At 32.5% G+C, this 57,671-nt stretch carries 45 protein-coding genes, 1 tRNA gene and 4 pseudogenes (2 of these 50 only partly in view); 25 read left to right on the plus strand and 25 right to left on the minus strand.

From position 1 onward, the window contains the following. Nucleotides 1–1,118, minus strand: partial view of an ABC transporter permease gene (locus GCU34_RS11515; RefSeq protein ID WP_072781922.1) — the 5' portion only. The gene continues 82 nt to the left of window position 1, outside the view; only the first 1,118 of its 1,200 coding nucleotides appear in the window; it begins with the start codon at nucleotides 1,116–1,118; its stop codon lies beyond the left edge, outside the window. 2 nt (nucleotides 1,119–1,120) lie between these two features. Continuing rightward, entirely contained in the window at nucleotides 1,121–1,513 is a 393-nt protein-coding gene (gene rbfA / locus GCU34_RS11520; RefSeq protein WP_072781920.1) for a 30S ribosome-binding factor RbfA, read from the minus strand. A gap of 119 nt (nucleotides 1,514–1,632) precedes the next feature. Between rbfA and mce the strand changes: the two genes are divergently transcribed. Continuing rightward, entirely contained in the window at nucleotides 1,633–2,034 is a 402-nt protein-coding gene (mce, locus tag GCU34_RS11525) for a methylmalonyl-CoA epimerase (protein WP_072781918.1), read from the plus strand. A 49-nt stretch (nucleotides 2,035–2,083) separates the two neighbouring features. After that, a tRNA-Ile gene (locus tag GCU34_RS11530) sits at nucleotides 2,084–2,157 on the plus strand. Between the two features lie 429 nt (nucleotides 2,158–2,586). On the opposite strand, the gene GCU34_RS11540 is transcribed toward GCU34_RS11530, so the two are convergent. Next, nucleotides 2,587–3,177 carry a riboflavin synthase gene (locus GCU34_RS11540; RefSeq protein ID WP_072781914.1) on the minus strand — a complete coding sequence of 197 codons (591 nt, stop codon included), beginning with the start codon at nucleotides 3,175–3,177 and terminating at the stop codon, nucleotides 2,587–2,589. A gap of 57 nt (nucleotides 3,178–3,234) precedes the next feature. Between GCU34_RS11540 and pdxA the strand changes: the two genes are divergently transcribed. From pdxA to accC, 6 genes are all read left to right on the plus strand, one after another. Continuing rightward, the gene (gene pdxA, locus GCU34_RS11545; protein WP_072781912.1) at nucleotides 3,235–4,284 is read left to right on the plus strand and encodes a 4-hydroxythreonine-4-phosphate dehydrogenase PdxA; all 1,050 of its coding nucleotides are present in this window, start codon (nucleotides 3,235–3,237) and stop codon (nucleotides 4,282–4,284) included. 82 nt (nucleotides 4,285–4,366) lie between these two features. Beyond that, entirely contained in the window at nucleotides 4,367–4,909 is a 543-nt protein-coding gene (locus GCU34_RS11550) for a YceD family protein (RefSeq protein ID WP_072781910.1), read from the plus strand. Nucleotides 4,910–4,911: 2 nt separating this feature from the next. After that, nucleotides 4,912–5,106 carry a 50S ribosomal protein L32 gene (gene rpmF, locus GCU34_RS11555; protein WP_072781908.1) on the plus strand — a complete coding sequence of 65 codons (195 nt, stop codon included), beginning with the start codon at nucleotides 4,912–4,914 and terminating at the stop codon, nucleotides 5,104–5,106. 164 nt (nucleotides 5,107–5,270) lie between these two features. Beyond that, nucleotides 5,271–6,272: a beta-ketoacyl-ACP synthase III gene (locus GCU34_RS11560; RefSeq protein WP_072783391.1), complete on the plus strand. Its 1,002-nt coding sequence runs from the start codon at nucleotides 5,271–5,273 to the stop codon at nucleotides 6,270–6,272. Nucleotides 6,273–6,308: 36 nt separating this feature from the next. Continuing rightward, on the plus strand, nucleotides 6,309–6,797 hold the full coding sequence (gene accB, locus GCU34_RS11565) for an acetyl-CoA carboxylase biotin carboxyl carrier protein (RefSeq protein ID WP_072781906.1): 489 nt from the start codon (nucleotides 6,309–6,311) through the stop codon (nucleotides 6,795–6,797). A 91-nt stretch (nucleotides 6,798–6,888) separates the two neighbouring features. Then, nucleotides 6,889–8,232, plus strand: coding sequence for an acetyl-CoA carboxylase biotin carboxylase subunit (gene accC, locus GCU34_RS11570; protein WP_072781904.1), 1,344 nt, complete (start codon nucleotides 6,889–6,891; stop codon nucleotides 8,230–8,232). A gap of 353 nt (nucleotides 8,233–8,585) precedes the next feature. Here the strand turns inward: accC and GCU34_RS11575 are convergent, their stop codons facing one another. Next, nucleotides 8,586–9,095: a hypothetical protein gene (locus GCU34_RS11575; protein ID WP_143146172.1), complete on the minus strand. Its 510-nt coding sequence runs from the start codon at nucleotides 9,093–9,095 to the stop codon at nucleotides 8,586–8,588. A gap of 281 nt (nucleotides 9,096–9,376) precedes the next feature. Further along, nucleotides 9,377–11,272 (minus strand): S9 family peptidase, encoded by a 1,896-nt coding sequence (locus GCU34_RS11580; RefSeq protein ID WP_072781903.1) that lies wholly within the window; start codon nucleotides 11,270–11,272, stop codon nucleotides 9,377–9,379. A gap of 105 nt (nucleotides 11,273–11,377) precedes the next feature. Between GCU34_RS11580 and GCU34_RS11585 the strand changes: the two are divergent. From GCU34_RS11585 to GCU34_RS11620, 8 genes and pseudogenes are all read left to right on the plus strand, one after another. Next, a pseudogene (locus tag GCU34_RS11585) lies at nucleotides 11,378–12,639 on the plus strand (dicarboxylate/amino acid:cation symporter). A 2-nt stretch (nucleotides 12,640–12,641) separates the two neighbouring features. After that, nucleotides 12,642–13,337, plus strand: coding sequence for a DedA family protein (locus GCU34_RS11590; protein WP_072781899.1), 696 nt, complete (start codon nucleotides 12,642–12,644; stop codon nucleotides 13,335–13,337). After that, nucleotides 13,327–14,439: pseudogene (locus GCU34_RS11595) on the plus strand (NAD(P)/FAD-dependent oxidoreductase). Before GCU34_RS11590 ends, GCU34_RS11595 begins: the two are co-directional and overlap by 11 nt. A 4-nt stretch (nucleotides 14,440–14,443) precedes the next feature. Continuing rightward, nucleotides 14,444–15,184: a monofunctional biosynthetic peptidoglycan transglycosylase gene (mtgA, locus tag GCU34_RS11600; protein ID WP_072781897.1), complete on the plus strand. Its 741-nt coding sequence runs from the start codon at nucleotides 14,444–14,446 to the stop codon at nucleotides 15,182–15,184. Further along, entirely contained in the window at nucleotides 15,184–15,999 is an 816-nt protein-coding gene (locus GCU34_RS11605) for an SDR family NAD(P)-dependent oxidoreductase (RefSeq protein ID WP_072781895.1), read from the plus strand. Before mtgA ends, GCU34_RS11605 begins: the two co-directional genes overlap by 1 nt. Nucleotides 16,000–16,105: 106 nt before the next feature. Next, nucleotides 16,106–16,420, plus strand: coding sequence for a hypothetical protein (locus GCU34_RS11610; protein WP_072781893.1), 315 nt, complete (start codon nucleotides 16,106–16,108; stop codon nucleotides 16,418–16,420). A gap of 88 nt (nucleotides 16,421–16,508) precedes the next feature. Further along, nucleotides 16,509–17,309 (plus strand): TIGR00266 family protein, encoded by an 801-nt coding sequence (locus GCU34_RS11615; RefSeq protein WP_072781891.1) that lies wholly within the window; start codon nucleotides 16,509–16,511, stop codon nucleotides 17,307–17,309. A gap of 172 nt (nucleotides 17,310–17,481) precedes the next feature. Next, nucleotides 17,482–17,925, plus strand: coding sequence for a hypothetical protein (locus GCU34_RS11620; protein WP_072781890.1), 444 nt, complete (start codon nucleotides 17,482–17,484; stop codon nucleotides 17,923–17,925). 70 nt (nucleotides 17,926–17,995) lie between these two features. Here the strand turns inward: GCU34_RS11620 and GCU34_RS11625 are convergent, their stop codons facing one another. The 13 genes from GCU34_RS11625 to GCU34_RS11685 all read right to left on the minus strand — a co-directional run bounded on the left by GCU34_RS11625 (nucleotide 17,996) and on the right by GCU34_RS11685 (nucleotide 31,540). Beyond that, complete coding sequence (locus GCU34_RS11625; protein WP_193702242.1) at nucleotides 17,996–18,907, minus strand: TonB-dependent receptor domain-containing protein; 912 nt, start codon at nucleotides 18,905–18,907, stop codon at nucleotides 17,996–17,998. Then, a complete protein-coding gene (locus GCU34_RS11630) occupies nucleotides 18,898–19,989 on the minus strand; it encodes a TonB-copper family protein (RefSeq protein ID WP_152378467.1) in 1,092 nt (363 codons plus the stop codon). The genes GCU34_RS11625 and GCU34_RS11630 overlap by 10 nt, the downstream gene beginning before the upstream one ends. A gap of 44 nt (nucleotides 19,990–20,033) precedes the next feature. After that, a complete protein-coding gene (locus GCU34_RS11635; protein ID WP_072781886.1) occupies nucleotides 20,034–20,888 on the minus strand; it encodes a hypothetical protein in 855 nt (284 codons plus the stop codon). A 106-nt stretch (nucleotides 20,889–20,994) separates the two neighbouring features. Beyond that, nucleotides 20,995–21,372, minus strand: coding sequence for a hypothetical protein (locus GCU34_RS11640; RefSeq protein WP_227658681.1), 378 nt, complete (start codon nucleotides 21,370–21,372; stop codon nucleotides 20,995–20,997). A 100-nt stretch (nucleotides 21,373–21,472) separates the two neighbouring features. Beyond that, the gene (locus tag GCU34_RS11645; RefSeq protein ID WP_072781882.1) at nucleotides 21,473–23,593 is read right to left on the minus strand and encodes a prolyl oligopeptidase family serine peptidase; all 2,121 of its coding nucleotides are present in this window, start codon (nucleotides 23,591–23,593) and stop codon (nucleotides 21,473–21,475) included. Between the two features lie 58 nt (nucleotides 23,594–23,651). Next, on the minus strand, nucleotides 23,652–25,856 hold the full coding sequence (locus tag GCU34_RS11650) for a TonB-dependent receptor (protein WP_072781880.1): 2,205 nt from the start codon (nucleotides 25,854–25,856) through the stop codon (nucleotides 23,652–23,654). Between the two features lie 70 nt (nucleotides 25,857–25,926). After that, nucleotides 25,927–26,265, minus strand: coding sequence for a hypothetical protein (locus tag GCU34_RS11655; protein WP_072781878.1), 339 nt, complete (start codon nucleotides 26,263–26,265; stop codon nucleotides 25,927–25,929). 68 nt (nucleotides 26,266–26,333) lie between these two features. Then, nucleotides 26,334–27,323 carry an aspartate-semialdehyde dehydrogenase gene (locus GCU34_RS11660; protein ID WP_072781876.1) on the minus strand — a complete coding sequence of 330 codons (990 nt, stop codon included), beginning with the start codon at nucleotides 27,321–27,323 and terminating at the stop codon, nucleotides 26,334–26,336. Between the two features lie 164 nt (nucleotides 27,324–27,487). Then, nucleotides 27,488–27,889: a large-conductance mechanosensitive channel protein MscL gene (gene mscL, locus GCU34_RS11665; RefSeq protein ID WP_072781874.1), complete on the minus strand. Its 402-nt coding sequence runs from the start codon at nucleotides 27,887–27,889 to the stop codon at nucleotides 27,488–27,490. A 58-nt stretch (nucleotides 27,890–27,947) separates the two neighbouring features. Further along, nucleotides 27,948–30,374 (minus strand): bifunctional UDP-N-acetylmuramoyl-tripeptide:D-alanyl-D-alanine ligase/alanine racemase, encoded by a 2,427-nt coding sequence (locus GCU34_RS11670; protein ID WP_072781872.1) that lies wholly within the window; start codon nucleotides 30,372–30,374, stop codon nucleotides 27,948–27,950. Between the two features lies 1 nt (nucleotide 30,375). Beyond that, nucleotides 30,376–30,666, minus strand: coding sequence for a type II toxin-antitoxin system RelE/ParE family toxin (locus tag GCU34_RS11675; protein ID WP_072781870.1), 291 nt, complete (start codon nucleotides 30,664–30,666; stop codon nucleotides 30,376–30,378). 1 nt (nucleotide 30,667) lies between these two features. Further along, nucleotides 30,668–30,913, minus strand: a complete 246-nt coding sequence (locus GCU34_RS11680) for a hypothetical protein (protein WP_072781868.1) — start codon at nucleotides 30,911–30,913, stop codon at nucleotides 30,668–30,670. Nucleotides 30,914–30,946: 33 nt separating this feature from the next. Beyond that, nucleotides 30,947–31,540 carry a thymidine kinase gene (locus GCU34_RS11685; RefSeq protein WP_072781867.1) on the minus strand — a complete coding sequence of 198 codons (594 nt, stop codon included), beginning with the start codon at nucleotides 31,538–31,540 and terminating at the stop codon, nucleotides 30,947–30,949. Between the two features lie 104 nt (nucleotides 31,541–31,644). Here GCU34_RS11685 and GCU34_RS11690 point away from each other — a divergent pair, with 104 nt between their 5' ends. From GCU34_RS11690 to GCU34_RS11700, 3 genes are all read left to right on the plus strand, one after another. Beyond that, nucleotides 31,645–32,547, plus strand: a complete 903-nt coding sequence (locus GCU34_RS11690; protein ID WP_072781865.1) for a hypothetical protein — start codon at nucleotides 31,645–31,647, stop codon at nucleotides 32,545–32,547. A gap of 76 nt (nucleotides 32,548–32,623) precedes the next feature. Continuing rightward, the gene (gene rsmI / locus GCU34_RS11695; protein WP_072781864.1) at nucleotides 32,624–33,298 is read left to right on the plus strand and encodes a 16S rRNA (cytidine(1402)-2'-O)-methyltransferase; all 675 of its coding nucleotides are present in this window, start codon (nucleotides 32,624–32,626) and stop codon (nucleotides 33,296–33,298) included. 63 nt (nucleotides 33,299–33,361) lie between these two features. After that, nucleotides 33,362–33,787, plus strand: coding sequence for an OsmC family protein (locus GCU34_RS11700; protein WP_072781862.1), 426 nt, complete (start codon nucleotides 33,362–33,364; stop codon nucleotides 33,785–33,787). A 51-nt stretch (nucleotides 33,788–33,838) separates the two neighbouring features. Here GCU34_RS11700 and ade read toward each other — a convergent pair. Continuing rightward, nucleotides 33,839–35,460 (minus strand): annotated as a pseudogene (gene ade / locus GCU34_RS11705) (adenine deaminase). A gap of 139 nt (nucleotides 35,461–35,599) precedes the next feature. On the opposite strand from ade, the gene recJ reads away from it, so the two are divergent. Continuing rightward, nucleotides 35,600–37,300: a single-stranded-DNA-specific exonuclease RecJ gene (gene recJ, locus GCU34_RS11710; RefSeq protein WP_072781858.1), complete on the plus strand. Its 1,701-nt coding sequence runs from the start codon at nucleotides 35,600–35,602 to the stop codon at nucleotides 37,298–37,300. Further along, nucleotides 37,293–38,561, plus strand: a complete 1,269-nt coding sequence (locus GCU34_RS11715) for an MFS transporter (protein WP_072781856.1) — start codon at nucleotides 37,293–37,295, stop codon at nucleotides 38,559–38,561. Before recJ ends, GCU34_RS11715 begins: the two co-directional genes overlap by 8 nt. On the opposite strand, the pseudogene GCU34_RS11720 reads toward GCU34_RS11715, so the two are convergent. Continuing rightward, nucleotides 38,558–39,300, minus strand: a pseudogene (locus tag GCU34_RS11720) (UDP-2,3-diacylglucosamine diphosphatase). The gene GCU34_RS11715 and the pseudogene GCU34_RS11720 overlap by 4 nt on opposite strands. Nucleotides 39,301–39,471: 171 nt before the next feature. Here GCU34_RS11720 and GCU34_RS11725 point away from each other — a divergent pair. Genes GCU34_RS11725 through GCU34_RS11735 form a run of 3 tightly spaced genes read left to right on the plus strand, consistent with a single transcriptional unit; the run spans nucleotide 39,472 to nucleotide 50,034 of the window. Further along, on the plus strand, nucleotides 39,472–47,154 hold the full coding sequence (locus GCU34_RS11725) for a fibronectin type III domain-containing protein (protein WP_072781853.1): 7,683 nt from the start codon (nucleotides 39,472–39,474) through the stop codon (nucleotides 47,152–47,154). 57 nt (nucleotides 47,155–47,211) lie between these two features. Next, nucleotides 47,212–48,150, plus strand: a complete 939-nt coding sequence (locus GCU34_RS11730; RefSeq protein ID WP_072781851.1) for a PorP/SprF family type IX secretion system membrane protein — start codon at nucleotides 47,212–47,214, stop codon at nucleotides 48,148–48,150. An 18-nt stretch (nucleotides 48,151–48,168) separates the two neighbouring features. Beyond that, nucleotides 48,169–50,034, plus strand: coding sequence for an OmpA family protein (locus GCU34_RS11735; protein WP_072781849.1), 1,866 nt, complete (start codon nucleotides 48,169–48,171; stop codon nucleotides 50,032–50,034). A 62-nt stretch (nucleotides 50,035–50,096) separates the two neighbouring features. Here the strand turns inward: GCU34_RS11735 and GCU34_RS11740 are convergent, their stop codons facing one another. Next, nucleotides 50,097–50,549, minus strand: a complete 453-nt coding sequence (locus tag GCU34_RS11740; protein WP_072781847.1) for a 6-pyruvoyl trahydropterin synthase family protein — start codon at nucleotides 50,547–50,549, stop codon at nucleotides 50,097–50,099. 97 nt (nucleotides 50,550–50,646) lie between these two features. Here GCU34_RS11740 and GCU34_RS11745 point away from each other — a divergent pair, with 97 nt between their 5' ends. Next, complete coding sequence (locus GCU34_RS11745; protein ID WP_072781845.1) at nucleotides 50,647–51,264, plus strand: 2OG-Fe(II) oxygenase; 618 nt, start codon at nucleotides 50,647–50,649, stop codon at nucleotides 51,262–51,264. On the opposite strand, the gene GCU34_RS11750 is transcribed toward GCU34_RS11745, so the two are convergent. The 4 genes from GCU34_RS11750 to GCU34_RS11765 all read right to left on the minus strand — a co-directional run. Then, a complete protein-coding gene (locus tag GCU34_RS11750; protein WP_072781843.1) occupies nucleotides 51,261–51,449 on the minus strand; it encodes a hypothetical protein in 189 nt (62 codons plus the stop codon). The two genes, GCU34_RS11745 and GCU34_RS11750, sit on opposite strands and share 4 nt — an antisense overlap. Beyond that, complete coding sequence (locus tag GCU34_RS11755) at nucleotides 51,446–52,201, minus strand: enoyl-CoA hydratase/isomerase family protein (RefSeq protein ID WP_072781841.1); 756 nt, start codon at nucleotides 52,199–52,201, stop codon at nucleotides 51,446–51,448. Before GCU34_RS11755 ends, GCU34_RS11750 begins: the two co-directional genes overlap by 4 nt. Beyond that, on the minus strand, nucleotides 52,201–55,716 hold the full coding sequence (locus tag GCU34_RS11760; protein WP_072781839.1) for a T9SS type B sorting domain-containing protein: 3,516 nt from the start codon (nucleotides 55,714–55,716) through the stop codon (nucleotides 52,201–52,203). The genes GCU34_RS11755 and GCU34_RS11760 overlap by 1 nt, the downstream gene beginning before the upstream one ends. 69 nt (nucleotides 55,717–55,785) lie before the next feature. Then, nucleotides 55,786–57,671, minus strand: partial view of a hypothetical protein gene (locus GCU34_RS11765; protein WP_072781837.1) — the 3' portion only. The gene runs 1,522 nt beyond the window's last position; the window shows 1,886 of its 3,408 coding nt (coding positions 1,523–3,408); its start codon lies off the right edge, out of view; it ends in the stop codon at nucleotides 55,786–55,788.

The raw sequence follows: 57,671 nt of genomic DNA on the forward strand, positions 1-57,671 counted from the left end.
ATTAGTAAGTTTTTAAGTTCAAATTTAATAGGATAAGGTAGTGTAGGAGTTATCATTATTAAATTTAGTTTTTGCTGAAGTACTACAAGAATAATTCCTAAAATAATTCCTATTACACTTCCAAAAATAGTTAGCAACAAACCCTGAGCTAAAAATATTTTTCTAATTTCTTTAATGCCTAAGCCTAAACTATTTAATGTTTTTAAGTTTGATTTCTTTTCTATTATCATCATGATTAAAGCACCAATTAAATTGAAAAGTGCAATAATAATGACTAAAGTAAAAATTAAATAAACTGCAATATTCTCAGTATTGAGCATTTTATAGAGAGAATCGTTTATTTGAATTCTGTTTTTTATTTCTATGTCGTTTTGAAATATAGTTTGTAGTTGGTTTCTAAATGCATCTTCATCACTATTTGGTTTTAGCTTAAATTCAATTCCAGTAACTTGATTTGGTTGAAATTTCACCAGTTGTTCAGCTAATTCTAAATTGCAAAAAATGTATTTAGCATCTAAATCTTCGCTTACATTATAAATACCAACCGTATTTAAAGGAGCAGTTAAAAAAGCGTCTTCTTCGTTTTCAATTAAACCTTTTCCTGCTTTTGGAGAATATACTTTTAAGCTATTAGTATAATCGAAAAGTCCCAATCCAAGCTTTCTACTAATTTCCGAACCTACAACCACTTCGTTTGAATTTGGGTGAAGCCAATTTCCTACATATAAATGATTTTCAATATCAGTAACATTATTGTATTTTTCGTCAACACCTTTAATATAGCCAACTAATTCTTTATCATTGTAAAAAAACAATACGCGTTCTTCTATAATTTTAGAGTAACTTTCTAGAGAATTAATTTTGTTAAGTTGATAGAGTTGTTCGTTTGAAATAAAAATTGATTTACCTGTTTTAGGAGTAATAACGAAATCGGGATCGATTGCATTTGTAAAGCTTAAGCTGAAATCACGTAAACCACTAAAAACTGAAAGTACAACAAAAAGTGCCATTGTTCCAGCAATTACTCCTAAAGAAGCTATCATGGTAATAATATTGATAGCCGAATTTTTACTAAAACTTATGGCATAACGCTTAGCTATGTAAAGCGAAAAATTCAAAATTATGACTTTTTACGTTTGTATAATAAGTCGGGGTTTTGAACTGGATTTTCTTTTCCAGACAATGCGTTGTCAATTTTTTCGATGTAGTCTAAACTGTCATCAATGTAAAAAATTAAATCAGGTACTTTTCTAAGTTGATTTTTTACTCGCTGAGCTAAATCATGTTTGATTAAAGGAGTATTCTCTTTAATTGCAGACAAAATTTCTTTTCCTTTTTCAGACGGAAATATACTTAAATATACTTTAGCAATTGATAAATCTGAAGTAACATTTACTTTTGAAACAGAGATGATTAAGTTTGTAATTCCATTTTTACGAATTTCTCCCTGTAAAATATCTACAATATCACTTTGTAGTAATTGACCAATTTTCTTTTGTCTATTTGTTTCCATTTTGCAAAAATACAAATAAACTAAATAGTATTGCTTAATTTTATGATGCTAAAGATTGTTTATTTTTTTAGTACTCCTAATTTTGTTGTAAAAATTAATCAGATTAAATTATTAAGAAAATGAATAAGATAGAACATATTGGTATTGCAGTTAAGAATTTAGAAGAATCGAATCTTTTGTTTGAAAAGCTCTTTGGAGCTCTTGCATATAAACAAGAAGAAGTGGAGAGTGAAGGGGTAAAAACTTCTTTTTTTATGAATGGTCCAAATAAAATTGAATTATTAGAAGCAACAAGAGAAGATAGTCCAATTGCTAAATTTATCGATAAAAAGGGTGAGGGTATTCATCATATCGCTTTTGATGTGGATGACATAGTTTTAGAAATGGAACGTTTAAAAAATGAAGGCTTTGTATTATTAAATGAAGCTCCAAAGTCTGGAGCCGACAATAAATTAGTAGCTTTCTTACATCCTAAGACGACTAATGGTGTACTAATTGAGCTTTGTCAAGAAAAAAGATAAAAAATTTTGTCTAACAAAAAAATAGTAGTAATATTGCAACCTCAAAACTGGTCCTATAGCTCAGTTGGTTAGAGCACCTGACTCATAATCAGGTGGTCCCTGGTTCGAGCCCAGGTGGGACCACTGCCTTGCCCGAAAGGGCATTTTTTTTAGTGCGAAAGTTAAATTTTTATATTTTTTTAAGTTTTTTTTCTAAAAATATTGATTAATATAAAAATATTTATATTTTCGTAACCAGAAAGAATTGCGGTAAATGTTAAAAAAAGATTAACAAACTGTTAAAGCGATTAAGCATTAATTAAAATTAATATTTTTGTGGCCTATGAAAATAGCTATACATAAAATACTAGTCCTTTTTATAAGTGTGTTTACTTGTAACATTGCTTTAGCAGCTGAGGTGCCTCCTCCGCCAGCACCCCTAACTACAACACCTGGTTTACCTATTGATGGTGGACTAGTAATAATGTTTTTCGCCGCACTTATACTTGGTTATCTAGTTTCTACGAAATATATATTCAATAAAAAAAGCTCTTTATAAGAGCTTTTTTTATGTTATTTATTTAATTCGAACAATCTTTTTACATATTTCCCAACGACATCAAATTCGAGATTAACAATTGTGCCTATTTTAAAAGAATGGAAATTTGTATTTTCATAAGTGTAAGGTATAATTGCTACGCTAAATTCATTCTTCTTTGAATTTACTACAGTTAAACTCGTTCCATTTATAGTAATTGACCCTTTTTCAATTGTGATGTTGCTTAAGGTTTCGTCGTATTCAAAAGTAAAATACCAACTTCCATTAGAATTTTCTATTGCAATACATTTTCCAGTTTGGTCAACATGGCCTTGCACAATGTGTCCGTCCAATCTGTCTCCAAGTTTCATGGCGCGCTCCAGATTAACAATATCTCCTACTTGCCATTCACCAATATTTGTTTTTAAAATGGTTTCTTTAATGGCTACAACAGAGTAGTTGTCCTCTTTTATTTCTACTACTGTAAGGCAAATTCCATTATGAGCAACACTTTGATCAATTTTCAATTCATTTGTAATGTTAGATTGAATGGTTATTATTAAATTTTCCTGATCTTTTACAATTTTTTTAATTGTTCCAAGTGTTTCTATTATTCCGGTAAACATAACTTGATTTTATTTACTAAATTTGTACCCCAAAAGTAAGGAATTAAAAAACCAAATATGCTTAAAAAAGCTGAAAATATAATTGTAGGAATTTCTGTAGGAGATTTAAATGGAATTGGTCCAGAAGTTATTTTGAAAACATTTGAAGATACAAGAATGTTAGAACTTTGTACACCAGTTGTTTTTGCTAATGCTAAAATTATTTCTTTTTTAAGAAAATCTCTCAACATTAATATCAATATTCACGGAATAGATAAATTAGACCAAATTGTATTGGGTAAATTTAATGTACTTAACGTTTGGAAAGAAGGAGTTAATTTAGAGTTCGGAAAAACTGATGAAAATGTTGGTAAATATGCTATTAAATCTTTTGTCAAAGCAACAGAAGCTTTAAAAAATGGTTCGGTAGATGTCTTAGTTACGGCGCCAATAAATAAATACAATATTCAATCTGAAGAATTTAATTTTCCTGGGCATACTGATTATTTAGCAAAAGAGCTAGAAGGCGATGCTTTAATGTTGATGGTAAACGGAGAATTAAGAGTAGGGCTTTTAACAGATCATATTCCAGTTAACAAAGTAGCGGAATATGTAAATGCAGAATTACTTCAAAAGAAAATTGCCGTTATTAATAAAACCTTAATTGAAGATTTTAAAATTTCAAAACCCAAAATTGCTGTTTTAGGTTTAAATCCTCATAGTGGCGATAATGGTGTAATAGGTAAAGAAGAAGAAACGATCATAAAACCAACTTTAAAAAAAATATTTGAAGAGGGAACAATGGTCTTTGGTCCATATTCGTCAGATAGTTTTTTTGGATCTAATTTATATGAAAAGTTTGATGCTGTTTTGGCAATGTACCATGATCAAGGTTTGATTCCGTTTAAAACACTATCTTTTGGTAAAGGAGTGAATTATACGGCTGGACTTAATAAAGTGAGAACTTCTCCTGATCACGGAACTGCTTTTGAAATAGCAGGAAAAGGAGAGGCAAGTCATGAGTCTTTCAGAGAAGCTGTATATAAGGCAATTGATATTTACAGTAACAGAGGAGAGTACTTAGAATTGTCAGAAAATCCTTTAAAAATAAAAGAAAATACGTTATAAACAAAAAAATGTTAATAACCAGTTTTATTTTATAATAAAATTAATATCTTTGCAACCCCGAATAAATGGGTAAACTGTTGTCATGAAGAATTTTAAAGAATTTTTAATTCCGTTTACGGGATTAAAGTTTGGGAAACATCAGTTTGATTATCAGGTAGATAATTCGTTCTTTGAGCATTTTGACTATAATGAATTTAACAATGCAAATATTAATGTTAAAGTAGTTTTAGATAAAAAATCAACGATGTTAGAGTTAACTTTTAAGCATGAAGGTACGGTTAATGTTCCTTGTGACTTGTCAAATGAAGACTTTGATTTAAAGATTAAAGGTAATTTAAAACTTATAGTCAAGTTTGGGGAAGAGTTCAACGATGAAAATGAAGAAATGTTGATTCTTCCGCATGGAGAGTTTCAAGTAGATGTTTCGCAATACATATATGAAATGATTGTATTGTCAGTTCCAGCAAAAAGAATACATCCTGGAGTTAAGGATGGAACTTTAGGTACAGAAACAATCGAAAAATTGGAAGCGTTATCTCCAAAAAAAGAAATTGAAAAAGAGAAAGATGAAATAGACCCTAGATGGGCAGAATTAAAAAAACTATTAACGGATAAAAATAAGTAAAAATGGCACATCCTAAGAGAAGACAGTCGTCGACAAGAAGAGATAAGAGAAGAACGCATTATAAGGCGTCAACTCCTCAAATTGCTACATGTCCGGTAACTGGTGAAGCACACTTGTACCACAGAGCTTACTGGCACGAAGGAAAATTATACTACAGAGGACAAGTTGTAGTTGACAAAACTGAGGCAGTAGCTTAATGGTTTTGAGATAGCATAAAAAACTCTCACATTGTGAGAGTTTTTTTGTTATTAGCTGGTTTTTAAGGAGATAATTATCGAATCATAATTTTATTTTTTTCGATTTTTTTCGTAATTTCCACCACTTTTTGATTTTTTTAAAATCGAGAGGAAAATTAGTTTTTATGAATAAAGTAACAGCAGCAATTACAGCTATAGGTTCATATGTTCCTGAATTTGTACTTTCAAATCAAGTGCTTGAAAGTATGGTAGATACAAACGATGAGTGGATTACTACCAGAACAGGAATCAAAGAAAGAAGATTATTAAAAGAAGAAGAAGGAAAAGGTACTTCTTTTTTAGCCATTAAGGCAGCAAAAAATCTGCTTGAAAAAGCCAATTTGGACCCAAAAGAAATTGATTTGGTAATTTTGGCAACTGCAACTCCCGATATGCCTGTTGCTTCAACAGGAGTTTTTGTAGCAACACAAATTGGCGCAACAAATGCTTTCGCTTACGATCTACAAGCAGCATGTTCAAGTTTTCTTTACGGGATGTCTACAGCATCAGCTTACATTGAATCAGGAAGATATAAAAAAGTATTATTAATAGGTGCCGATAAAATGTCATCTATTATTGATTATACTGATAGAGCTACTTGTATTATTTTTGGAGATGGCGCAGGAGCAGTTTTATTTGAACCAAATACCGAAGGATTAGGCTTCCAAGATGAATTTTTAAGAAGTGATGGAATTGGTCGCGAATATTTAAAAATTGATGCAGGTGGATCAATTTTGCCTCCAACAGAAGAAACCGTAAAAAATAAACAACATTTTGTGTTTCAAGATGGTAAAACAGTTTTTAAATATGCAGTTTCTGGGATGGCTGATGTAAGTGAAAAAATCATGCAACGCAACAATTTGTCTCATGAAGATGTAAATTGGTTAGTAGCACATCAAGCAAATAAAAGAATCATTGATGCAACTGCAAATAGAATGGGTGTAGATGAGTCTAAGGTTTTAGTAAACATCCATAGATATGGAAATACAACTTCGGCTACTTTACCACTTTTATTGTGTGATTTTGAAAAACAACTTAAAAAAGGTGATAATATAATTTTTGCTGCTTTTGGAGGTGGATTCACATGGGGATCTATTTATCTAAAATGGGCTTATGACACAAAATAACAAACTATACTAAACCAAATTTAAAATTTTGTAAACATGGATATTAGAGAAATTCAAAATTTGATCAAATTTGTAGCAAAATCTGGAGCTACAGAGGTGAAATTAGAAATGGACGATTTCAAAATCACTATTAAAACTACAGCTGAAGGAACAGAGCCTACAACAACTTTTGTTCAACATGTTCCTGTAACAAATGCATTGCCTCAAGCTGCAGCACCACAACCTGTTGCGCCTACAGCACCTGCTGCTCCAGCTGCACCTGAAACTGCTTCTGACGATAGTAAATATATCACTATTAAATCGCCAATGATTGGTACTTTTTATAGAAAACCAGCTCCAGACAAGCCTGTTTTTGTTGAAGTTGGTACTTCAATTGGTAAAGGAGATGTGGTGTGTGTTATCGAAGCAATGAAATTATTTAACGAAATTGAATCAGAGGTTTCTGGTAAAATTGTTAAAATTTTAGTGGATGATTCATCTCCAGTAGAATTCGATCAACCATTATTCTTAGTTGATCCATCATAATAAGTTAGAAGTTAGAAGTTAGAAGTTAGAAGTTTTTCTTACTTCATAATTGTCTAATTGACACATTGTCTAATTGTCTAATTAAAAAAAGATGTTTAAAAAGATATTAATTGCCAATAGAGGTGAAATTGCACTACGTGTAATTAGAACCTGTAAAGAAATGGGTATTAAAACGGTAGCGGTTTACTCTACTGCAGATGCAGATAGTTTACACGTTCGTTTTGCTGATGAAGCGGTTTGTATTGGTCCGCCTCCAAGTAACCTTTCTTACTTAAAAATGTCAAATATTATTGCTGCTGCAGAAATAACAAATGCAGATGCAATTCACCCAGGATATGGTTTCTTGTCTGAAAATGCTAAGTTTTCAAAAATTTGTGAAGAGCACGGAATTAAATTCATTGGTGCTTCTGCAGAAATGATTGAAAAAATGGGAGACAAAGCAACTGCAAAAGCTACTATGGAAGCTGCAGGTGTACCTTGTGTTCCAGGTTCTAAAGGAATTTTAGAATCGTTTGAAGACGCTAAAAAAGTAGCTAAGAAAATTGGTTATCCAGTTATGATGAAAGCTACTGCTGGTGGTGGTGGAAAAGGAATGCGTGCTATTTGGAAAGAAGAAGAATTATTAAAAGCTTGGGAAAGTGCTCGTCAAGAGGCTGCTGCGGCTTTTGGTAATGATGGTATGTACATGGAAAAATTAATTGAAGAACCACGTCATATTGAAATTCAAGTAGTAGGTGATTCATTTGGTAAAGCATGCCACTTATCAGAAAGAGATTGTTCTGTACAAAGAAGACACCAAAAGTTAACGGAAGAAACGCCTTCTCCATTTATGACGCCTGAGTTGCGTGATGCTATGGGTGAAGCAGCAGTAAAAGCAGCAGAATATATTAAATATGAAGGTGCTGGAACTGTTGAGTTCTTAGTAGATAAGCATAGAAATTTCTATTTTATGGAAATGAATACGCGAATTCAAGTAGAGCACCCTATTACAGAACAAGTAGTAGATTATGATTTAATTCGTGAGCAAATTCTTGTAGCCGCTGGTGTGCCAATTTCTGGTAAAAATTACTATCCACAGTTACATTCTATTGAATGTCGTATTAATGCAGAAGATCCATATAATGATTTCCGACCTTCGCCAGGTAAAATTACGGTTTTACACGCCCCAGGTGGACACGGAGTTCGTTTAGATACGCACGTGTATGCTGGATATACAATTCCACCAAATTACGACTCTATGATTGCGAAGTTAATTACTACTGCACAAACACGTGAAGAAGCCATTAATAAAATGAAACGCGCTTTAGATGAGTTCGTAATTGAAGGAATTAAAACAACCATTCCTTTCCACAGACAGTTAATGGATGAACCAGATTATGTTGCTGGTAATTACACCACTAAGTTTATGGAATCTTTTAAGATGAATGAAGTTTAATAAATATAGAAATCCCGAGTTTTGCTCGGGATTTTTTTGTTTAGTTATTGCGAGTGTAACGAATCAATCTTGTTTTTTGCACGGATTATAAATCTGCGCTATTGGGATCTATTTTATCTTATTTTTATTTTTTATATCCATTCCAATTTTAAAAAAAATAGCCCCTATTACAAAAGCAAATAAAGCTTGTCACAAATTTATACCACCACTTGGCTCGCCATAATAATATAAATTACAAGCAATTATTGGCATAATCATTACTAAATAACCAATTATATTTCTCATATTCTGGTCTATTTTAAATCAAGCTTTTTTAGCTGTTTATAAGTAAGTATTTTAGTAAATATAATTAATTAAATTTCACTAATCAACTGCACAACTTCCTCCTTCTGTTCAGCATACTTTTTTTGCAAATAAGAACCTTCTTCCATTCGGTTGTAATATTCTAAGGCTTTATTGCCAAATGCTTTTTGTTGAAAAGGCGATAATTCTGGAACTAAAGGAAATTCTTTGTGAAACAAATTCTCATAATATGCTTGAAACTCGCGTTCGTTTTTGTCTTCAACTTTATATTTTTCCGATTTCTGTTTTACATGTAACATTTCATGCGCTAATAAATTCAGCATCAAGAATAATGGAAATTCGAAAGTATTTGCAGGCAATTTAATGACTTGTTTGCTTCCGATTACTCCATTTGTTGTCAATAGAATAAAACTTGGCTCCGCTTTTTCGGTTAGTTCAAAATGAGAAAAATTTTCTTGTTCTAATTCATATACTTTTACTAACCAATGCGCTGCTTCAATGGTTAAACCTAATTGTGCAAAGCCTTTTATGGTTTTTTCAACTTCGGAAAGTGCAATCATTTTTGAACTTCTATATATGAAAAATAGCCCCGATTGAGGTTTTGTTGGAGCTCTTAAACGGTTCTCGATACATTTTGTTTCGTCACTTCGAGTTTTCGCTATGCGAAAGTATCGAGAAGTGAAACAAAACACTCGAACTGACGTTTAAAGCGACTACCGAAAGCGGGACTATTCTTGTTTAATTATTGTTTTTTGTGCTTTTAATAAACACACCCCTAACCCCTATAACTCTAAATTTTATTTTTATATGTATCGTTGAATCTTCGATTTCAAGAGGGGAACTAAAGTGTTTCTTTTAACCATTTAAAAAATTCGCGTTGCCAAACGATACCGTTTTGTGGTTGTAACACCCAATGGTTTTCTTCAGGGAAATATAATAATCGGCTTTTAATTCCTTTTAATTGTGCTGCTTGAAACGCTTCTAGTGCTTGCCCTATTGGTACACGATAATCTTTTCCACCTTGAACAATAAGAATAGGTGTGTTCCAATTGTTTACTAAGTTAATTGGGTTGAATTCTTTATAGGTTTTTTGAGCGGCTTTGTTTTCAGTTTCCCAGTAAGCACCGCCCATATCCCAATTGGTAAAGAAAACTTCTTCGGTGGTACCATACATGCTTTGTAAATTGAAAATACCATCGTGTGCTATAAACGATTTAAAGCGATTGTTGTGAATTCCTGCTAAATAGAATACAGAGTAACCGCCGTAACTAGCACCAACAGCTCCTAATCTTGTTTTGTCTACATAAGATTCTTTAGCAACATCATCAATAGCGCTTAAATAATCGTCCATTGCTTGTCCGCCCCAATCTTTACTAATGTCTTCGTTCCATTTTACACCATGACCCGGCATTCCTCTTCTGTTTGGCGCTACTACAACATAACCTTGTGATGCCATGACTTGGAAATTCCAACGGAACGAATAAAATTGTGAAAGTGCGCCTTGTGGTCCGCCTTGACAATATAATAATGTTGGATATTTTTTAGTTTTATCGAAGTTAGGTGGTAAAATAACCCAAACTAACATATCTTTGCCATCAGTAGTTTTAACCATTCTTTTTTCTACAGTTGGTAAACTTAATTTAGCATAAGTTTCATCGTTAAGATGTGTAATTTGTAACCAAGATTTTTTCTTTAAATCATAGCTAAAAATTTCGTTTGCATGATTCATATCGCTACGTGTAAGAATTACTTTATTCTCGTTAAAGCCAATAATTTGGTTCACGTCAAATTGGCCTTCTGTTAATTGATTTACGCGAACAGCAATTTTGGTTAAACCTGGAAAATTAACTTCAAATAATTGTTTTGTGCCATCTACTGGAGCTAAGAAGTACACTTTTTTCCCGTTTTTACTCCAAGTGAAACTATCAACAGTTCCATCCCAAGCAGCTGTTAAGTTAATGTTCATTCCTTTAAAACGAACAATGATGTCGTTTTTGTCGGCTTCAAATCCGTCGCGTTTCATTTGTAACCAAGATAAGTCGCCATTTGGAGAAAATTGAGGAGCAACATCGTAACCAAGATTGTCTTCGGTCAGGTTTTTAGTAGTTTTTGAAGTTACATCATATTCGTATAAATTCGTATTTGTGCTAATAGCATACTCGGTTCCGAATTTCTTTTTAGAAACGTAAATTACTTTTGAGCCATCGGGAGACCAAATGTAATCTTCATCGCCACCAAAGGGTTTTTGTGGGCAATCGAATGGTTCGTTTGCTAAAATATCAATTTCGTTTCCTTTATCGTCTGTTATGAAAACATGATTATGAGCACCTTCGTTCCAAGTATCCCAATGACGATAATCTAAACTATTGTATACTTGAGCTTGGCTTTTATCTAGTTCAGGATAGAAATCTTTTCCTAAAACTTTTTCTGTTTTTACTTCTTTGTTAGATAAAGTGAAGTTGTTTTTGCTGTTTTTATCTTGAATTTGAGCGTTTGCTTTATCTTTTTCAATTTCAATTGCTTTGCCGCCTTCAATTGGAATTTGATAGTATTTAGAATGCGATTTGTTTTCGGCAACTGATGGCGTAGAAACTTTATAAATAATAAATTTTTGATCTTTTGAGATTCCAAGTGAAGAAACTCTTCTTATTTGCCATAAAAGTTCAGGAGTCATTACTTCTTGAGCCATTGCTGAAATTGAAATCATACCAATTAGGGTTAAAATAATTTTTTTCATTTTGCTTTATTTTCCTTATAACATAATGCTTAAAAGTCTGCTAAAATTACTGTTTTTTTAAAAAATATAGCTAATTTCACGACTTTAACAAAACTATAAACTTTAATGAGGAAATTAGCATTACATTGGCAAATACTTTTGGGAATGATTCTTGGGGTTTTATTTGCCGTTTTATTAATTCAATTTGATTGGGGAAAAGGTTTTATTGTTGATTGGGTTAAACCTTTTGGCAATATTTTTATAAACTTATTAAAATTAATTGCAGTTCCTTTAATTTTAGCTTCTTTGATAAAAGGAGTTTCCGATTTAAAAGATATTTCTAAACTTTCGCAAATGGGTGGAAGAACAATAGGACTTTATATTTTAACTACCATTTTAGCTGTTTCAATTGGTTTAATTGTTGTTAATGTTATTAAACCGGGTAGTTTTATATCGGAAGAAACAAGAATAGAGTTAGTTGGGAATTATTCAAATGATGCCAATTCAAAAATTCAAGCTGCAGAAAACCAAAAGAATGTTGGCCCTTTGCAAGCGTTAGAAGATATAGTTCCTAGCAACATTGTGAAAGCTGCTTCTGATAACGGTAATATGTTGCAAGTTATATTTTTTGCGGTGTTCTTTGGTATAGCTTTAATCCTAATCCCGCAAGACCAATCGCAACCTGTTAAAGCTTTTTTGATGGTTTTAATGAAGCAATTCTCAAAATGATTGATATTATTATGCTCGGTGCGCCTTACGGTGTTTTTGCATTATTAGCATCATTAATTGCTGAATCGCCAAGTTTAGATTTATTCAAAGCTTTAGGAATGTATGGATTAACAGTAGTTCTAGGATTAGCTATAATGTTAGTAGTTTATTCATTACTTGTTAAAGTTTTAGCTAAGAAAAATCCAAAGTTCTTTTTTAATGGAATTTCTCCAGCTCAATTATTAGCTTTTTCGACTAGTTCAAGTGCGGCTACTTTGCCAGTAACAATGGAACGAGTAGTAGATAATTTAGGTGTTGATGATGAAGTAGCGAGTTTTGTATTGCCTATTGGAGCAACTATAAATATGGATGGAACAAGTTTGTACCAAGCTGTAGCAGCAGTTTTCATTGCACAAGCTTTTGGTATGGATTTAACTTTGGGTGCGCAACTTGGAATTATTGCTACGGCAACGCTAGCTTCAATTGGTAGTGCTGCAGTTCCTGGTGCCGGAATGGTAATGTTAGTAATTGTATTGGCACAAGCAGGAATACCAGAAGCGGGATTAGCATTAATTTTTGCTATCGATAGACCTTTAGATATGTGTAGAACAACTGTAAATGTAACCGGAGATGCTGCTGTTTCTATGGTAGTAGCAAAATCTGTAGATAAATTAGCATAAAGATGGAAGACTTTCATTGGACCAAATTATTTAATCCTGAATTCTATATTACTATGGAATTTGGTGGCGTTCCTGTTGGGATTTATATGGTCCTATTTATAGTTTTTGCTGAAACTGGATTGTTTGCGGGTTTCTTTCTTCCTGGTGATAGTTTACTTTTTCTTTCAGGAATTTATTCTAGAGAATTAGTAGAAACGTTTTTTTATATTCCAAGTGATTTTTCAAATGTAACAGTGTTATCGCTATTAATAGCCGCAGCTGCAACATTAGGAAATATTTTTGGTTACTGGTTTGGTGCACGTAGTGGACAGTTTTTATATCAAAAAGAAGATAGTTTTTTCTTCAAAAAAAAATATTTACAAGAATCTCAAGTTTTCTTTGAACGACATGGAGGAAAAGCCATAATTTTTGCCCGTTTTTTACCAATTGTTAGAACTTTTGTACCCATAATTGCTGGAATAGTTCATATGGAAAAAACACGTTTCATGTTTTACAATGTGCTAAGTTCAATCATGTGGTCTTTTACTTTAGTTTTTGCAGGTCATTATTTGTACGGATTTTTCCTTGATGAATTTGATTTGGATCTAAAAAAACATATTGAAAAAATAATCTTGATTTTAATTGCGGTTACTACTTTTCCATTAGTTATGAAAGCTATAAAATCAAGAAAAAAACCACAATCTGAAGATGCAGCTTAGTTATTGGGAATTAAAAAATTGGTTTACGAATGTAGATTATACTATTGTTGGTAGCGGAATTGTAGGTTTACATTGCGCATTAGCACTTCGTGAACGATTTCCAAAAGCAAAGATTTTAGTTTTAGAAAAAGGAATTTTGCCACAAGGAGCAAGTACAAAAAATGCTGGTTTTGCGTGTTTTGGAAGTATTTCTGAAATTTTAGACGATTTAAAATCACATTCTTTAGATGAGGTTGTTGCGCTTGTCGAGAAACGATGGAAAGGATTACAATTACTTCGTAAACGATTAGGTGATGAGGTTCTTAATTTCAAACCATTTGGTGGATACGAACTTTTTTTAAAAGATGATGAAGCTTTTTTCGAGAATTGCATTCAAAAAATTCCATTTATAAATGAAGTTTTAAAACCAATTTTTAAAGCTGATGTTTTTGAAAAACAAGTTGACCGATTCAGCTTCCAAAATATTTTCGATTATTTAATTTTCAATCCTTTTGAAGGTCAAATCGATACTGGAAATATGATGCAAGCTTTGTTAAAAGAAGCAACTAAGAAAGATATTTTAATCTTGAATCAGCAAAATGTTTCTTCGTATAACGATTTGAATGGAAAAGTTGAGGTTGTTACCAATGAGTTTTCATTTACTACCAATAAATTACTTTTTGCTACTAACGGATTTGCTACCCAACTAACCGAAGGTAAAGTGCAACCTGCAAGAGCTCAAGTTTTAATTACAAAACCCATTGAAAACCTTGATATAAAAGGAACATTTCATTTAGATAAAGGCTATTATTATTTTAGAAATATTGGAAATAGAATTCTTTTTGGAGGAGGAAGAAATCTCGATTTTGATGGTGAAAATACAACCGATTTAGGCCAAACAAAAATTATTCAGGATTCGTTAGAACAATTGCTTAAAAATGTAATTTTGTCCAATTATGATTTTGAAATTGATCACAGATGGAGTGGAATTATGGGAGTGGGAAATCATAAAAAACCTATTGTATAACAACTTTCTGAAAATGTATATTGTGGTGTTAGAATGGGAGGAATGGGAGTCGCAATCGGAAGTTTAATAGGACAAGAATTAGCTGATTTATTATAATTATATGGCAAAAAAAACTACTTCAAAAAAGAAAACTACGCCTACAAAAAAAACTGTAAAAAGAACAACTGGTCAAAAAATATTCCGATTTATTTGGAAAACTTTTCTATGGTTTAACATTATAAGTGTATTTTTTGTGTTACTCTACAAATTTGTTCCTGTTCCCTTTACACCATTAATGGCAATTAGAGCATTAGAGCACAAAGAGGCTGGAAAAGAAATGACATGCTCGCATGATTGGGTAGATATCGAATATATTTCACCAAATCTTCAAAAAGCGGTAATTGCAAGTGAAGATGGCAAGTTTTTAGAACACAATGGTTTTGATTTTGATTCTATGCAAAAAGCTTTTCAAAAAAATCAAAATGGAAAGAAAATTAGAGGAGGAAGTACTATTTCACAGCAAACTGCAAAAAATGTTTTTCTGTGGCCTGGAAGAAGCTATATTCGTAAAGGGTTTGAGGCTTATTTTACAGTTTTAATTGAACTATTGTGGAGTAAAGAACGCATTATGGAAGTTTATCTTAACAGTATTGAAATGGGAGATGGAGTTTATGGAGCACAAGCAGCATCTAAACATTGGTACCATAAAGAAGCTAAAAGTTTATCTAAATATGAAGCTGCAGGAATTGCAGTAATTCTTCCAAATCCAAGAAAATATAAACCAGTTAATTCTGGACCCTATATTAATCGTAGAAAAGCTACAATAGCTAAATATATTGGCTACGTAAAATTGGAATATTAATGCAAACGGTCTTAATTACAGGAGCTTCTGGTGGAATAGGAAGAAAAACAGCCGAATATTTTGCAAAAAATGGTTGGCACGTAATTGCAACAGTAATTAGCTTCAATGAATTAAACGATTTAGATAAAGTTCCAAATGTGTTTTGTTACGAAATGAATGTAACTAGGACAGAAAGTATTGAGAGAGCCAAACAGGAAATTTTGCAAAAACATTCCAAAATTGATGTAGTAATTAATAACGCTGGAATTGGTTACAGAAGTTTTGTGGAATTATCTGAAGATTCTAAAATCGATGCAATTGTTAATGTAAATTGGTTAGGTGTTGTAAAAGTTTGTCGTGCTTTTATTCCAAAATTTAGAGAGCAAAATTTTGGACAATTTATCAATATTACTTCAGTAGCGGGATTAGTAAATTTACCTCTTGGAAATTTTTATCATTCAACAAAACAAGGAGTAGAAAGTTTTTCAGAATGTATGGCCTACGAACTAAAGCCATTTAATATTAGTGTTTCAACAGTTCAATTTGGTAACGCACCAACTGATTTTCAAAAGAATGTAACAAAATGTTGTGCAACTCCAATAGAATCTTACAATAAATTAATGCTTAAAATTTCGGAAGTATTGGCCAAAAAATCGGGTAAAAATCAAGAATTACCACAACAAATAGTTGAAAAATTATTTTTAATCGCTTCAAATCCTAAAAAATCTTTTACACGTTATACTATAGGTTTCGATGCAAACGCCATGAAATGGTTACGTCGCATTTTAGGTTATAAATTATTTGATGCTTTGATAAGTAAAGTAACTTTAAAATAGTTCTACCTGCTAAAACTATCATTTCGTAAACTTAAAATGCTGTTTTACAAATTGAAACATTTTTCATTTACAGAAAAAAGTATATTCGTTTTAAATTTTAAAGAACATGAAAACGCTATTAATCTCAATCTATTTTGCAATCATTGGTTTAAATGTTGTTAATATTACTGAAACCGAATCTGTTTTAAAAGAAGTAAAATTTGAAAGTAGTTTTACACTTATTAATGACACTAAAGAGAAAGTAACCATCCACACAGGAACAGGTATTGTGAGTTTAAATAAAGGTTCCAAAACAAGTATAGGTTGTAATGTAGGTAAAGAAGTTCGATGGGCAAATGATGGCAAAAAAGGCGACGTTATTTTTAAAATAGCCAATGATATGTGTGGCGAAACACTAAAGCTTTCAAAGTTTGTTAAATAATTGAAATCCCGACTTGTTCGGGATTTTTTGATTTTTAAAAGTAACTTTTTATTGTATTTTCCGACTAATTAGTCAAAAAACTAAAATTATGCAAGCACACGAAATAGATTACCATATTTATGGTGAAGAAATGCAATATGTAGAAATAGAACTCGATCCACAAGAAGTTGTAGTAGCCGAAGCGGGAAGTTTTATGATGATGGAAAATGGAATCAAAATGGAAACTATTTTTGGAGATGGAAGTCAACAAGAAGGTGGGATTTTTGGCAAGTTATTATCAGCAGGAAAACGAGTTTTAACTGGAGAAAGTCTCTTTATGACAGCTTACCAAAATATAGATATGGGCAAACGTAAAGTCTCTTTTGCTTCACCCTATCCAGGTAAAATTGTTGCCATAGATTTAATGAAATATGGTGGAAAGTTTGTATGCCAAAAAGATGCTTTTCTTTGTGCTGCAAAAGGTGTTTCTGTTGGAATCGATTTTTCAAGAAAATTAGGTCGCGGATTATTTGGTGGTGAAGGTTTCATCATGCAAAAATTAGAAGGTGATGGAATGGCATTTGTGCATGCAGGAGGTACACTAGCACGTAAAGAATTACAACCTGGTGAAGTTTTAAAAGTAGATACGGGTTGTATTGTTGGTTTTACAAAAGATGTAGATTATGATATTGAATTTGTAGGCGGAATTAAAAACACGATTTTTGGTGGAGAAGGTGTTTTCTTTGCAACACTTCGTGGGCCTGGTGTTGCTTACATTCAATCGTTACCTTTTAGTCGATTAGCAGATAGAGTCATTCAAGCTGCACCACAAATGGGAGGAAAAGACAAAGGAGAAGGAAGTTTATTAGGTGGCTTAGGAAGAATGCTAGAAGGTGATAATAGTTTTTAATAATAATTAAGATAACATAAAAAAAGCCAACTATAAGAGTTGGCTTTTTTACATAGAGCATATTTGTTATCTAAATAATGGTTTTGTTTGTTAATTTAACTCAATTTTAATTATTGATAATCAGTGTTTTATGTTTATATTTTGTAACTTTATAATCTAAATTTTAGAAGTTATGAAAAATATTGTTTTAAAAAATGCAGTTCTAATTTTTATAGGAATTGCTTTGTTTTTTCTAGCTATGGATTTTTTAGGTTTAGCGAGTAAAAATTACTTAAGAGCTTTAAATGCGTTTATCGTTTTGTATGGTATTCGTAAGACTATAAAAGAAAGTTATCTAAATGGTAAGATGGATTATTTTGAAAACTTTTTTTCTGGCTTTATTACTGGAGTTTTAGGTGTATTTTTAGGAATTGTAGGTCTTATCGTTTTTATTTATTTAAAAGGAGGTGAAACATATCTAAATACTTTATCTGATACTTTCTTTTTTGTGGGTAAAGTAAGCATTATTCAATATTGTGGAGTACTATTCTTTGAAGGAGTGGCTTCATGTGTTATAGGTACATTAGCGCTAATGCAGCTTTACAAAAAAGATGTCGATGTAAGCCATAATTATTAAATTCTAATGACTGAATAATTTTATTTACAAAAATGTAACAATAAAAATCCGCTCAATTGAGCGGATTTTTTTAATTTCTAAAAACAATATTTAGATAAAAATTTCTTCCCATTCTAGGAATGTTGTTCCAATCTGAAAATGTAGAATAGTAGTGATCAAAAATATTTTCAACGCCCAAGTTCAGTAACAATGTTTGGTTAGAAATAGAAAATTTGTAACTACCAGCCCAATTAAAAATTACATAATCGGGTGTTTTATCTTCTCCATAAAAAGAATTGTATTCTGTTTGTGCAGCATTTCCGTTTATCGAGATACTTGTTTTTAATTTATTTTTTGCAAACTGTAAATAACTTTTGTAACTAAACGGACTCATAAAAGGTAATTCGTTTTTGTTATTGTCTTTGCCTAAACTATATTTAAGTTTATTTTCAATTTGCCAATTTGCCTGAATTTTATAAGAAAATGTAAATTCATTAGTAAAAATGGTAGCATAATCAAACGCTGAATAACTTTTTACACCGTTTGCTCCTATAGTCATAGGTGCAACATTTTCGAGAGGTTGCCCAATAATATAGTTTTTAATGTAAAAGTAATTAGATGAAAATTTAGCTTTCCATTTATCTTTTATGGTTTCTAAGCCAATTCCAGTTTCAAAAGATTTTTCGTTTTTTAAATTAGGATTTCCAATATAATCAAATCCATCAAAACTATTAAATAAGTAAAAACCGTATCCTTCAGAAACAGAAGGAGCTCTTTCCCCATATCCTAAATGAAAATTCCAATGAATTAAATTTTTATGATTGTGATAGGTAGAAGCAAAACTTTTTAAGAATCGATTTTTTTCAGCTTTTAAATTGGGATAAAAAATTTGTAAACTCGCCAATCCAAAATCGCTTGCTATATTGTTATGATGATTTCCTAAGCTTGTATTTAAAATTAAATTAGAATGTTTGTTTATCGAAATATTATCTTCTAACGACAACCCATTAAAAAAGTTCTGACATCGGGCCAAGTGTACATAAACATCAAATTTTCGTTTGGATTTGATGGGTACATGGTCATTTCAGCAACAGATTTATTGTAGAAAGAATTGAGATTAATTTTAAAATGATGTTTTTTAAATTGTCCATCAATTTTCGAATAAAATCCGTAAGTATCACTCCAGCCAGGCATGTCCATATGAATAGGAACAAAAGGTCTTTTAGTATCATCCATAATATGAGTTATAGAATTGAAATATACTTTAGTTTCCCATTGGTTGAATACTGAATTTTCAAATTGGAAATGATACTTCAAAGAAGTTATAACTGCTTCAGCCAAAGAAACATCCATTGGCAATGCTGGATAACCAACATTAGTTGCTTTGTCATAAATAAGAGAGCCTTCAATAAATTGATTTTTAGTAATCAAATAACCAGTTGTAAAAGAAGTATTCAATTTTTTAAATTGAGAAAACAAAACTTCTTGATTATCTCCAGCTTTGTAATTATCGGCATTTCGAAGCATAAAGTTAGTGTCGATATAAAATTTTGATCGACTATAATTTAATTCAGTTCCAATTATTTTTTGTGAATTATTTGTTTCAAAACCAGAATGTAGCGCATATTTAAATCCTCTCGAATTGAAATTGTTTTGTTTTCTTTTTAAATCTAAACTTCCGCCAATAGTATTTCCATCGCTTGAACCTTGTTGTCCAGAATTTAGTTTAGCTTCTGCTAAATTAGAAACTTCAACATACGAAGTAATTGGGTCCATTTTATCGGTACAAGCTCCAAAAATTCTCATACCATCTATTGTGATGATTGTTCTTTCTGTTGACATACCATTTATTAAAGGTTCCCAAGCGTATGCACCACGTTTTACCAAGTCAATTTTTGGTGATTCATCTAAAAATTGATCTATAGAAGCTAATATTTTAGGTTGGGTTTCATTGATTTCAGTTTTAGTACCTATAACAATTACTTCATTTAATTCTTTTAAAGTAATCGAATCGGTTTCAATTTGTTGACCAAGAAGTGAAATTGAAAAGCAACAAAAAATAATGAAAAATATATATTTTTTCATGATTAAAAATGTTTTCCCAATAGTTAAACTATTGGGAAATAAGATTAAAATTCGATTTCGAAATAAATACTACTACTTTCTAGTGTTTCTGAAATTTCTTCGCCTTTTAATACTTCATTATCTTGATTTAGTAATTGAAGATTAATTTTCCAATAACCGGTCATGGTTAACGATAATTTTCCGTTGTACAATCCGCCTGATGTAGTTTGTATTGCATCTAGATTATTAGGAGATGAATGATTCCCCATGCTAGGCATTCTAGGATCAATTTTTAATGTATAATTGTCAACTACAGGGAAAGACATCATATTTTCCATCTTCCAAATACCAGCTACAAAATCATTTACAGCAACTTTTGGTTCTGTAGGATTAACAAATGCTACTATGTATTTAATGCCATCAGTACCAGTAAAAGTATTTATAGTTCTTTTTTCGCTAGCAGGAACACTTATTACATCAGTTGCCAAATAAGAGATGCCATCTATTATATAATTAAAGGTTAAATCCCAATATTCAGTATCGTTTTCCGGCATTTGAAAAACAATATAGCCCGAATAAGTAGTTTCGGTATTTGAGTTTTTAATTATAGATGAATTTGGACAAGAATGTGTCATACTCATCATGTGCATTTTTGGCGTCCAAGATATAGAAGCATTAGTTATGTACTGGTTAGAAGCGTTATTCTTTAAGCGCACTGTAATGTCATTATAACCTTGTTCTAATCCTCCAACTTTTGTGCTGTAAAGTTCTATTGTATGTGTTTCATTACTGATTTCTTGGAACTTAGTTAAACCGGTTAGTTCATTTGTATTTGAACTATTATCATCGTCATTTGAACAAGAAGTTAATGCTAAAGTGGCTGCGATAGCAATCGCAATATTTTTGAATTGAAATTTCATTTTTTTTATTCGTTAATTTTTGAAATATATATACAAGAGAATGTGCCTAAAGACTAAATCTAAAGACATAATAATGTTGATTTTTAAAATAAAAATCAGAAAAATATTAAACGAATAAAGTTGGTGGATGAAAAGTAGAATTTGTACAAACCCCTCTATATAAATTCAAATAGTTTGTGTTTATTTTATTTTGAGAGAAACAAAATGTGCGACTAAAATTAAAGTCAACAATTTGATTATAAAATAAGATTTCGATTTCTGAATTTTGAGTTTTTTTGTCTTGAGAAATGGGTTTTTCATTTTCAGAAGCTTTGGCAAGTTCTTTTGCTAAATGACATTTTCCGTTACATTTTAACTCAGGTTTTGCTTTGTTTTCACAAAGTTGCGTCGCAATATATTCATAATTCACCATGTAATCCAAAACTGGAATAATAGGTTTCGTTAGGAATAAGATTCCGATAATTATGAATATGATTTTTTTCACATTGCAAAAGTAATAATCAAAATGTTATTATATGTAACATTTGTTATGTTTCTAATAAAAAAAAACCACCCTTTTGGGCGGTTTTTCGAAGAATATAAATTTATTTTATTTCTCTTATTCCCATGTTATACAATGCAAATGCTTGAATATCTACTTGTTCGTTAATAATTGCTTCAGTAGATTTACCAGCACCATGACCTGCATTGGTATCAATTCTAATTAATACTGGATTTGGTCCTGTTTGTTTTGCTTGTAATTCGGCAGCAAATTTAAAACTGTGAGCAGGAACCACTCTGTCATCATGATCACCAGTTGTTACTAAAGTTGCCGGATATTGTACACCAGCTTTTACGTTATGAACGGGAGAATATGCTTTTAAATAATCGAACATTTCTTTGCTTTGTTCACTTGTTCCGTAATCGTAAGCCCAACCAGCACCAGCTGTAAACGTATGGTAACGTAACATGTCTAAAACTCCAACTTGTGGAATGGCTACTTTCATTAAATCGGGGCGTTGTGTCATGGTTGCACCAACTAATAAACCTCCGTTTGAACCACCTTTAATCGCTAAATAATCAGATGAAGTATATTTCTCTTTTATTAAATATTCTGCAGCGGCAATGAAATCATCAAATACATTTTGCTTTTGCATTTGCGTTCCTGCATCGTGCCATTTTTTACCATATTCACCACCTCCACGTAAGTTGGCAACAGCATAAACACCACCGTTTTCCATCCAAACTGCATTAGCAATACTAAAACTTGGAGTTAAGCTGATATTGAACCCTCCATAACCATATAAAATAGTTGGGTTTTTACCATTCAATTCTGTTCCTTTTTTATAAGTAATAATCATGGGAACTTTTGTACCGTCTTTTGAAGTGTAGAACACTTGTTTTGATTCGTAATCTTCCGATTTGAAATCTACTTTTGGTTTGTTGTACACTTTTGATGCTCCAGATTTTGGATCAAATTCGTAGATTGTACCAGGAGTTACATAATTTGTAAATGAATAATACAAAGTAGTTTCTTCTTTCTTACCTCCAAAACCACCTGCAGTTCCTATACCTGGTAATTCAATTTCACGAATTAATTTACCTTCGTAATCATATTGTTTAATTTGCGAAACAGCATCTTTCATATATTCGGTAAAAATATAACCTCCACCAGTTGAAGGCGATAAAACATTTTCAGTTTCAGCAATGAAATCAACCCAATTTTCTTGATGAGGTTTTGCTAAATCGAAAGTTACAATTCGTTTATTAGGTGCTTTAAAGTCTGTTGAAACGTAAAATTTAGTGCCAATATTATCAATGACATCACTATTGCTTTCAAAATTATTTACAATGTTTACAATTGGACCATTTTTAACTAAATCTTTAATGTACAATTCATTTCCGTTTGTGGCATTTGCAGCAGAAATTACTAAATAATTTTCATCTTCAGTTACATAACCACCAACGTATCTTCTTTTTTCATTTAAGCCAAAAATAACTTTGTCCTCGGTCTGTTTAGTTCCAAGTTTGTGATAGTACAATTTATGTTGGTCCGTTTTAGCAGACAACTCACTCCCTGTTGGTTTGTCATAACTTGAATAGTAAAAACCATCATTTTTATACCACGACATACCGCTGAATTTCACATCAAGAATAGTATCGCCGATAATTTCTTTGGTTTCAGTGTTTAAAACAATTACTTTTCTCCAGTCACTACCACCTTCAGAAATAGCATAAGCAGCTAAAGAGCCGTCTTTTGTAAAGCTCAAGCCGCCAAGTGAAGTGGTTCCATCTTTAGAAAATGTATTTGGATCTAAGAAAATTTCTTCCTTGCCACTTTCGTCTTTTCGGTATAAAACAGATTGATTTTGTAAACCATCATTTTTGTAGAAATAAGTAAATTTTCCTTCTACAAATGGAGCGGAAATTTTTTCGTAGTTCCAAAGTTTTTCCATTCTTTCTTTAATTTTGCTACGGAATGGAATTTTATTTAAATAACCAAAAGTAACTTCGTTTTCGGCTTTTACCCAAGCTTCTGTTTCTGCACTTCTGTCGTCTTCTAACCAACGATAAGGATCTTGAATTTGTTCGCCAAAATAAGTATCTACTGTGTCTACTTTTTTAGTGATAGGATATTGTACACTCATGTCAATTTCTTTAATTTCATCTTTTTTACAAGCTACAATTGTTGTAACAGCTAAGATTAGTGAAATAGATTTTTTCATCTGTTGTTGTTTTTGATTGTAAACAAAAATAGGAATTTGATTTTGAGTAACTTGTTAATTAAAACTCAAAATTGAAACCCAAAACAATATTTCGCCCCATATTTGGAATGCCATCGGCTTTTAACCTAGATAAATGCGAAATATACGTTTTGTTAAAAAGGTTTTGCCCGTTTAAGCTAAAACTTATCAGGTTTTTATTCCAGTTAAATTTTCCTCCAAAACCTAAATTTACTAGAGTATAATCGGGAGTTTTGGTTTCAAAATTACTTACATTATTTTGTTGGAAATTATAATTTATTTGAGAAGAAATAAACCCTTTTTTAAGCCAATTGCCCAATTTGAATTCTGCTTTTAAATTGTTTTTCCATTGATTTGCTGGAATTAATGGTAAATAGTTATTGTTTTCTTGTTTGCCAATTACCATTTCGAAACTACTTGTATAATGTAACCAATCTAGAGGATGCGGATGAATATGAATTCCAGTTTCGCCACCATATAAGGCAGCATTGTTTTGTACATACTCAAAAACAAAGTTGTCATCAATCATGTTTCCAGTTGGACTGATGTAAATATAATTTTTGATGTGATTGTAAAAACCGTTGATGAAAAAGTCAAAATGTTCGTTATCGTATTCTAAATTAACATCGATTTGAAAGTTTTGTTCGTTTTTTAAGTTTTGATTACCAATTTCATATCGATTACTTCCTTCATGTACACCATTTGAAGTTAATTCGGCTAAATTTGGCGCTCTAAAACCTGAAGCTAAGTTAATTCGAGAGATAATTTTCTCTGTGATATTAGTTTTATAACCTAATGCAAAATTAAAACTGTTAAATTGTTTGTCAATTGCTTCAAAATAACCTTCGTTTCCAAAAATTCCATGAGTAGAAGTATTTAAATTTCTGTTATCGAATCGAATTCCTGCTTGAATTACATTAGATTTCCATTCATAATTTGAAGTAATAAATGAACCAAAATCTTTAACTGTTGCATCAGGAATTAATAATTCTTCTCCAAAGTTTGAATTGGTTTGATGCATTCCTTGTACACCAATTATGGTTTCAATATTTTTCCACTTCGGAAAGAAATATTTTACATTGTAACTAGCTGTTTTTAATTTCATGTGAAGAGCAATTTCTTCTGCATCTTCTAATTCCTTTCTGTTATTGAATGTGTAACCAAAATCGGCTTCTAGTTTAGAATTTTTGAAGAAAACTTTTTGGTTCCAACTCAATAAATGATTATCAATATCTTGTTTTGGATACAACGGATTTCTAAAACCTGAGTTTTCAATGTCTTCTTCTGGCAATCCTAAATTTAAATTGTTGTAATTATATCGAACATCAGTTGAAAAGTGTGAATTAGCATAACCAATTCCGTATTTTAGATCTTTTTCAATGGAACGAGTATTAATAATTTTATTGCCTGAAGGAATTTTGTAATCAGCTTGTGAATTATAATTAGCACGAATTAAAAATTTCCAATTGCTTGGTGTGTTTTTATAACCAAATGAAGTATTTGTTCCTTGAGTATTACTCGAAAATTGTTGAATTAATAAAACTTTTGAATCTTCTAATGAAGCATATTTTTCAGGATTAAAGTATAAAACACCACCAATTGCATCGGAACCATATAGCAAAGAGGCTGGACCTTTTATTACTTCTACGCTTTCTATTCCTGATGCGCTTAAACCTAATCCGTGTTCGTCTCCAAATTGTTGATTTTCTAAACGAATGCCTTGTGCATAAGTTACAACTCGGTTTGAGCTTAAACCACGAATTACAGGTTTCCCAATAGAAGTTCCTGTTGAAATTTGACTCACACCAGGAATTGAAGTTACTCCATCCATTAAAGAAACCGCTCCTTTTTCTTGTAATTCATTTACCGAAGTGTGTTCAACTTTCATGACATTTTGTGATTGAATCTTATTGAATGAAGTAGAAACAATTACTTCATCTAAATGTTGCTCACTTTCGTTTAACGTAAAATTGATTTCGGTTGTTTCTGAAGTATTTATTTTTTGAGTTTTTTGTTCGTAACCATATAAATAGACAACCAAAGTTACATTTCCTTTTGGTGTGTTTTTAAATTGATAATTACCATTTATATCTGTTTCGGTATGATCATTATTTTCAACTAAATGAATGGCTACATTTTGTAAGGGTTCGTTTTTATTTGTAGTAATGTTTCCCTTTAAAATATTTTGCGAATAGATAATTGAGGTTACTAACAATAACCCTATGAGATATAGAAATTTGTTCATTTTATTAAGTTTAATTCATGTAAAAATTATCAATACTTTAGTCTAAAGTTTGATGTAAAAAAAACAGATATTAAACTTGTGCAGGTGGGCCGCGATGCGAAAATAAACTTCCATAAAAGAAAGAAGTTGCTTCTTTTACACTGAAAGAATATGGACTCTCTTTGAAAAAAGTATAATGTTTAAAACTAAAAATTTCAGTTTTTAAGAATGAAGTAAATTTAAAATCACAAATAGGACAGTCGTCTTTTTCTGTTAAAGTTTTTGTACTACTTGTAAATGATTTTTCAGTTTTAGGATTTTTAAAATCTGAATCGTGATGATGAGAAAATGCATGCACCGATTGATAACTCACCGCAAATAATACAGCGAACATTAAAAATAGGTTAACAATTAGATACTTTTTCTTCATTAGTGCAAAGATAGAAAGTATATGTTAAATAATTTGTTAAAAAAAGCGCCTCAATTGAGGCGCTTTTTTTATAGTAAGTTATTTTCAACTAAATATTCTGCAATTTGTATAGTGTTTGTTGCGGCACCTTTTCTCAAGTTATCGGCTACAATCCACATATTTAATGTATTAGGCTGACTTTCATCTCTTCTAATTCGTCCTACAAAAACATCATTTTTGCCTTCCGCATATAATGGCATCGGATATGAAAATACTTCTAAATCATCTTGAACTGTAATTCCTGGAGTTTCGCTCAATAATGTACGTACTTCATTTACTTCAAAATCATTTTCAAATTCGATATTTACAGCCTCACTGTGTCCGCCAACAACAGGAATTCTAACAGCAGTTGCTGTAACAGCAATTGTATTATCACTTAATATTTTTTTAGTTTCACGAACTAATTTCATTTCTTCTTTAGTGTAGCCATTTTCTTCAAAAACGTCACATTGAGGAATAGCATTACGGTGAATTTGATATTTATAAGCCATTTCACCTTGTGTACCTTTATATTCGTTTTCTAATTGCTCCACTGCTTTTACACCAGTTCCTGTAATAGATTGATAAGTTGATACAATAACGCGTTTTACTTTGTATTTTTTATGAAGTGGTGCTAAAGCCATTACCATTTGAATTGTCGAACAGTTAGGGTTTGCAATAATTTTGTCTTCTTTAGTTAAAACATTTGCGTTGATTTCTGGAACCACTAATTTTTTTGTTGGATCCATTCTCCAAGCTGAAGAGTTATCAATTACAGTTGTGCCAACTTCAGCAAATTTTGGAGCCCAATCTAATGAAGTTTGGCCACCAGCCGAAAATAGTGCAATATCTGGTCGCATTTCAACTGCTGTTTGTAAGCCAACAACTTTATAAACTTTTCCATTCCATTCAATTTGTTTTCCAACTGATTTTTCTGATGCAACGGGAATTAATTCGGTTACTGGAAAGTTTCTTTCTTTTAAAACTTTAAGCATTATTTCGCCTACCATTCCGGTAGCGCCTACAACAGCTATTTTCATTACTACATAATTTTGTTATGCAAAAGTATTGAATAAAACATACTTAAAAAATGTGATTTAAAAATTTTGTAATTTTTAAGAGTTTACAGGAATATGTAAAAAAAATACCCCGCTTTTTAAACGGGGTTTAGTTAGAATATATAGTGTAGCGTTAAGTGACAGAATTATTTTTTTAATAAATCTCTAATCTCTGCTAATAATTCTTCTTGTGTTGGTCCTGATGGAGCAGCTGGAGCAGGTTCTTCTTTCTTTTTCATTGCATTAACTGCTTTTACAATCATAAACATTACAAATGCAACGATGATAAAATCAATTAAGTTTGTTAGGAACTCTCCCCACATTACAGCAACTTCTCCTTCAATTACTCCTTCAGCATTTGGTTTACCTTCAGTAATTACATATTTTAAATCTTTAAAATCAGATTGGAAAATTAAGCCAATTAATGGTGAAACAATTCCACCAGTGAAAGATGAAACTACCTTATTAAATGCAGCTCCCATAACGAAACCTACACCTATATCGATAAGGTTTCCTTTCATTGCAAATTCTTTAAATTCTTTTAACATAATGATTTGTTTATTAGTTTAAGATCTATACGAATTTAATAAAAAAAAATATAAAATGTTAATTTTTGAAAAATATCCTTTTAACTCGTTGCGAAATACTAGTCAATATTTCATAAGGAATTGTATCTAAAGTTTTTGCCATTTCAACTACTGTTGGGCTTTTACCAAAAATGATAACTTCATCTCCTTCTTGACAATCAATATTAGTAATATCTACCATGAGCATGTCCATACAAATATTTCCTAAAATAGTAGCTTTTTGATCATTGATGGAAACAAAACCTTTTTCATTTCCCCAAGCTCTTCTAATTCCGTCTGCGTAACCAATAGGAATTGTCGCAATTTTCATGCGGTTTGTAACCCTGAATTTTCTACCGTAACCTACACTTTCTTCAGGTAAAACTTCTCTAATTTGGGAAATAATACTTTTTAAAGTACTAACATTTTGAAGTTTTTGGTTTTCTTCATCTGAGTTGCCTACACCATATAAACCAATTCCCAAGCGAACCATATTTAATTGAAATTCGGGGTAATTAAAAATACCCGATGTATTTAAAATATGTAGTATTGGTTTACTTTTTAAATTTTTTACAATTTGTTCGCTTGCTTCTGTATAGCGTTTGTATTGCTCTAAAGTAAATGCTCTAAACGAAGTATCGTCAGATGTAGCTAAATGAGAGAAGATACTTTTTACTTCGACCAAATTTGTTTCTTTAAGAATTGCAATAAGTTGTTCTAATTGCGGTTTTTCAAAACCTAATCGATGCATACCTGTATCTATTTTAATATGGATAGGGTAAGAGGCAACATTTTTTTGTTGGGCTATTTTTACAAACTCATTTAACTCATTTATAGAATAAATTTCGGGTTCTAAATCATAAGCAATCATAGTCGAAAAACTATGCATTTCTGGATTCATTACCATAATCGGGATACTAATTCCTGCTTTTCTAAGTTCAACACCTTCATCGGCAAAAGCAACACCTAAATAATTTATTTTTAAATGTTCTAAAAGTTTCGCAATTTCAAATCCTCCATTTCCATAACCAAAGGCTTTTACCATTACCATAATTTTGGTTTCCGGATTGAGTTTCGATTTGTAAAAGTTAAGATTATGAGTTAACGCATCAAGATCGATTTCTAAAACAGTTTCGTGTTTTTTCTCTTCAAGTAATACTACGATTTCATCAAAATTAAAACTACGAGCACCTTTAATTAAAATGGTTTCGTTTTGAAATGATTGCGTATTAAATTGCTTTAAAAAATCTATCGTAGAATTAAAAGAAATAACATTTGGTAAGTCTTTTAAATAACTTGAAATAGTTTCACCAATAACAATAATGCGATCTATATTGTTGTTTTGAAGTACACGACCCACTTTTTCATATAAAACATCAATAGGTAATCCACTTTGAAAAACATCCGAAAGAATAATGGTTTTTTTCTTGTGTAATTTTTGTTGTTCTAAAAAGTCGAGTGCAATTTTAATAGATTGATAGTCTGATGAATATGAGTCGTCTATTAAAACACAATTATTAATTCCTTTTTTTGCTTCTAAACGTATTTCTACAGGAAATAATTTAGGAATGCGTTCGGTTATTTTTTGCGTAGAAACTTTTAAAAACAACAAAGTTGTAATACAAGTTGCAATATTTTTTAGGCTAATTTCATCTTGAAATGGAACTGTTACTTCGAAAGTTGTATTATTGAAGATAACTTTTAGTTGGGAGCCATTTTTTTCGAAATAAACACTTGCACTTTGATCTGAAAAACTCCAAGTAAAGGGATTGTTTTGTAAAAGATTTTCAATTTCTTTATTTGCTTCAAGAATAACTGTTTTGCAATTTTTAAAAAGCGAAAGTTTTTCTTCAAGCTTTTCTTTTTCCGAAGTAAAACCTTCTGCATGTGCAGTTCCAAAATGTGTTAAAATTCCAATGGAAGGTTCTATAATTTCCTCCAAAATAGACATTTCACCTTTTAATGAAATTCCCGCTTCAAAAATTCCTAAATTATGATTTTCATTGATGCCAAAGATTGACAATGGAACTCCAACTTGAGAGTTGTAACTTTTCGGACTTCTAACTACAGAAAAATCGGGACTTAATAAAAAATTTAGCCATTCTTTTACTATGGTTTTTCCGTTACTTCCTGTAATTCCTATAATGGGAAAATTAAAAAGACTTCTGTAATATTTTGCGGTTTGTTGTAACGCAATTTTAGTGTCAGAAACAATAATAAAATTTGCTTTTTGTTCTAAACCTTCTGGAATAAATTCTACTACAAAATATTGAACACCTTTGCTAATTAGTGTTTTAATATATTCGTGCGCATCATGGTTTAAACCTTTTAACGCAAAAAAAAGTGTACCGGTACTATTTTGTAACGATCGGCTGTCTATAGATACATTTTCAATTGTAAAATTATTAAAAGTACCAACGGTTTTTGCATCTAAAATGGAAATAATATGAGGTAGTGAAAAAGTCAAATTATAGTTTTAATTTTTTAGGATTTTGATAATTGTTCCAAAAACGAAGTAATTCAATTTGGTTTTGATTGATACGATAAAATAGTGTGATTTGCTTTGAAATAACTAATCTAAACACATTTTTGTAATGAGTTGGTTCAAATTCAAGATTTCCATTTTCAAGTAATTGTAAAACTTCATCAACTTGTTCAATAAAATGTTTTGCTTCAGTAGTTGTCCAATTTTCTAATAAATAATCAATATTTTTCCAATAATCTAACTTTGCTGTTTCCGACCAAAAGATGCTACGCATTTTATTTTTTGAATAAATTAGAGTAACGATTTTTAGTTTCTTCCATTACTTGATTATGAGAAAGTGTTCCGTTTTTATCAATTGAATTTAATGCTTCATCAATAGCTGCTCTTTCATTTTTTGACAATGATTCTGATTGTTCGGCACTCATAATCTTTTGGAGTTTTTCAATTACAGCATTATCACGTAACTCAGTTATCCAATGAATTAATTTTAATTTTTCATGTTCCAATTGATGTGAACTCATACTTTTAATTTTAAGTAAGCTAAAGTTACAAAATTATTTATTTTCTTTTTGCGATTTCATAGCTTTAAAAAATGCAGCACGACTCAATGGTTCATATTCTTCGGTTTCACCTAAAAGAACTAAATTATCATTTTGTGTTTTTCGGTAACTATAATTGGCTAAATTTCCTGTTCTAGTACAAACTGCATGAACTTTGGTTACATATTCGGCAGTTGCCATTAAAGCAGGCATTGGTCCAAACGGATTTCCTTTAAAATCCATATCTAAACCAGCTACAATTACTCGAATTCCAGAGTTAGCAAGATCGTTACAAACCGCAACAATTTCATCATCAAAAAATTGTGCTTCGTCAATTCCTACCACATCACAACCTTGAGCAAGAATACGAATGTTTTCAGCTACAGGAACTGGGGTAGAACGAATTTCGTTTGAATCATGTGAAACCACCATTTCATCATGATAACGTGTGTCGATAGCGGGCTTAAAAATTTCAACTTTTTGTTTAGCAAATTGGGCACGTTTTAGTCGGCGAATTAATTCTTCTGTTTTACCAGAAAACATGGATCCGCATATAACTTCTATCCAGCCAAATTGTTCTTGTTGATTTACTGTATTTTCGAGAAACATTTTGTATCTTTCGAGTCGATTAAAATTGTATTTATACTACTTTTGTGTAACAAAACAAAAATAGTGAAAAACCTATCACAAATTCAATAGCAATCCATAAAGTTATGAAGAAAAAATTAGAAGGCGAATTGATTAGCATTGCGCACCGCGTATTAAAACTTAAAAACCGTTCTGAAACAATTCAATTGCAAGAAGAAGCAAAAAAGTTATATGAACAACTAACAATTTTGAGATTCTATGAAGAAAATATTGAATTAGTAGAGAAGGAAATCGATGCAGAAAAATTTGAACAAGTTTTAGGAGCTTTAGATTTAAATTTAAATTCTGAGCCTGAAGTAGATACTTTGGAAACAAAAGATATCGTAGCAGAATTTGCTGAAGAAATGGAAGAACCAATCGCTGATTTAGAAGAAAATGTTGAGGTTTTTGTGGAAGAAGTTGAAGAAGAACAACCGCAACAAGAAGAAACTCCAGTAGCTGAAGTTAAAGAAGTTACGGAACAAGTGCAACCTCAAGCCGCTTTATTTGATGATGTTTTTGCTGCAAGCTATAAAGATATTGACTTTGTAAAAGTAGAAGATGTTCCTGCAGAAGTTGAAAAAGTTGCAGAAACTACTTTTGAAAAAGTTGAGGAAGTTGTAGAGCCGGTTGCTGAAGAAGTTTTTGAACAAGTTGAAGAAATCAAAGAAGAAGTAAAAGAGGAAATAGTAATCCAAAAAACTCCTGAAGTTGTTTTTGAAGAACCTCGTACAATTTCTTTAAATGATAGGTTAAACAAAGGAGGAATCAACATTGGGCTTAACGATAGAATTGCATTCGAGAAGAAACTTTTCAACGGAAGTACAGATGATTATAACCGCGTTTTATCGCAATTAAATACGTTCGATTCTTTTGAAGAAGCAAAAGGATTTATTGAAGATTTTGTAAAACCAGATTACGACAATTGGAACGGAAAAGAAGAATTCGAAACACGTTTCTTAGAATTTGTGGAGAAGAAGTTTAATTAGTTTGTTGTTTATAGTTCGTTTCATGGCGATTTTTACTAACTATAAACAATTAACTTTTAACCACAAACAAAAATAAATGGGTAAATTATATATTGTACCAACACCAATTGGAAACTTAGAAGACATGACTTTTAGAGCGATTAACGTTTTAAAAGAAGCCGATTGTATTCTAGCGGAAGACACACGCACCAGCGGAAAATTATTAAAGCATTTCGAGATTGCTACGCCTATGCAAAGTCACCACATGCACAACGAACACAAAACCGTTGAAAATTTGGTAAAACGTTTACAAGCAGGTGAAACCATTGCATTAATAAGTGATGCAGGAACACCTGCCATTTCCGATCCAGGATTTTTATTAACTCGCGCTTGTGTAGAAAATGGAATTGATGTAGAATGTCTTCCTGGTGCCACTGCTTTTGTACCCGCTTTGGTAAATAGTGGTTTACCAAATGATAAGTTTGTTTTCGAAGGTTTTTTACCCGATAAAAAAGGACGTCAAACCCGATTTTTGGCCTTAGCTGAAGAAACTCGAACCATGATTTTTTATGTTTCACCGCATAAGTTTAATAAAACCTTAGCCGAATATGTGCAATACTTTGGTGCCGATAGACCTGTTTCGGTTTCAAGAGAATTATCAAAACTACACGAAGAAACCGTTCGCGGAACTGCTGAAGAAGTCTTAAAACATTTTGAAGCCAAACCTGCAAAAGGCGAAATTGTGGTTTGTGTAGGAGGGAAGAAAGGTTAGGGTTCAGTCTCAGTTTTCAGTTTGGAGTAAACAATCAAATAAACAATTTTCAAATTAAATAGCATGGCAACAAACATAGTAACTACAACTTGGAAAGGAAAAATGCAGTTTGAATCTACTAACCCAAGTGGAGAAACATTTTTAATTAATGCTGCTGCTGAAAACGGAAGAGAAGGAGCAGGCTTGCGTCCAAAAGCAATGATTTTATCAGCTTTAGCGGGTTGTTCGGGTTTAGATGTGGCTTCTTTAATCGAAAAAATGAAATTAGAAGTCGAAGATTTCAAAATTGAAACTATTGCTAATTTAACCGAAGAACATCCAAAAGTATACGATGCAGTTACAGTTGAATATCATTTTTACGGCAACAATTTAAACGAAGCTAAATTACAACGTGCGGTAGATTTATCAGTAGAAAAATACTGTGGCGTTATGGAAATGTTCCGTCAGTTTGCGAAAATTGACATTAAGGTTTTGTTTCATAAAGTTTAGTTTGTCATTGCGAGGAGGAACGACGTGGCAATCTAAAAAATAACAAACTTGTTATTCCATTTCCAAATCCACAAATGAAAACGTATTGCCGCTAAACAATCCTTTATCGGAAAGTTTTAAATTAGGAATTACTAATAACGCCATAAACGAAAGCGTCATAAACGGCGCTTTTAATGGGCTTCCTAAGGCTTTTGCCATTTGGTCAATTTCTTGATATAGTTTTCCAGCGATCCAACCGTCTTTATCGCTCATAATTCCCGCAACAGGAAGTGGTAAAACTTTTTGTTCGTTTCCATTTACAGCACAAACTCCACCTTTGTTTTCAATTAATAAATTAACCGCTTTGCAAATTTCTTCATCCGAAGTTCCAACAGCAACAATATTATGACAATCGTGCGCAACCGAACTCGCAATAGCGCCTTTTTTCAATCCGAAATTTTTAATAAAAGCGATTGCTGGTTGTGCCTCTTGATAACGATTGACAACCGTCATTTTTAAAATATCATCAGTTGTATTGGAAACCAAATTTCCATCTTGAATTAAAGAAGAATGATGCATTTCATTCGTAATTAATTGGCCTTCTAAAGCTTCAATTACTCTAATTTTTGATGCCGAACTTTTGATTTTAAAATCTTCCTTTTTTTGAAAGAAGTATTGAAATTATTCGGTGTTTCAAAATCGACATGAGCTACTTTAGACGTTCCGTTTTCAGCGACTAATTCGCCATTTATATAAGTTTGCTGCACTTTGAAATTAACTAAATCTTCCACAACTATAAAATCGGCAAAATCGCCTTCGCGCAAAATTCCAACATTCATATTGTAATGATGAACCGGATTGATACAAGCGGCTTGTAATACTTTAAAAACGTCTATTCCTTTGGCAACAGCTCGTGCGCAAAGTGCGTTAATGTGACTGATAATTAAATCGTCGGGGTGTTTATCATCTGAACAAAACATCATATTTTCAAAATGTTCAGGCAATAAATCAATTAAGGCTTCAAAGTTTTTAGCAGCACTTCCTTCGCGAATAATTACCTTCATGCCTAATGACAGTTTTTCGGCAGCTTCGTCATAGGTAAAACATTCGTGATCGGATGTAATTCCAGCGGAAATGTATTTTTTCACAGCATCGCCACGTAAACCAGGAGCGTGACCGTCGACAGGTTTGTTGAAGTGTTTTGCCCAAGCAATTTTTTTCATCACTTCTTCATCGTCAAATAAAACGCCCGGATAGTTCATCATTTCGGCTAAATAGTGAATATCTGGCGAAGCCAAAAGTTCTTTTATACCTTCCGAATCAATAACTGCACCCGCAGTTTCAAAAGAAGTCGCCGGAACACAAGACGGCGCTCCAAAGTGAAATTTCAACGGGACTTTTTTGCTATTTTCAATCATGTAATACACACCCTCTGTTCCTAAAACATTTGCAATTTCATGCGGATCAGAAATCGTTCCAACAGTTCCATGTAAAACAGCCAATTTTGCAAATTCAGAAGGAACTAACATTGAACTTTCAATGTGAATGTGAGCATCAATAAATCCTGGCATGATGTAGTTTTTTAAATTGTGCTCTTTTTCAACAATCGATTTTATTTTGCCGTTTTCAACAGTAACTTCACCCGAATAAATTCGTTTGTTTTGGATATCAACTATTTGTCCTTGAATTTGCATTTTCTTGAATTTGTAAATTCAAAAGTAACCAAAATCATAGGAAGACAAAAAAGAATAATCGAATTTCAGTTTTTCTATATACATTTGCAATTATATAAGCCAAAATAAAATATTGTAAAATCGTAATTCGTAATTAATTATGCGTTGGAATTTAAAATCGAAGCCTCAAAAAGAAAAAGTACAAGCCTTACAAAATGCACTTCATGTAGATGAGATTATCGCTACTTTATTGGTTCAAAGAAGAATTGAAACCTTTGAACAAGCCAAACAATTTTTCCGTCCTACCTTAGAAGATTTACACGATCCGTACTTGATGAAAGATATGGATAAAGCGGTAAATCGAATCGAATTAGCAATTGCTAATAACGAAAGAATCTTAGTTTTTGGCGATTATGATGTGGATGGAACGACTGCGGTTTCTCTTGTTTCTTCTTATTTAAAAACCATTACAACAAATGTTGCTACTTATATTCCAGACAGATATAACGAAGGTTATGGTGTTTCGTTTCAAGGAATTGACTTTGCCGATGATAATGGATTTTCGTTAATCATTGCTCTAGACTGTGGAATAAAATCTTTAGATCACGTCGCTTACGCTCGTGACAAAGGAATCGATTTTATCATTTGCGACCACCATCGTCCGGGAGAATTTTTACCAGAGGCAGTTGCGGTTTTAGATCCGAAAAGAGAAGATTGTTTGTATCCTTATGACGAGTTATGTGGTTGCGGTGTTGGATTTAAATTGATTCAAGCGTTAGGAAAAAATAGAAATCAAACGACTCAAGATTTAGTATCTTATTTAGATTTGGTTGCCACCGCCATTGCTGCTGATATTGTTCCAATAACTGGAGAAAATAGAGTTTTGGCAAAATTTGGTTTGGAAGTGATAAATTCAAATCCAAGAGCCGGAATAAAAGCGCTTGTCCAAAATGTAAAAAAGAAGGAATTAACGATTACTGATGTCGTTTTTACCGTTGCACCAAGAATTAACGCGGCTGGGAGAATTCATCATGGCGATTATGCAGTTCGTTTATTAACCGAATTTAATTTGAAACAAGCAGAAGAAGTTGCGAAGGAAATTGAACAATTCAATTCCGATAGAAAAGATTTAGATAAACAAATTACCAAAGAAGCTTTGCTTCAAATTCAAGAAAATAATGAAGAAAATTCTTTTTCAACCGTCGTGTATAATGAAAATTGGCACAAAGGTGTCATAGGAATTGTTGCTTCTCGTTTGGTAGAAAATTATTATCGACCAACCATTGTTTTTACGAAAAGCGGCGATAAATTGGCTGCTTCGGCTCGTTCTGTAAAAGATTTTGATATCTATAATGCCTTAGAAGCGTGTTCGGAACATTTGGAACAATTTGGCGGACACATGTATGCAGCAGGCATGACATTATTTGAAGAAAACTATCAAAAGTTTAAACAAGCTTTTGAAGAAGTGGTTCAAAAAACATTACATCCTGATTTGCAAACTCCCGAAATCGAATACGATGCTGAAATTCAATTAGATGAAATTACTCCAAAATTAATGCGAATATTAAAACAATTCGAGCCGTTTGGACCACAAAATATGACGCCACTATTTTTAATCAAAGATTTATCGGATTCTGGTTATGCTAAAACCTTGGGTTCGGAGGAAGAACATCTAAAAGCTTTTGTAAAACAAAATGATTCTGAATCTGTTGGCGCTATTGGTTTTGGATTGGGTAACAAACTCGACGTAGTTAAAAATTTCTCAAAATTTGATGCTATTGTGTCAATCGAAGAAAATGAATGGCGAGATGTTGTAACTTTGCAACTGCAATTACGCGACATTAAATCTTCAAATGGCTAAAAAAGATCCCTACGCAGCACTCCGTTTTAAAGAATTCCGATTTTTCCTTGCCATGCGATTTGCATTGGTTTTTGCGTGGTCAATGCAATTTGTAATTATCGAATGGGAAGTGTATAGTTTAACTAAAAATCCACTTTCATTAGGAATCATAGGTTTAATGGAAATTATTCCAGCAATTGCGATGTCGCTTTTTGCAGGACATATTGTAGATCAAAATGAAAAGAAAGGCTTGCTATTAAAAATTATGTTAGGTTTTTCGGTAATTAGTTTAGGTTTATTTTTAATTACTGTGCCAAGTTTAGTTACTTCATTGTCTAAAAACACGATTCTTTTTACTATTTACGGATTGGTTTTCTTAGGAGGAATTGTGCGTTCGTTTATGGGACCAACAATATTTTCGTTATTGGCTTTAATCGTTCCTAAAAAAGATTATCCGAATGCTACAACATGGAGTAGTTCCACTTGGCAATTAGCAGCAATGTTTGGACCCGCTTCTGCAGGATTTTTAATTAGTTGGATTGGTGTACATTGGTCGATGTGTTTTGTTTTTGCGTGTACTTTAATTGCGTTGCTTTGGTTAACTAAAATAGAGAAAAAACCTATTTTAAACCCTAAGATTGGTGAACCAATCATGCAAAGTTTGAAAGAAGGGGTAAAATTTGTTTTTAATAACAAAACAATTTTAGGTACTATATCTTTGGATATGTTTGCAGTTTTATTTGGTGGTGCTGTTGCGCTTTTACCAATATTTGCTCAAGATATTTTAAAAGTAGGTTCAGAAGGTTTTGGGATTTTACGTGCAGCTCCTGCAGTTGGTTCAATCATAACAATGTTTGCCGCAGCTCATATTCCATTGAATCGAAATGCGGGTAAAAAATTATTGGTTGCCATTACCATTTTTGGATTAAGTATCATTGTATTCGGATTGTCTACTATGTTTTGGCTTTCTGTTTTTGCTTTGTTTTTAAGCGGAGTAGCCGATGGTGTTTCCGTAGTTATTAGAAGTACGATTTTACAATTACATACGCCCGATAATATGCGCGGTCGCGTTTCATCGGTTAACTCAATATTTGTGGGTTCTTCTAATGAATTAGGTGCATTTGAAAGTGGACTGACTGCCAAATTGATGGGCGTGGTGCCGGCTGTAGTTTTTGGAGGATGCATGACTATTGCGACTGTTTTTGGAACCGCAATTGTTTCGCCATCCTTTAGGCAATTAGATCTAGAAAAAGATTTGGAAGAATTGAGTAAAGAAGATTAATCTTTATATTCTTTTAGCTCAAAATTTTCTCCGTCGAAAACGCCATAAGTAAAATATCCGATCCAATCGCCAAGATTTACATATTTTGACTCCTCGGAAACGTCAATAATCATAGGTAAATGTCTGTGTCCAAAAACAAAATAATCGTAATGATGAGTTTCTAATTTTCGTTTCGCATATTGTACCAACCATTCATTTTCTTCGCCAAGAAACTTTACGTCTTCTTCACCCGAAATCAATTTGTTTTTAACAGAAAGATATTGCGCTAACTTGACACCTAAATCGGGATGAAGCCATCTAAATAGCCATTTTGAAAAAGGATTGGTAAAGACTTTTTTCATTCTTTTGTATCCTTTATCACCAGGGCCTTTTCCATCTCCATGTCCAATTAAAAATTCTTTTCCATTAAATGTAAATTCTTTATTGTCATGATAGACAGGGATATTCAATTCTTTTTCAAAGTAGTCATGCATCCACAAATCATGATTACCCACAAAAAAGTAAATAGGAATTCCAGAATCTCGGATTTCCGCTAATTTTCCAAGTACTCTAACAAAACCTTTAGGTATAACTGTTTTGTATTCAAACCAAAATCAAATAAATCTCCAAGAAGAAAAATAGCGTCTGCATCCTTTTTAATTTCATCGAGCCATTTTACAAATTTTTGCTCACGAGGAAAACTTAATTCTGAATTTGGAGCGCCAAAATGTTGGTCAGATGCAAAATATATTTTTGGGATTTACTCATGTGTTTTCAGAATTTTTAGTTGAAACAAAATTAATAATTTATTTAATAGTTAAAAATAACATTTTGTCGGAGAAATGTGACATTTGAGCGATACTTATTTAACAAGAAAATTTAATTCCTATCTTTGGGAAATTAATCAAACCTTAACAAAACCATAAACACAATGAAAAAACTTTTACTTTTTCTATTGTCATTATCGTTTTATTTTGCTCAGGCTCAATATCCAGAAGGATTTGAGAGTGGTGTTCCTCCAACAGGATGGGCAAGATTTGATAATGGTGTAGGAACATTACAAAGTTGGACAAACAATGGTACATTCCCAAACAGTGGCACTCAAGCGGCCTTTGTACAAAGGGAAGCTATTGGTACAGGAAATACTTCGGAAGACTGGTTGGTAACACCTCTTTCTGCAATACCTGCAAATGGACAACTTAGATTTTTTACAAGACAACTATTCTCGGGTGACGGTGGGACCTTATATGATATAAGGGTATCTACAACATCTCAAACCAATCCAGCAACTTTTACAAGTATTCAAACTTACACAGAAACTCAGTTAAATGAGAATTCCGTGTATAATGTATATGAAGAAAAAGTATTGGATATTTCAGCTTTTGCTACACAAAGTGTATACATAGCATTTGTTAGAGTTCATACTCAAACTGGTGCTACTGTTAGTGGAGATGGCTGGTTTATAGATGACGTAAATGTTACGCAACAATGTTTTGATCCATTCTTTGTTCAAGTTTCAAATATAACGGGAAGTACAGTTCAAATTGCTTGGACTGAAACAGGATCGGCAACACAATGGGAAATCATTGTATTGCCTGCAGGTTCTCCTGCTCCAACATCTTCTTCAACTGGTACAGTGGTAAATACAAATCCTTATACATTCACTGGATTAAATCCAGGTACTCAATACGAAATTTATGTTAGATCAAGATGTTCTTCAACTAACTTTAGTGATTGGACAGGTCCAGTTTTATTTGCAACAGTGCCAGCTGGTACCGATTGTACTGCACCAGTTCAAGTTACAGCATTACCATATTTAGTATCTGCAAACACTGCAACTTATGGAAATGATATTACAGGTCCACAAGGAGCTGGGTGTGTTGGAGGTTCGACAAATTATTTAGCAGGTAATGAAGTTTTTTACAGCTATACAGCTACATTTAACGGTTTTATTAGTATAACTTCGACGCCTACTCAGGTTAATTCATCATTATTTGTTTACGCATCGTGTGCAAATGTTGGGGTTAATTGTTTAGCAGGTGTTGCAAATAATACAAATGCTCCAAGAGAAATAACAGGTTTTGCAGTTACTGCAGGAACAACTTATTATATAGTAATTTCTTCCACTTCTGCAACTCCTAGTATAGATTATACATTATTAATCCAACAAGAAAATTGTCCAAAACCGACTGGATTAGGAGCTAATAATATTGGCACAACAACAGCAGATCTTTCATGGAATGAACCAGGAACAGCAACTTCTTGGGAAATTGTAGTTCAAACTGCTGGTACAGGAATTCCTACTGGGTCAGGTGTTACGACAGGGACAAATACAAATTATCCAGCAACCGGATTAACAGCTGCAACGCAGTATGAGTATTGGGTGAGATCGGATTGTGGCGATGGGACTTTCAGTGCATGGGCTGGTCCATTTTACTTCAATACAAGCGTTTGTGAACCAAGTGAGAAATGTGGCTACGTTTTCAGAATGACTGATTCTGGAAGTAACGGTTGGCAAGGAAATACAATGGATATTCGCCAAGGAGGTATTACTGTTGCAACCATTGGTTCAACTTTTACAGCTGGCGCTGGACCTGTTGACGTAGTTGTTTTATTATGTAACAATGTGCCTTTCGAATTATTTTGGAATGCTGGTGGAACCTCACCAACACAAGTAGGCGTTTCTGTTATTGAGCCAACAGCTTCTGCTGTAGTTTACAATAAGCCAGCTGGTACTGGTTCTCAAAACACATTATTGTATACTGGTTTAGCTCAGTGTACTCCACCTACATGTCAACAACCAACAAATGTTTTAGCTTCAGGTGCTAACTCAAGTTCGGTTCAGGTATCGTGGACTGATAATGCTGGTGCTACACAATGGGAGGTTATTGTACAGCCTGCTGGAACCGGTTATCCTACAGGAACTGGGACTATTGTATCTACTAATCCATATACAGTAACAGGTTTAACCTCAAATACTCCTTATGAGGTTTGGGTTAGAGCAATTTGTAGTGCTTCTGATTCTAGTGCTTGGTCGGGTCCAAGTAATTTTGCTACAACTGCAAATTATTGTGCAGGAGATCATTTCTATGATACAGGAGGTCCTTCAGGAAACTACAATAATAGTGCAAACAATATTGTTACAATTTGTCCTGAAACTCCGGGAGATCAGGTTACTGTTAATTTCTTATCTTTTGCATTGGAAAATAATTTTGACTTTTTAACAATTTATGACGGACCTACAACAGCTTCACCTGCTTTGGGAACTTTTACGGGTAATAATACACCGCCAGAGTTTACATCATCAGACCCTTCAGGATGTTTAACATTTAGTTTTACGTCTGATAGTAGTGTGACAGCAGCTGGATGGGAAGCGACAATTTTGTGTGCTCCACCTCCAACTTGTCCTAAACCTATAAATGTTGCAACAACGGGTATTACAACGGGTCAAGCAACAATTTCATGGATTGAAGCGGGAACCGCGACACAATGGGAAATTATTATTTTACCAGCAGGTTCACCAGCTCCCACAGCAACAGATACTGGAATTATTGCATCAAGTAACCCTTATGTAGCGACAGGTTTGTCTACATTTACTTCTTACGATGTTTACGTTAGAGCTATTTGTGTTCCTGGTGTTGATGTAAGTTTTTGGTCAATTGTTCATAGTTTTACAACACTACCAGATTATTGTGCAGGTGATCATTTCTATGATACAGGTGGTCCATCAGGTAATTATAATAATAGTGCAAATAATGTTGTTACAATATGCCCTGATACTCCAGGCGATGTTGTGGTAGTATTATTTAACAGTTTTGCATTAGAAAATAATTTTGATTTCTTATCAGTTTATGATGGCCCAAACACATCATCTGCTTTGTTAGGAACATTTACAGGTACAGCTTTACCTCCCCAAATGATTTCTAGTTTAGCGAATGGAGGTTGTTTGACTTTTCAATTTACTTCAGATGGCAGTGTTACTTCTCCAGGGTGGGATGCTACAATTCTATGTACAGTTCCACCAGCATGTACACAGCCTACTAATTTGACTGTAACAAATATATCTTCAGATAGTGCGGTTTTATCTTGGACAGATACAAATACTCCACCTTCTTCAAGTTGGCAAGTTGTTGTACAACCTGCTGGGTCTGGATATCCAAATGGGTCAAGTACTATAATTAATGTCACTACGAACCCTTATACGGTTACAGGTTTAACTCCTAGTACACAATATGAGTATTATGTTTTATCTGATTGTGGTGCTACTGACGGATTAAGCTTCTGGAGTGGACCTGTTAGATTTAATACTTTATTTCCTGGTTGTGGAGGTTCTCAACCAGCTGGTAATGAATGTATAGTAGCAGCTCCTGTTTGTAGTTTAGATGGATATTGTGGTAACACTTCTAGTACATATACTGTAAATACTTGGTCTGCTCTAAGTTCTGCTTTCTGTGGGTCAATTGAAAATAACTCGTTCTTAACGTTTGAAGCAGCTTCAACATCGATCTCTATGAACGTAAATGTTGGAAACTGTACAAACGGTTCAGGTATTCAGTTTATGATTTTCTCTACAACGGCTTGTGGTAGTGGTGCAGTAACTGAAATTGATTGTAATTCACCTATGAATCCTGGAATAAATAGTTTAACTTATAATGGTTTAGTGCCAGGTCAAACATATTATTTAATGATTGATGGTTATGCTGGTGCTGTTTGTGATTATACCATAACAGTTACTTCTGGTGGTTCTACAACTACAGATGTTGATATTACACAGGATAATCAAACAATTTGTATTGATGATACTTTAACATTAGATGTAACTGGAGGTAGTAATGGTGTATACAATTGGTCGCCTGCTACAGGTTTAAGTGCAACAACTGGTTCAACAGTTACTTTTACACCACCAGCTCCAGGAACTTATACAATTTCTGTAGAGTCAACAGATGCAAATTCATTATGTGCGACTTCAGATTTTATTGTAGTTACAGTTTTAGATATTACTAATCCTTCATTTACTAATCCAGGCTCAATTTGTCTTGGTTCACCAAACGTTCCTTTAGATAATACAGACGTTAATGGTATTAGTGGTGAGTGGCATTTAGGTTCAAATGCTGGACCAGTTGTTACAGAAGTTGATGCTTCAACTTTAGGAACTTTTGACTATATTTTTGTTCCAAACTTAGCAAGTTTCCCTTGTTCTCCTGAATTTTCTATGACCGTTGAGATTCTTGGAACATGTACTTTCAATGCATTTGCAACAGCTGTTAATATTAACACTTGTGAGACAACAGCTCCAGGTGAGTTCTTTAACATTACAGGCTCTGGAACCAATGCTATTGGTCCAGCTACGAATGTTTTTCCTAATAATAATTATGGAACTTATGTTCAGAATTCAGGTAATTTAATTTTTAACGGTGCAGAGTTGAAATCATTTAAAACAGTTACTTCAAATGTATGTTCTGCTAATTTATATTACAGAGTTTATGAGGCATCTAGTACTCCGGGGACTTTCACAACACTAGCTTTACCTTTCTTTGATGACTGTGTTGCCGGTAGTTTCCCAACAGGAGGCCCTTGTAATACTGGTGATCAAAAATGGCAAGACGTTGCGCAAGCAATTGATTTGACTCAAAATGCTCCAGGTGATTATGTAATCGAAGTTTATTTTGATTTAGTTGGAGATAATGATGATCCTTCACAATGTGATGATACAATTTTAGTTAATAATAATGGAAACAATTTCCATGCTACATTTACCATTCAGGCTGTTCCAACATTTACAGTTCAAGATGAAGAGTGTGGTAGTTCAAATGGATCAATAACATTCTCAGGTTTCAATCCTGGTGATGTATATGCAGTTTCTTATAATGACGATACTGTTCCTGTTGGACCAACTAACTATATGGCCGATTTTAATGGACAAATTATAATTACAGGGTTGAATGCTGGAACTTATACTAACTTTAGTTTTGTAATTAATGGATGTACAATTGCTGTTCCAGATACAATAACAGTAATTGATTACTCTCCTTCAGTTACATCATTAACAGTTGTTAATTCTGAAATCTGTTTTGGATCTAATGCTGAGTTTGTTATTGTTGGAACACCAGGATTTGATGTAGATTTAACTGTAAATGGGACACCAGATACAGTAACAATTCCTGCTTCAGGTTCTGTAACTTACACAGTAAATGCTCCAGCAGTTGGAAATGTTGATGTAGTATTATTAAATATTCACAATTTAGTTTGTAATGTTGTAGTAACACATAATGCAACAGTTATTGTGAATCCTTTGCCAGTAGTTACTATTGCAGCACCTAGTCCATATGCTTGTTACGTAGATCCTGATCCTACAGATTCTGTTCCGGGTGATGGTACTGCAGTGTTCCAATTTACAGGAACTCCAAACTCAGTGGTTACCTTTACAGGAGCTCCTGGATCACCAATAACTTTAGATGCTTCAGGAAATTATACATTAAGTGTTGTAACAGGAACAAATGTTCAAATTACTATAGTTGATGTTACTAATCCAACTACTAGTTGTTCAAATGTTATATCTGGTCAAGTTGCTAGTGTAGCTATTGTTGATGTACCTGAAGTTGTTACAACGATTACTCAACCAACTTGTACAACACCAACTGGTACTGTTACAATTACAGGCCCTACAACAAGTCAATTAAACTATCCGGGAGATTTGTTTATTTCAGAGGTTACAGACGCAACATCGGCAAATTTAAATTATGTAGAAATTTATAATGGTACTGGCAATCCAGTTGATTTAAGTAATTATAAATTAAGAGTTGAAGCTACAAATGCTACTTGTGAATTAACATTGAGTGGTATTTTAGCAAATGATGCTGTATTTGTTGTTAAATGTGGTAGTGGAGCAGCAATTGCAGGTGTTCCTTATGATATGATATTCAGTGGATGTTCTGCGAGCGTTAATAATGATGACCGCTATTTATTAACAAACTTAGCTGGTGTAGTTATAGATAGATGGGGTAACGATTTCTTAACTAATCTACCTCAAGGTGGTGGTTATGATTTCAGAAGATTACCTACAGGTACTACTTTACCAACAATTAACTGGGATATTAATGACTGGAATGGCATTGATTGGACATCAAATGCAAATTCGGATTATTCTGATGTAGGTGTTTATACTCTTTTTGTTGATAGTTATGAATATGTTCTAAATGATGGAACTAACACTACTACTTATACAACAAATACTATGTCAAATTTAGCTCCTGGTACTTATACAATTATTGTACATGATACTATTACAGGTTGTGATTCTGATCCTACTGTAATTATAATTGATACACCACCAGGTGCAACTGATCCTAATTTTGACCAGATTGGTCCATTATGTCAAAACTCAACTGCACCAACATTACCATTAACATCACCAACAGGTGTAACAGGTACTTGGGCGCCAGCTACAATTGATACTTCAGTTACAGGAACAGTTACCTATACGTTTACTCCAGATGGAGCAGTTTGTTCATATGCTGTGACAATGGATATTGAGGTTTTACAACAATTCACGCCAACTTTCACACAAATTGGTCCTTTATGTCAAAATTCAACGGCACCATCACTACCAACAACATCAGATAATGGTATAATGGGAACTTGGTCGCCAGCGACAATTGATACATCTGCTTCTGGAACGTTTACTTATACATTTACTTCAAATAGTACATGTGATGTAGTAGTTACAATGGATATTGTGATTACTCCTCAAGTAACACCAACTTTCACACAGATTGGTACTTTATGTCAAAATTCAACGGCGCCATCATTACCAACAACATCAGATAATGGAGTTGTAGGAACATGGTCACCAGCTACTATTGATACATCAGTTTTAGGAACAGTAACTTATACATTTACACCTTCAACTACTTGTGATGTAGTAGTGACTATGGATGTAACAATTGGTTCTGAGACTCTGCCTACTTTTGCAATAACAAGTACTTATTGCCAAAATGAGACAGGTTCTACTTTACCAACAACATCAGATAACGGTATTGCAGGAACATGGTTGCCAGCGGAAATTGATACTTCTGTTTTCGGAGTTACTACTTACACATTTACGCCAGATGCTGGTCAATGTGCACTAGGTTATACTTTAACAGTTTCAGTTGATCCTACAGTATCAATTTCATTTGATGGAGTAGAGGTTTGTTCAGGATCTGTTGTTGAATTCCCTACAGTAACAGCAGAAGGTTATATCTTAACAGGAACATGGTCGCCATCAACAATTACAACGACTTCTAACTCTACCTATACTTTCACGCCAAGTGATATTTGTTATGGAGCGGGTACATTTGAAGTTGTAGTTAATGGATGTACTATTCCAAAAGGATTCTCACCAAATGGTGATGGTAATAACGATACTTGGGATCTTTCATCATTTAATGTTAAGAAAGTGGAAGTATTTAACCGTTATGGTCTAAAAGTTTATTCTAAAAACAATTATGTAAATGAGTGGGGAGGTAAGTCAGACAATGGAAATGAATTACCGAGCGGAACTTATTATTACATGATAGATTTTGAAGATAGACCAAGTGTAACTGGATGGGTATATATCAATAGAGGTGAATAATAATTTCGCAGGTTTCATTGTAAAATGAAACCTGCTTAAAAAATCAAAATATTAATAATGAAAAAACTAGTATTAGTTGCATTAATAGCTTTAGGTTTCTCACTTGAGAGTTCTGCTCAGCAAGATCCTCACTATACGCAATATATGTACAATATGAGTGTAATGAATCCGGCTTATGCTGGATCTAAGGAGAACATGTCGATGGGGTTATTGTACAGAAAGCAATGGATCGAGATTGAAGATGCGCCAACAACAGCGACATTTTTTGGTCATTCACCTGTTGGTAAGAATGTTGGATTAGGTTTATCAGTAGTGTCAGATAAATTAGGACCAGTAGAAGAGAATAATGTATTTGGAGACTTTTCATATACTTTAAATTTAGGGGAGAATCATAAATTAGCTTTAGGATTAAAAGCAGGATTAACGTTCCAAAAAATTGGATTGTTAAGTGATGTAGATCCTTCTTTACAAGACAATTTAATTATTGACCCTGCATTTGGACAAAATGTTAGCAATACATTTTTTAATGTAGGTTCAGGTGTTTTCTTCTATTCACAGAAATATTATGTTGGATTTTCGATACCAAACTTCTTAAAGAAAACACATATGGAAGTTAATTCAAATGGTACAAATTATGAATTTGGTCCAGAGACAGCACACTATTTCTTAACGGGAGGTTATGTATTTGACTTAAACGAAACTATTAAGTTTAAGCCATTCTTTATGTTAAAGTCTGCATTTGGAGTAAATCCATCGTTAGATGTATCATCAAACTTTTTATTTAATAATAAGTTTGAGATTGGTGGAACATACAGACTACAAGATAGTTTTGGAGCTATGATGAATTATGCTATTACACCAAATTTAAGAATTGGTTATGCATACGATCACATTGTATCAGATTTAAAAGTGACGACACCTTCTTCACACGAGATTATTTTATTATTTGATTTAAATTTCCCGAAGAAAGTATCGAGTTCACCGAGATTCTTTTAACCTAAAAGTATTAATGACATGAAGAAACTATATATAACATTAAGTTTTGTAATTGTAAGCGGTGTTCTTTGCGCTCAAAATAAGGATACAAAAGTAGCAGATAAGCTATTTGATAAATATGAATACGTTGACGCTGCCAATGAGTACTTAAAATTGGTTGAGAAAGGTAAATCAGATTTGTATGTTGAGACGCAATTAGCAGAGAGCTATTACAATGTGTTTAACACAAAAGAAGCATCCAAATGGTATGCTAAAATAGCAGATCAAAAGAATGATGCGGAAACATATTTTAAATATGCTCAAATGTTGAAGGCAGAAGGTAAATATACCGAAGCGGATAAACAAATGGAGAAATTTGCAGCATTAGCACCCAAAGATCAACGTGCAATTGCATTTAAAAATAATCCTAATTATTTAAATAGATTAAAACAACAAGCACAATTATTTGATATTACTCCTTCAACAATTAGTAGTGATAAGTCAGATTTTGGAGCAGTTTTAACTAGTGCAAATGAAGTTTATTTTTCGAGTGCTAGAAACGAGTCAAGAAAGACTAACGGTTGGAGTGATGAGCCTTATTTAGATATTTACAAAGCTATTTACAATGAAAACGGGACATTAAGTGAACCAACTGCTGTAAGCGAGATCAATACGAAATGGCACGACGGACCAGTAGCTGTAACTGCAGATGGTAATACTATGTATTATGCAAGTGAAAGTTTTAACGAAGGCGATTTTGAAAAGAACAAAGAGAAAAAGCTGAAATACGGAAAGATTTATCTTTATAAAGCTACAAAAGAAGGAGATAAATGGTCAAATAGTAGAGCATTACCTTTTAACAGTAAAGCATATTCAGTTAGAAATCCTGCTATTAGTAAAGATGGGAAAACATTATATTTTTCATCTGATATGCCAGGAGGACAAGGAGGAGAAGATTTATGGAAAGTTTCAGTAGATGGAGATTCATATGGTACGCCAGAGAACTTGGGAACAACAGTTAATACAGAAGGAGATGAGAGTTTTCCATTTGTAACAGATAACAATGTGTTGTATTTTGCATCAAATGCACGTCAAGGATTTGGAGGTTTTGATGTTTACAAATACGATCTTTCAAAAGGAGGCGATGTAACCAATATAGGAGCTCCAGTAAACACAGAAAAAGATGATTTTTCTTTTAGTTTTAATACACAAAAGAAAGTTGCATTCTTTTCTAGTAATCGCGCTGGAGTAGATAATATTTATTTAGCTACACCAATATGTGGTGTAAACGCATTAGTAGCTGTAAAAGATGCTAAAACAGGAATGCCAATTGAAGGCGCTTTTATTTCAGTTGTAGATGAAAAAGGCAAAGTAGTAAATTCAGACAATAGTGCAGCAAACGGAAATGCTACATTTGGTTTAAATTGTGAAAAAGAATACGGATTTCAAGTATCAAAACAAGGATATGAGAATGGTGTTTTCACTATGGCAAAATCAGAAGGTGGTAACGTAACTGTAGAAGCTAACTTAGAGCCTATTAAACCTATCATTACAGAGAAAGAAGTTATATTACAACCAATATTTTTCGAATTCAATAGAAGTAATATCACACCACAAGGTGCTTCAGAATTAGACAAATTGGTAGAGGTAATGAACGAGCATCCAGAGATGGTTATCTTTGTAAAATCTCACACTGATAGTAGAGGTAGCGACCGTTACAACTTAAACTTATCAGAGAGACGTGCAAAATCGACAGTTCAATATGTAATTTCAAAAGGAATTGCTAAGGAAAGAATCTCAGGACAAGGATTTGGAGAAAGCGAGCCAAAAGTACCATGTGATTCATGTACAGAGGAACAACACGCAGAGAACAGACGTTCAGAATTCTTGATTGTTAAGAAATAATTCGATTAAGATTTATAATAAAAAAGCCCTCAGAATTTTCTAAGGGCTTTTTTTATTTTTATTTATTCATTGTCGCTTTGATACCATTCAGCATAAGAGGTTTCTGTTTCTTGTAATCTAAGTGAAAAAAGATTAATACTTTCTGGTAAACGAGCTTTAATTTTAGCAGCAAAATCTATTACCATATTTTCACTTGTCGGTTGATAATCAACAAGAATTACATGATGCCCTCTGTTCTTTAATTCGTTTGCTAATTCTATGTGTGGCGTATTTTGGTTAAAAACAGTAGCATGGTCAAAAATGTCTACAATTTCTTCCTTAACAATTTTCTTCAAATCAGAAAAATCGATTACCATTCCGTACTTTACATTATTTGTGTCGGTAATTGGTTTTCCTACTACTGTAACGGAAAGTTTATAGCTGTGACCGTGTACGTTTTTGCATTTTCCATCGTAGCCATATAGTGCATGACCCGTTTCGAAATTAAATTGTTTTGTAATTCTAATTGTACTCATTCTAAAAATATTGTTTTGCAAAGGTATAAAATTAAATAAAGTGATTTTTGTATTGTTTTTAGAACTACATTTGCTCACTTTTTTATCGCTTTATTTTATGAGTGAATTCGAATTGAATCCGAAGTATGAAAAGGTTATTACAGACCTTTTAGAGCAACAATTTTCTATTGTTGATGATTTCTTTGATTTTAATGAAATTGAAGATTTGAGAGCCCTTTTGTTAGAGAAATATAATGAAGATGAATTTAGAAAAGCTGCTATAGGAAATCAATTCTCTGAGCAAATTGTAAAATCTATTCGTGGTGATTTTATTTCTTGGATAGATGAGAATAATTTATCACAAACTGAAGAAGTGTTTTTTAATAAAATTGACAAGTTTGTAAATTATATGAATAGAACTTGCTTTTTAGGAATTCAAGAAAAGGAGTTTCATTACGCAGTTTATCCAAAAGGGACTTTTTATAAAAGACATTTAGATACTTTTCAAAATGATGATTCTAGAAAATTATCAGTTGTTTGCTATTTAAATGATGAAGATTGGAAACCAGAATATGGTGGTGAATTAGTTATTTTTAAACCACTTGAAGAGATTAAAGTTTATCCATTAAAAGGGAGAGTGGTTATTTTCGAAAGTCAGGTCTTAGAACACGAAGTGCGACAAGTAGAACAAATGCGTTTAAGTATAACAGGATGGTTAAAAACCAGAAAACTTTAGTTTTCTGGTTTGTTTTTTTCTTTCTTTTTAAAGTAATAAAAAGTACCGTAAGCGATAATAATTAAAACTATAAAAGGCAAATAAGTTCCAATTACAACTCCAATTTCGTAACCTTTATCAGGAGCATTTTTCATTTTCTCCTCAATATTAACTTTTTGAGTTAAACTTATAATTGTTGAAATCATGATTTTTTAAATTGATTTAAAGCATTTTTTGTGAAATCTGATAAAACTAATCTACCAGATATTGCAGCTCTTTCATATAATAAATTATCCCAGTTTTCAGTTCCTTCCCAAATAACTTTTTTCATCTCGTATAAAGCTTCAGGATTATAACTTGCTAATTGATTAATATAATTATTTAAACTGTTGTCCATTTCTTCAACTGATGGATAAACTTCGTTTAATAATCCTTTATCTTTTGCCCATTGTGCGTCTTTCCATTTTGTAGGAAATAAAGTCATTTCAGCCATGGCAGCTTTTCCAATTTTTTTAGAAACTGCGGGTTCAATAACAAATGGACCAATTCCAATAGCAATTTCAGATAGTTTAACTGATGAACTTTCTGTAGCAAAAGTATAATCACAAGCAGCAATGATTCCAACTCCGCCACCAACTGCTTTTCCTTGAATTCTACCAATTATTAATTTTGGACATTTTCGCATAGCGTTGATAACATTTGCAAATCCTGAGAAAAATCTATTTCCTTCTTCTAAATTTGTAACTTCTAATAATTCATCAAAAGAAGCTCCGGCACAAAAAGCTCCATTTCCTTCACTTTTTAAAACAATTGCAGTTATTCCGTTATCTTTTCCTAAATTATAAATAGTGTCGGTTAACAGCTGTAATTGACTACTTGGAAACGAATTGCTAGCAGGGTGATAAAAACTTACTGTAGCAATATTTTTTTCTTTTAAGACTGTAATGTTACCTTCCATTATCTTTTTAAGCTAAAATGCGATTTAAACTCTTTTTTAACGTTGTCTTGAGTGTATTCTAAAACAAACCAATAATCTGTAGACGGCATTAGTTTACCACCATAAGTTCCATCCCAGCCATTACCATCAGAATATATTTCTTTGATTAGTTTACCGTATCTATCAAAAATCGAAATTTTTCCATTAAAGTTTAATGGTAATCCTGAAATATTCCATTTATCATTATAACCATCTCCATTTGGAGTAAAAAAGTTAGGATAAGTAATGGCTACTAAATTTGTAACAGATAATGAGCCACAATTTTGAATATCTCTCACATAAATTGTATAGGTTCCATTAGGTAAACCAGTAAAGGTTGGGCTAAGTTGCCAGTTTACTAAATCTAAGCTGTATTCGTAAACCCCATATCCTCCTGTAGCATCGCCAATAATTGTTGTTGTTCCAGAAGAGAATTGTGGTGTTATTACTTCGGCTGTAAAACTAGCAGGGCCTGATGAAAATGTTGTAATAATTTCATCTGTAAACTCACAACCTGTATTCGTATTTGTTACAGTCACAGTATAAGTTCCAGCTTGTTCAATATTATATTGACTTGTAGTAATTGTCGAAAGGTCTAATCCAACAATGTCAGATGTCCAAACATAACTATAATTCCCTGTAGTTTGTGGAGTTGCATCAACTATTTGAGACCCTAAACCAGTTACAGGATCTAAACACAAAACAAAATTTACACCTAAATCGGTGTTTGGTAAAGGATTTACAATTAATTGTAATTCTTGAATTCCTTTACAACCTGAATCTGTATTTAATTGACTATCGACTCTTGCCCAAATTGAATTTCCTCCTGCTACTATATTTCTGTAATTGGTTATATCAGGGATAGAGTTTTGAATTAATTCAGCATCAATATAATTTTCATAATAAGATACAACTAAATAAGGTTGTTGAGAAACAGGAAAAGCACTTATAATAGTATTTGTATAAAATGAATCAATATCAAAATAATCATAACCATCATTTGCAGGATCTGTAACATCTCTGTAAATGTCACATTGTTCATAATCTAATGGAACAAAAGAAGCAGGAAATTGAGTAGTTGAAACAACTAAATTAATTTGAGCAACTCTATAACAACCAAATTGATTTTCTACTCTTACCCAAACAGAACTACCGTTTGCAGCATGGTGTTGATTAGAATTAGTTATGATGGCATTGTTGTTTACTGCTCCAGTATAGCTTAAATGATAGCTAAAATTTACATTCGAATCAGATGTAATTAAATCATTTGCTTCTGATAAAATAAAATCTGCTAAAGTATCTGTATCATCATCACATTGTCGTAGTGTTATCGTAGTATTTAATAAAGTTGGTAATGTATTTACGATTAGATCTAAAGGTGCGATGCTATAGCAGTTATTTGAATTTGTAATTCTATAATAAATAGTTTTTGAATTACTATAATAAATATTTGGAAGTGCATTTATATCGTTCTGAGCATCTGATAAAAACTCATAATACTTTACAGATGTAATATCGGTTCTTGTTCCAATTATTTGAGTGTTTTGAGAATTTAGAGTAAATCTTACAAAACCATTTGTGTCATCTCCATCTACATTGCCATCACATAATTCATAAGGAATTGTATTAAGAATTTCTGGACTTTGATTTACAGTTACGGTTACAGTCGCAGAAACAGGGTCACAAACGCCATTGGCAGGGAAAGAATATGTGTAATTACCTGCTTGACTGTTAGCTGGATCAAAAATTCCATTTGCAATAGATACTCCATTATAAGACCATTTTCCTCCTGTTGTTATGCCACTGCCTAATAAGGTAGTTAAATCAATAACAGCATCATTATCACAAAATGAAATTGAAGCAGAGCTACCAACATGAGGACCTTGTTGAATTGAATTTATTACAATGTCGATAGGTATTATTCTAGTTACACCATCACAAAACTTGGTGAAAGTATAGGTATAAGTTCCGATAAGGTCAGTAGATGGGTCAAAAAGCCCATTATTTGGAACTCTAGGAGTTCCATTAAACTCCCAAGTACCACCTATTTCTGGATTACCAGGAATTTTATCGAATAGATCAATGATTCCTCCTGTACAAACATCAATTGTGGTGTCGCTAGGAATACTTCCAAAACCTGAAAAATATCCGCCGATACCAGCAAAACCACTTGCAGAGAAAAGCCCCACCGCTAAAGCCCCAGTAGATTCAATAGTTACGTTGCCACTTAAATTATTTACTCGGTATGTTTCCCAATTAGAATTTCCAGTCACTGTTAAAGGTGTAGAAGTTGTTGGTACACCATTTATTGTAATTGTTGAGCCAGTTTCAGTTGCAATAATTAAATTTCCAGTAAAGTCGGTTTGAGTACCAATTTCATTAATTGCAGGAATTAAATCAACACTATTTTGCCAAAAACAACTTAGAGGCGGAATAAAATAAAAACCTGAAGTAGCGTCAGAAATACTACCCCCTACAATTTGGTATAAAAAGGCTTTCTTTGAGGTGTTTATATACATGTTTTTATTGGTCCCGGGGCCTATAAAATTTGAAGTTGGAATTAAAAAATATTCTCCAGCATTTAAGGTTGTAATCGGGGTAGCATTTCCATTAACAAAAACATCTGTATTGTCCTCATGAGCAATTACTAACGGATGTTCAGTTAAATCACTGCCATTTCCTTTCATAATTACATATTCTTGACCTACCTGAGCCAATGGAACAATTTGATCTAAATTAAAATCTTGTCCATTACTAGCCGAAGACATCCCTCCAGCAAGGTTCCCAGTATTAACGACAATTGGTTTATCGGATTCTAATAAAGCTCCAACAAAACCATCTAGATTTGCTGAACTACCATCAGTGTAACCAGAAATTACAACACTTTCTCCTTTATTAAGTGTAAAAGTTTGTGTTGCAGTACTAAAATTTGTATTACCGTCAATGAAAGAAATATGAGAATCATAATCCGACAAATTTACAGTGGTATTATCTTCAGTTGCCATAAAACTTGAAACAAAATTTCGGATTGTTCCAAAATCATTTTGTGGAAGACTACCTAGGCGAAAAATATTTCCTGCTCCTGTTCTTCCTTTCGAAGCTAAAAATTCGGCATGATTGTCTGCCCTTACTCTAAAATTTACATAGAAGTCATACTGTCCTTCTAAAATTAACCCTTTTCCTGAAACAACATGTCCAACATCAATTCTATCAAGCATCATTTTTGAGGGCTGGTCAGTACCAATAGTTACTCTAACTGGATTTCCTTGTGAAATTGTAAAAGGAGATCCAGCAATTGGAATTCCTGCGCCATCAGTTATTGTAACTTGAAACGGCGTAGGCTCTGGAGTCGATAGATAAACATAATGTTGTTTAATTAATAAACCGTCTTGAGATTCATTAGCATGTAAAGGAGGAAGCCAATGCTTGTTACTTAATTGAGCATTTGAAATTAACGTTATTGTAAGAGCTGTAAATAAAAATATTATTTTTTTCACAATGAATGATTAGGATGTTAAAATTTCACAAATTTACAAACTAGAATTTAGAAAAAGTCTAGATAAGAGTTAAAAAAAGGCTCGAAGTTGAATATTTCCTGTGTGAATCATCTTGGATGTTTCGGATTTTCTACCTTGGTAATTGATGTTGACATCTAAATATTGAGTTATATTTTTTTGTAAAAGGAATTGCCAAACACTGTTTTTTCCAGATTGAAGTCCTTGTAGCATTTGAAATGCAACTGGTGCTAATTGATTTCCTTTAAAATTATTATTGTAAAACGAATAACTACCCGTTAGTGTAAATCCTTTTTCGGTATTGAAGTTAAAAGATGTCCCAAATTTATTTTGCTCTAAACTTTCCTTATTATTAATTAAATTAGATTGGTTTTTTAACTCATAAAAAATATCCCAACTCGCATTTTTTGAAAAGATATACGATATTTTTGGTTGAACAGAATAAGAATCTATGTCGAAGTTTCTATTAAAAGTACTGCTTGGATTGGTAGAAGTATTTTCGATATTACTTTTGTTATTTCCGTTTAAAAGCGTGGTTTGAAACAACCATGTTTTTGCTACTAAATGTTGGTAATTCAGTTGATGAGAAAATTGTTTGTTATCTTGTAAACCATAATTTAAAAGGCTTTTCAGTTGGTTATTTATGAAAGTATATGTAACTGAATGAAGTTGTTTACCACGATTGAAAAATAAACTATTTCTAAAACTATTATTAAGGCCAATGATTTCATCTGAATTTGAGAATGGATTTAAATCAAAGTTGTCGCCATTTCTACGTAATTTACGTTCTACAATAAATGAAAATTGATTGTAAAAATGCGATAGAAATTTTTTAAAGCCTTTATCATTTTGCCATACTAAACCATTAAAATTTAAAGATTGAGAAAATCTATTTTGATGTGTTCTTACAAAAACTTGATTGGGAAGAAAAACCCTAACATAAGTAGCTTGGTCTGGAAATGGCGCAATTTCAAATTCTTGCAATTCTTGAATTCCATTGTTATTATAGTCAATCCAAGTGTAAATACCTTGTCCAGGTTCAACTTCTAAGTACGTAAATTCTTGTTGGGCAATAGTTCCCGAAGCATTTTCGTAGGTTGTGGTGCTTTGCAATAAGTTCGAAAAAAAACTATCTGAATATAATATTCTCGAATTTAATGAAGGTTCGTTTTGCTTAGTATTGTCTTCATATTTTAAATTTCGGTATTTGATAAAAACACTCAAATTGCTTTTCTCATTTTTTATCAATTGCGATTTTAAATAATAAGAATTTGAACTATTTACCCTTGTTAAAATATTGTTTTGAATACTATCGTTAACACGGTTTAGATAACCAATTTCCACAAATACTTTCGTAGAATCGCCACGACCAATAAAAGCGCCATATTCGGTAAATTTCTGACTTAAATTACTTAGTGAGTTGGTGGTAGTTAATTCTTCTTTATTGTTTTCGGTTCTAAAACTTGCTCCAACCCAATTTTTAGAAAAATGATGTTTTGCAATACTTTGGTTTCTAATAAATTTTGAATTGGCATAATCGCTTTCACTGTTTAAAGCGCTAAAATCAGTTGAGAAAGTGGTTTTATTAAAACGTAAATCGGTTTGCACGATATGTCTTGTTCCCGAAAAATTTTCTGAGAAATCTAATTTTTCCAATTGATATTTGGCAACTCCATTTTTTTGAAAATTAAAATTGGTTCCCGTAATTAATAAACTTTGGTTACCAAGAGGATTATTTAAATTCCAATCTCTATTAAATTCGATATTGAATAAACGCTCTATTGTTCTAAAGTCTTTTTGAATAAGATTAAAATTTGCAAAACCATCTACTAAAAATTTTCCAGTATATAAACGTTGGTTCGCATTAATATTTGCAGCAATTCCCTTGTTGTCGTTGTCGTCTAAAGTAGAATAGAGGTTTTTATCATTGTTCGAAA

Origin of the sequence: Flavobacterium haoranii, assembly GCF_009363055.1 — a bacterium.
GTDB classification, from domain to species: Bacteria; Bacteroidota; Bacteroidia; order Flavobacteriales; family Flavobacteriaceae; genus Flavobacterium; species Flavobacterium haoranii.

Excerpts from the sequence above, each read along its gene's own strand:
- GCU34_RS11605 (WP_072781895.1), top strand. The coding sequence starts at position 15,184 with ATGCAAACGGTCTTAATTACAGGAGCTTCTGGTGGAATAGGAAGAAAA.
- mce (WP_072781918.1), top strand. The coding sequence starts at position 1,633 with ATGAATAAGATAGAACATATTGGTATTGCAGTTAAGAATTTAGAAGAA.
- GCU34_RS11620 (WP_072781890.1), top strand. The coding sequence starts at position 17,482 with ATGAAAAATATTGTTTTAAAAAATGCAGTTCTAATTTTTATAGGAATT.
- GCU34_RS11540 (WP_072781914.1), bottom strand. The coding sequence starts at position 3,177 with ATGTTTACCGGAATAATAGAAACACTTGGAACAATTAAAAAAATTGTA.
- GCU34_RS11755 (WP_072781841.1), bottom strand. The coding sequence starts at position 52,201 with ATGGAAGGTAACATTACAGTCTTAAAAGAAAAAAATATTGCTACAGTA.
- GCU34_RS11590 (WP_072781899.1), top strand. The coding sequence starts at position 12,642 with ATGGAAGACTTTCATTGGACCAAATTATTTAATCCTGAATTCTATATT.
- GCU34_RS11550 (WP_072781910.1), top strand. The coding sequence starts at position 4,367 with ATGAAGAATTTTAAAGAATTTTTAATTCCGTTTACGGGATTAAAGTTT.
- GCU34_RS11690 (WP_072781865.1), top strand. The coding sequence starts at position 31,645 with ATGAAGAAAAAATTAGAAGGCGAATTGATTAGCATTGCGCACCGCGTA.
- GCU34_RS11630 (WP_152378467.1), bottom strand. The coding sequence starts at position 19,989 with ATGAAAAAATATATATTTTTCATTATTTTTTGTTGCTTTTCAATTTCA.
- pdxA (WP_072781912.1), top strand. The coding sequence starts at position 3,235 with ATGCTTAAAAAAGCTGAAAATATAATTGTAGGAATTTCTGTAGGAGAT.
- GCU34_RS11735 (WP_072781849.1), top strand. The coding sequence starts at position 48,169 with ATGAAGAAACTATATATAACATTAAGTTTTGTAATTGTAAGCGGTGTT.
- GCU34_RS11575 (WP_143146172.1), bottom strand. The coding sequence starts at position 9,095 with ATGATTGCACTTTCCGAAGTTGAAAAAACCATAAAAGGCTTTGCACAA.
- recJ (WP_072781858.1), top strand. The coding sequence starts at position 35,600 with ATGCGTTGGAATTTAAAATCGAAGCCTCAAAAAGAAAAAGTACAAGCC.
- mscL (WP_072781874.1), bottom strand. The coding sequence starts at position 27,889 with ATGTTAAAAGAATTTAAAGAATTTGCAATGAAAGGAAACCTTATCGAT.
- GCU34_RS11650 (WP_072781880.1), bottom strand. The coding sequence starts at position 25,856 with ATGAACAAATTTCTATATCTCATAGGGTTATTGTTAGTAACCTCAATT.
- mtgA (WP_072781897.1), top strand. The coding sequence starts at position 14,444 with ATGGCAAAAAAAACTACTTCAAAAAAGAAAACTACGCCTACAAAAAAA.
- accC (WP_072781904.1), top strand. The coding sequence starts at position 6,889 with ATGTTTAAAAAGATATTAATTGCCAATAGAGGTGAAATTGCACTACGT.
- GCU34_RS11745 (WP_072781845.1), top strand. The coding sequence starts at position 50,647 with ATGAGTGAATTCGAATTGAATCCGAAGTATGAAAAGGTTATTACAGAC.
- GCU34_RS11740 (WP_072781847.1), bottom strand. The coding sequence starts at position 50,549 with ATGAGTACAATTAGAATTACAAAACAATTTAATTTCGAAACGGGTCAT.
- accB (WP_072781906.1), top strand. The coding sequence starts at position 6,309 with ATGGATATTAGAGAAATTCAAAATTTGATCAAATTTGTAGCAAAATCT.
- GCU34_RS11560 (WP_072783391.1), top strand. The coding sequence starts at position 5,271 with ATGAATAAAGTAACAGCAGCAATTACAGCTATAGGTTCATATGTTCCT.
- GCU34_RS11645 (WP_072781882.1), bottom strand. The coding sequence starts at position 23,593 with ATGAAAAAATCTATTTCACTAATCTTAGCTGTTACAACAATTGTAGCT.
- GCU34_RS11675 (WP_072781870.1), bottom strand. The coding sequence starts at position 30,666 with ATGCGTAGCATCTTTTGGTCGGAAACAGCAAAGTTAGATTATTGGAAA.
- GCU34_RS11730 (WP_072781851.1), top strand. The coding sequence starts at position 47,212 with ATGAAAAAACTAGTATTAGTTGCATTAATAGCTTTAGGTTTCTCACTT.
- GCU34_RS11655 (WP_072781878.1), bottom strand. The coding sequence starts at position 26,265 with ATGAAGAAAAAGTATCTAATTGTTAACCTATTTTTAATGTTCGCTGTA.
- GCU34_RS11610 (WP_072781893.1), top strand. The coding sequence starts at position 16,106 with ATGAAAACGCTATTAATCTCAATCTATTTTGCAATCATTGGTTTAAAT.
- rsmI (WP_072781864.1), top strand. The coding sequence starts at position 32,624 with ATGGGTAAATTATATATTGTACCAACACCAATTGGAAACTTAGAAGAC.
- GCU34_RS11725 (WP_072781853.1), top strand. The coding sequence starts at position 39,472 with ATGAAAAAACTTTTACTTTTTCTATTGTCATTATCGTTTTATTTTGCT.
- GCU34_RS11580 (WP_072781903.1), bottom strand. The coding sequence starts at position 11,272 with ATGAAAAAAATTATTTTAACCCTAATTGGTATGATTTCAATTTCAGCA.
- GCU34_RS11615 (WP_072781891.1), top strand. The coding sequence starts at position 16,509 with ATGCAAGCACACGAAATAGATTACCATATTTATGGTGAAGAAATGCAA.
- GCU34_RS11685 (WP_072781867.1), bottom strand. The coding sequence starts at position 31,540 with ATGTTTCTCGAAAATACAGTAAATCAACAAGAACAATTTGGCTGGATA.
- rbfA (WP_072781920.1), bottom strand. The coding sequence starts at position 1,513 with ATGGAAACAAATAGACAAAAGAAAATTGGTCAATTACTACAAAGTGAT.
- GCU34_RS11660 (WP_072781876.1), bottom strand. The coding sequence starts at position 27,323 with ATGAAAATAGCTGTTGTAGGCGCTACCGGAATGGTAGGCGAAATAATG.
- rpmF (WP_072781908.1), top strand. The coding sequence starts at position 4,912 with ATGGCACATCCTAAGAGAAGACAGTCGTCGACAAGAAGAGATAAGAGA.
- GCU34_RS11700 (WP_072781862.1), top strand. The coding sequence starts at position 33,362 with ATGGCAACAAACATAGTAACTACAACTTGGAAAGGAAAAATGCAGTTT.
- GCU34_RS11635 (WP_072781886.1), bottom strand. The coding sequence starts at position 20,888 with ATGAAATTTCAATTCAAAAATATTGCGATTGCTATCGCAGCCACTTTA.
- GCU34_RS11715 (WP_072781856.1), top strand. The coding sequence starts at position 37,293 with ATGGCTAAAAAAGATCCCTACGCAGCACTCCGTTTTAAAGAATTCCGA.
- GCU34_RS11750 (WP_072781843.1), bottom strand. The coding sequence starts at position 51,449 with ATGATTTCAACAATTATAAGTTTAACTCAAAAAGTTAATATTGAGGAG.
- GCU34_RS11680 (WP_072781868.1), bottom strand. The coding sequence starts at position 30,913 with ATGAGTTCACATCAATTGGAACATGAAAAATTAAAATTAATTCATTGG.